Annotated in this window: 50 protein-coding genes and 1 pseudogene (1 of these 51 only partly in view); 22 read left to right on the top strand and 29 right to left on the bottom strand. The window is 73.3% G+C overall.

Translation table 11 applies throughout. The features are described from left to right. Positions 1-46: 46 nt before the first annotated feature. A complete protein-coding gene (locus ACIGAN_RS02085) occupies positions 47-601 on the top strand; it encodes a DUF1697 domain-containing protein (RefSeq protein WP_399854471.1) in 555 nt (184 codons plus the stop codon). 142 nt (positions 602-743) lie between these two features. Continuing rightward, positions 744-1,553, top strand: coding sequence for a GvpL/GvpF family gas vesicle protein (locus tag ACIGAN_RS02080; RefSeq protein WP_399854470.1), 810 nt, complete (start codon positions 744-746; stop codon positions 1,551-1,553). Positions 1,554-1,577: 24 nt separating this feature from the next. Here the strand turns inward: ACIGAN_RS02080 and ACIGAN_RS02075 are convergent, their stop codons facing one another. The 15 genes from ACIGAN_RS02075 to ACIGAN_RS02005 form a co-directional block, all read right to left on the bottom strand. Further along, the gene (locus ACIGAN_RS02075; RefSeq protein WP_399854469.1) at positions 1,578-2,318 is read right to left on the bottom strand and encodes a sirohydrochlorin chelatase; all 741 of its coding nucleotides are present in this window, start codon (positions 2,316-2,318) and stop codon (positions 1,578-1,580) included. A gap of 5 nt (positions 2,319-2,323) precedes the next feature. Beyond that, positions 2,324-3,223, bottom strand: a complete 900-nt coding sequence (locus tag ACIGAN_RS02070; RefSeq protein ID WP_365738433.1) for an ABC transporter permease — start codon at positions 3,221-3,223, stop codon at positions 2,324-2,326. Next, complete coding sequence (locus tag ACIGAN_RS02065) at positions 3,210-3,998, bottom strand: ABC transporter ATP-binding protein (protein WP_399854468.1); 789 nt, start codon at positions 3,996-3,998, stop codon at positions 3,210-3,212. Before ACIGAN_RS02065 ends, ACIGAN_RS02070 begins: the two co-directional genes overlap by 14 nt. Before the next feature lie 36 nt (positions 3,999-4,034). Then, complete coding sequence (locus tag ACIGAN_RS02060; RefSeq protein ID WP_365088142.1) at positions 4,035-5,138, bottom strand: aliphatic sulfonate ABC transporter substrate-binding protein; 1,104 nt, start codon at positions 5,136-5,138, stop codon at positions 4,035-4,037. Positions 5,139-5,360: 222 nt separating this feature from the next. Beyond that, the gene (locus tag ACIGAN_RS02055) at positions 5,361-6,695 is read right to left on the bottom strand and encodes a sulfate adenylyltransferase subunit 1 (RefSeq protein ID WP_399854467.1); all 1,335 of its coding nucleotides are present in this window, start codon (positions 6,693-6,695) and stop codon (positions 5,361-5,363) included. A 2-nt stretch (positions 6,696-6,697) separates the two neighbouring features. Next, positions 6,698-7,636 carry a sulfate adenylyltransferase subunit CysD gene (cysD, locus tag ACIGAN_RS02050; RefSeq protein ID WP_365088140.1) on the bottom strand — a complete coding sequence of 313 codons (939 nt, stop codon included), beginning with the start codon at positions 7,634-7,636 and terminating at the stop codon, positions 6,698-6,700. After that, complete coding sequence (gene cysC / locus ACIGAN_RS02045) at positions 7,633-8,229, bottom strand: adenylyl-sulfate kinase (RefSeq protein ID WP_365088139.1); 597 nt, start codon at positions 8,227-8,229, stop codon at positions 7,633-7,635. Before cysC ends, cysD begins: the two co-directional genes overlap by 4 nt. Further along, on the bottom strand, positions 8,226-8,936 hold the full coding sequence (locus tag ACIGAN_RS02040) for a phosphoadenylyl-sulfate reductase (RefSeq protein ID WP_365738428.1): 711 nt from the start codon (positions 8,934-8,936) through the stop codon (positions 8,226-8,228). The genes cysC and ACIGAN_RS02040 overlap by 4 nt, the downstream gene beginning before the upstream one ends. Continuing rightward, positions 8,933-9,112: a hypothetical protein gene (locus ACIGAN_RS02035; protein ID WP_365088137.1), complete on the bottom strand. Its 180-nt coding sequence runs from the start codon at positions 9,110-9,112 to the stop codon at positions 8,933-8,935. The genes ACIGAN_RS02040 and ACIGAN_RS02035 overlap by 4 nt, the downstream gene beginning before the upstream one ends. Next, complete coding sequence (locus tag ACIGAN_RS02030; RefSeq protein WP_365088136.1) at positions 9,109-10,806, bottom strand: nitrite/sulfite reductase; 1,698 nt, start codon at positions 10,804-10,806, stop codon at positions 9,109-9,111. Before ACIGAN_RS02030 ends, ACIGAN_RS02035 begins: the two co-directional genes overlap by 4 nt. Positions 10,807-10,936: 130 nt before the next feature. Continuing rightward, complete coding sequence (locus ACIGAN_RS02025) at positions 10,937-11,020, bottom strand: putative leader peptide (RefSeq protein ID WP_311241247.1); 84 nt, start codon at positions 11,018-11,020, stop codon at positions 10,937-10,939. 126 nt (positions 11,021-11,146) lie between these two features. Continuing rightward, on the bottom strand, positions 11,147-11,719 hold the full coding sequence (locus ACIGAN_RS02020; RefSeq protein WP_365088135.1) for a GNAT family N-acetyltransferase: 573 nt from the start codon (positions 11,717-11,719) through the stop codon (positions 11,147-11,149). 22 nt (positions 11,720-11,741) lie between these two features. Next, on the bottom strand, positions 11,742-13,061 hold the full coding sequence (locus ACIGAN_RS02015; protein ID WP_399854466.1) for a hypothetical protein: 1,320 nt from the start codon (positions 13,059-13,061) through the stop codon (positions 11,742-11,744). Positions 13,062-13,236: 175 nt separating this feature from the next. After that, the gene (locus ACIGAN_RS02010; RefSeq protein ID WP_365738423.1) at positions 13,237-14,514 is read right to left on the bottom strand and encodes a GAF domain-containing protein; all 1,278 of its coding nucleotides are present in this window, start codon (positions 14,512-14,514) and stop codon (positions 13,237-13,239) included. Positions 14,515-14,779: 265 nt separating this feature from the next. After that, positions 14,780-16,426: an acyl-CoA dehydrogenase family protein gene (locus tag ACIGAN_RS02005; RefSeq protein WP_365088132.1), complete on the bottom strand. Its 1,647-nt coding sequence runs from the start codon at positions 16,424-16,426 to the stop codon at positions 14,780-14,782. A 110-nt stretch (positions 16,427-16,536) separates the two neighbouring features. On the opposite strand from ACIGAN_RS02005, the gene ACIGAN_RS02000 reads away from it, so the two are divergent. Then, positions 16,537-17,688, top strand: coding sequence for a YihY/virulence factor BrkB family protein (locus ACIGAN_RS02000; protein WP_365088131.1), 1,152 nt, complete (start codon positions 16,537-16,539; stop codon positions 17,686-17,688). A gap of 14 nt (positions 17,689-17,702) precedes the next feature. Here ACIGAN_RS02000 and ACIGAN_RS01995 read toward each other — a convergent pair whose 3' ends face one another. Then, a complete protein-coding gene (locus tag ACIGAN_RS01995) occupies positions 17,703-18,656 on the bottom strand; it encodes an NmrA family NAD(P)-binding protein (protein ID WP_399854465.1) in 954 nt (317 codons plus the stop codon). 81 nt (positions 18,657-18,737) lie between these two features. Here ACIGAN_RS01995 and ACIGAN_RS01990 point away from each other — a divergent pair, with 81 nt between their 5' ends. Both ACIGAN_RS01990 and ACIGAN_RS01985 read left to right on the top strand, forming a co-directional pair. Further along, on the top strand, positions 18,738-19,673 hold the full coding sequence (locus tag ACIGAN_RS01990; RefSeq protein ID WP_399854464.1) for an AraC family transcriptional regulator: 936 nt from the start codon (positions 18,738-18,740) through the stop codon (positions 19,671-19,673). Between the two features lie 157 nt (positions 19,674-19,830). Further along, positions 19,831-20,508: pseudogene (locus tag ACIGAN_RS01985) on the top strand (helix-turn-helix domain-containing protein); the annotation flags it as partial. On the opposite strand, the gene ACIGAN_RS01980 reads toward ACIGAN_RS01985, so the two are convergent. Further along, positions 20,500-20,904: a VOC family protein gene (locus ACIGAN_RS01980; protein WP_399854463.1), complete on the bottom strand. Its 405-nt coding sequence runs from the start codon at positions 20,902-20,904 to the stop codon at positions 20,500-20,502. The pseudogene ACIGAN_RS01985 and the gene ACIGAN_RS01980 sit on opposite strands and share 9 nt — an antisense overlap. Before the next feature lie 113 nt (positions 20,905-21,017). Between ACIGAN_RS01980 and ACIGAN_RS01975 the strand changes: the two genes are divergently transcribed. Together ACIGAN_RS01975 and ACIGAN_RS01970 are read left to right on the top strand one after the other, a co-directional pair. Then, on the top strand, positions 21,018-21,425 hold the full coding sequence (locus tag ACIGAN_RS01975) for an SRPBCC family protein (RefSeq protein WP_399854462.1): 408 nt from the start codon (positions 21,018-21,020) through the stop codon (positions 21,423-21,425). Positions 21,426-21,497: 72 nt separating this feature from the next. Continuing rightward, positions 21,498-22,151: a ThuA domain-containing protein gene (locus ACIGAN_RS01970; protein ID WP_399854461.1), complete on the top strand. Its 654-nt coding sequence runs from the start codon at positions 21,498-21,500 to the stop codon at positions 22,149-22,151. Positions 22,152-22,265: 114 nt separating this feature from the next. Here ACIGAN_RS01970 and ACIGAN_RS01965 read toward each other — a convergent pair whose 3' ends face one another. Next, complete coding sequence (locus ACIGAN_RS01965; protein WP_365088125.1) at positions 22,266-22,694, bottom strand: RidA family protein; 429 nt, start codon at positions 22,692-22,694, stop codon at positions 22,266-22,268. Positions 22,695-22,855: 161 nt separating this feature from the next. Further along, the gene (locus tag ACIGAN_RS01960) at positions 22,856-23,902 is read right to left on the bottom strand and encodes a LacI family DNA-binding transcriptional regulator (RefSeq protein ID WP_399854460.1); all 1,047 of its coding nucleotides are present in this window, start codon (positions 23,900-23,902) and stop codon (positions 22,856-22,858) included. 402 nt (positions 23,903-24,304) lie between these two features. On the opposite strand from ACIGAN_RS01960, the gene ACIGAN_RS01955 reads away from it, so the two are divergent. Further along, a complete protein-coding gene (locus ACIGAN_RS01955) occupies positions 24,305-25,882 on the top strand; it encodes a carboxylesterase/lipase family protein (RefSeq protein WP_399854459.1) in 1,578 nt (525 codons plus the stop codon). Positions 25,883-25,895: 13 nt separating this feature from the next. Here ACIGAN_RS01955 and mmuM read toward each other — a convergent pair whose 3' ends face one another. Next, positions 25,896-26,822, bottom strand: coding sequence for a homocysteine S-methyltransferase (mmuM, locus tag ACIGAN_RS01950; RefSeq protein WP_399854458.1), 927 nt, complete (start codon positions 26,820-26,822; stop codon positions 25,896-25,898). A 249-nt stretch (positions 26,823-27,071) separates the two neighbouring features. On the opposite strand from mmuM, the gene ACIGAN_RS01945 reads away from it, so the two are divergent. From ACIGAN_RS01945 to ACIGAN_RS01925, 5 genes are all read left to right on the top strand, one after another. Further along, the gene (locus ACIGAN_RS01945; protein WP_399854457.1) at positions 27,072-28,163 is read left to right on the top strand and encodes a glycoside hydrolase family 43 protein; all 1,092 of its coding nucleotides are present in this window, start codon (positions 27,072-27,074) and stop codon (positions 28,161-28,163) included. Position 28,164: 1 nt separating this feature from the next. Continuing rightward, positions 28,165-29,577 (top strand): family 43 glycosylhydrolase, encoded by a 1,413-nt coding sequence (locus ACIGAN_RS01940; RefSeq protein WP_399854456.1) that lies wholly within the window; start codon positions 28,165-28,167, stop codon positions 29,575-29,577. A 117-nt stretch (positions 29,578-29,694) separates the two neighbouring features. Further along, positions 29,695-30,732, top strand: a complete 1,038-nt coding sequence (locus tag ACIGAN_RS01935; protein WP_399854455.1) for a rhamnogalacturonan acetylesterase — start codon at positions 29,695-29,697, stop codon at positions 30,730-30,732. A 79-nt stretch (positions 30,733-30,811) separates the two neighbouring features. After that, entirely contained in the window at positions 30,812-32,518 is a 1,707-nt protein-coding gene (locus ACIGAN_RS01930) for a DUF2264 domain-containing protein (RefSeq protein ID WP_399854454.1), read from the top strand. Between the two features lie 59 nt (positions 32,519-32,577). Next, positions 32,578-33,369: an isocitrate lyase/phosphoenolpyruvate mutase family protein gene (locus tag ACIGAN_RS01925; RefSeq protein ID WP_399854453.1), complete on the top strand. Its 792-nt coding sequence runs from the start codon at positions 32,578-32,580 to the stop codon at positions 33,367-33,369. A gap of 43 nt (positions 33,370-33,412) precedes the next feature. Here ACIGAN_RS01925 and ACIGAN_RS01920 read toward each other — a convergent pair whose 3' ends face one another. Further along, the gene (locus tag ACIGAN_RS01920; RefSeq protein WP_399854452.1) at positions 33,413-34,000 is read right to left on the bottom strand and encodes a TetR/AcrR family transcriptional regulator; all 588 of its coding nucleotides are present in this window, start codon (positions 33,998-34,000) and stop codon (positions 33,413-33,415) included. A gap of 174 nt (positions 34,001-34,174) precedes the next feature. Continuing rightward, positions 34,175-35,512: a jacalin-like lectin gene (locus ACIGAN_RS01915; protein ID WP_399854451.1), complete on the bottom strand. Its 1,338-nt coding sequence runs from the start codon at positions 35,510-35,512 to the stop codon at positions 34,175-34,177. 249 nt (positions 35,513-35,761) lie between these two features. Between ACIGAN_RS01915 and ACIGAN_RS01910 the strand changes: the two genes are divergently transcribed. From ACIGAN_RS01910 to ACIGAN_RS01900, 3 genes are all read left to right on the top strand, one after another. Beyond that, complete coding sequence (locus tag ACIGAN_RS01910; protein WP_399854450.1) at positions 35,762-37,453, top strand: PHP domain-containing protein; 1,692 nt, start codon at positions 35,762-35,764, stop codon at positions 37,451-37,453. Then, on the top strand, positions 37,435-37,962 hold the full coding sequence (locus ACIGAN_RS01905) for a hypothetical protein (RefSeq protein ID WP_399854449.1): 528 nt from the start codon (positions 37,435-37,437) through the stop codon (positions 37,960-37,962). Before ACIGAN_RS01910 ends, ACIGAN_RS01905 begins: the two co-directional genes overlap by 19 nt. Positions 37,963-38,106: 144 nt before the next feature. Further along, positions 38,107-39,405: an MFS transporter gene (locus tag ACIGAN_RS01900; RefSeq protein WP_399854448.1), complete on the top strand. Its 1,299-nt coding sequence runs from the start codon at positions 38,107-38,109 to the stop codon at positions 39,403-39,405. Positions 39,406-39,440: 35 nt separating this feature from the next. On the opposite strand, the gene ACIGAN_RS01895 is transcribed toward ACIGAN_RS01900, so the two are convergent. The 6 genes from ACIGAN_RS01895 to ACIGAN_RS01870 all read right to left on the bottom strand — a co-directional run bounded on the left by ACIGAN_RS01895 (position 39,441) and on the right by ACIGAN_RS01870 (position 47,649). Beyond that, complete coding sequence (locus tag ACIGAN_RS01895; RefSeq protein ID WP_399854447.1) at positions 39,441-42,314, bottom strand: glycoside hydrolase family 2 TIM barrel-domain containing protein; 2,874 nt, start codon at positions 42,312-42,314, stop codon at positions 39,441-39,443. A gap of 12 nt (positions 42,315-42,326) precedes the next feature. Continuing rightward, positions 42,327-43,208, bottom strand: a complete 882-nt coding sequence (locus tag ACIGAN_RS01890; RefSeq protein ID WP_399854446.1) for a carbohydrate ABC transporter permease — start codon at positions 43,206-43,208, stop codon at positions 42,327-42,329. Then, positions 43,205-44,173: a carbohydrate ABC transporter permease gene (locus ACIGAN_RS01885; protein ID WP_365088110.1), complete on the bottom strand. Its 969-nt coding sequence runs from the start codon at positions 44,171-44,173 to the stop codon at positions 43,205-43,207. Before ACIGAN_RS01885 ends, ACIGAN_RS01890 begins: the two co-directional genes overlap by 4 nt. 20 nt (positions 44,174-44,193) lie before the next feature. Then, positions 44,194-45,459: an ABC transporter substrate-binding protein gene (locus ACIGAN_RS01880; protein ID WP_399854445.1), complete on the bottom strand. Its 1,266-nt coding sequence runs from the start codon at positions 45,457-45,459 to the stop codon at positions 44,194-44,196. Positions 45,460-45,698: 239 nt separating this feature from the next. After that, on the bottom strand, positions 45,699-46,943 hold the full coding sequence (locus tag ACIGAN_RS01875) for an ROK family transcriptional regulator (RefSeq protein WP_365738379.1): 1,245 nt from the start codon (positions 46,941-46,943) through the stop codon (positions 45,699-45,701). A 271-nt stretch (positions 46,944-47,214) separates the two neighbouring features. Further along, positions 47,215-47,649 (bottom strand): STAS domain-containing protein, encoded by a 435-nt coding sequence (locus tag ACIGAN_RS01870; RefSeq protein WP_399854444.1) that lies wholly within the window; start codon positions 47,647-47,649, stop codon positions 47,215-47,217. A 134-nt stretch (positions 47,650-47,783) separates the two neighbouring features. On the opposite strand from ACIGAN_RS01870, the gene ACIGAN_RS01865 reads away from it, so the two are divergent. Continuing rightward, positions 47,784-48,134, top strand: coding sequence for a helix-turn-helix transcriptional regulator (locus ACIGAN_RS01865; protein WP_365088106.1), 351 nt, complete (start codon positions 47,784-47,786; stop codon positions 48,132-48,134). An 88-nt stretch (positions 48,135-48,222) separates the two neighbouring features. Here ACIGAN_RS01865 and ACIGAN_RS01860 read toward each other — a convergent pair whose 3' ends face one another. Next, complete coding sequence (locus tag ACIGAN_RS01860; RefSeq protein ID WP_399854443.1) at positions 48,223-49,479, bottom strand: D-arabinono-1,4-lactone oxidase; 1,257 nt, start codon at positions 49,477-49,479, stop codon at positions 48,223-48,225. A 222-nt stretch (positions 49,480-49,701) separates the two neighbouring features. On the opposite strand from ACIGAN_RS01860, the gene ACIGAN_RS01855 reads away from it, so the two are divergent. From ACIGAN_RS01855 to ACIGAN_RS01835, 5 genes are all read left to right on the top strand, one after another. After that, positions 49,702-50,709 (top strand): hydroxyacid dehydrogenase, encoded by a 1,008-nt coding sequence (locus ACIGAN_RS01855; protein WP_399854442.1) that lies wholly within the window; start codon positions 49,702-49,704, stop codon positions 50,707-50,709. A 132-nt stretch (positions 50,710-50,841) separates the two neighbouring features. Next, positions 50,842-52,167, top strand: a complete 1,326-nt coding sequence (locus ACIGAN_RS01850; protein WP_399854441.1) for a radical SAM protein — start codon at positions 50,842-50,844, stop codon at positions 52,165-52,167. A 184-nt stretch (positions 52,168-52,351) separates the two neighbouring features. Further along, positions 52,352-53,839, top strand: coding sequence for a cellulose binding domain-containing protein (locus tag ACIGAN_RS01845; RefSeq protein WP_399854440.1), 1,488 nt, complete (start codon positions 52,352-52,354; stop codon positions 53,837-53,839). Positions 53,840-54,037: 198 nt separating this feature from the next. Beyond that, positions 54,038-55,144, top strand: a complete 1,107-nt coding sequence (gene rsgA / locus ACIGAN_RS01840) for a ribosome small subunit-dependent GTPase A (RefSeq protein WP_399854439.1) — start codon at positions 54,038-54,040, stop codon at positions 55,142-55,144. Positions 55,145-55,243: 99 nt separating this feature from the next. Then, positions 55,244-55,841 carry the beginning of a DNA-3-methyladenine glycosylase 2 family protein gene (locus ACIGAN_RS01835; protein WP_399854438.1) on the top strand. The gene runs 812 nt beyond the window's last position, so the window shows 598 of its 1,410 coding nt (coding positions 1-598); the start codon lies at positions 55,244-55,246; its stop codon lies off the right edge, out of view.

Raw genomic sequence — 55,841 nt, 5'->3', positions numbered from 1 at the left:
TCGTGCCCACCCCCACGGGGCACGACGGCCGCTCTAAGGTGAGCGGATGACGACCAGATACGCGGCCCTGCTGCGCGGGATCAACGTGGGCGGCGCCAGGAAGGTCCCCATGGCCGACCTGCGCGCGCTCATCGAGAACCTCGGCCACGACGACGTCCGCACCCATCTGCAGAGCGGCCAGGCCGTGTTCTCCAGCGGGCACGGCGACGAGGAGTCGCTGGCCGCCGAGCTCGCCCGCGGGATCGAACGGCACTTCGGGTTCGGCGTCGAGGTGATCGTGCGCGACCACGCCTATCTGCGGGCGGTCGCCGACGCCTGCCCGTTCCCCGCCGCCGACCTGGAGCCCGGACAGCTCCACGTCACCTACTTCTCCGCGCCCGTCACCCCCGACCGCTTCGCGGAGATCGACCCGGCCGCCTTCCTCCCCGAGGAGTTCCGCCTCGGCGACCGCGCCCTGTACCTGTACGCGCCGAACGGCCTGGGCCGCTCCAAGCTGGCCGAGCGGCTGGCGAAGCCGCGCGTCACCCGGGGCGTGGTCGCCACGACCCGCAACTGGAACACCGTGCTCAAGCTGGTGGAGCTGACGGCCCCCGCGGCGTGACCTTCCGGTGAACGCCCGCCGGGCCGGGACGCCGTCCGCGTGAACACCTCGGCCGCCACCGCCGTACCTACGGCCGGACGGACGGTACGAGAACGGAGTCTCGCGAGAGGACGCGCACGGCCAGCGACAGGAGCCCGGATCCATGACCGACACCACCCTCGTCTACGCCTACGCGGTCCTGCGCCGCACCCCCGAGGCCGCCGCGGCGGCCGCACAGCTGCGCGGCGTCGCCGGAGAACCGGTCCACCTGGTCGAACCCGCCACCGGGCCGCTGGCCTTCGCCGTCGGCCACGTCCCGCCCGCCGACTACGACGACGCGCCGCTGCGGGCCCACCTCGACGACCTGGACTGGATGGAGTCCACCGTCCGCTCCCACCACGCGGTGGTGGCCGCCCTGGTCCACTCCGGCGCCGCCGCCCTCCCGCTGCGGCTGGCCACCGTCTACCGCGACGAGGACACCGCCCGGCAGGCCCTCGACACCCGCCGCGGCTACTTCCTGTCCCTGCTGGACCGCCTCACCGGCCACGTCGAACTCGGCGTCAAGATCTACGCCACCGCGGACATCACCCCACCCGAAGCCGCCCCGGACCCGGACCGGGACCCGGCCCCTGGCCTCGGGGTCGGACGCGCCTACCTGGCGATCCGCCGCCGCAGACACCGCAGGAACGAGGAGGCCTGGCGCACGGTCGCCCGAGCGGCCGCCCGCCTCACCGAGACCGCCGGCGCCCTCGCGGTCGACCGCGTCGCCCACACCCCCGAACGCGGCAGCCTGGCCGGCTCCGCCCCCGGCACCAACATGGGCAACGACGCCTACCTCGTCCGCCGGGACCGCGTCGACGCCTTCCGCACGGGCGTCCTGGCGGCCGCACGCGCCACCCCCGGCCTCCGGGTGGAGGTCAGCGGCCCCTGGGCCCCCTACTCCTTCGCCCTGCAACCGGAACCGGCGCCGTAGCCCTGCCCGGCACCGGCCGGGGTGTCAGGCGCTCACGGCCGTCAACGCGGGCATCCGCGCCGCCTCGTACCGCTCCAGCACCACCCGCGCCACCTCCGGGGCCGGGCCCAGCACGTCCGCCAGGACGTCCGCCTCCGCAGCGCCCCGGGCGATGCGGTCGGGCAGGAAGCCGGGGGCCAGGACGTAGGGGGCGACGGCGACGCGGGCGCAGCCGAGGGCGCGCAGCGCGCGGACGGCGTCCTCCGTGCGCGGCAGGGGTGCGGAGGCGAACGCAGGCCGCACGGCGCACCAGCCGGTGTGCCGCCACTCCCGCGCGATGTCTGCGATCACTGCGATCGCCTCCGGGTCGGTGGACCCCGCCGAGGCCAGCACGACCCCGGTCGAGGACTTGTCGGCGGGCGTCAGCCCCGCCTCGTACAGGCGCCGCTCCAGGGCCGCCAGCAGCAGCGGCGAGGGGCCCAGCACCTCCGCCTGGCGGATGCGCAGCTGCGCGGGCGCGTCCGCCAGGACCGCGGGGATGTCGGCCTTGGCGTGGAAGGCGCGGGTGAGCAGGAGCGGCAGGGCGACCACCTCGCGCACGCCCTGCACCGCCAGGGACTCCAGCACGCCCCGCACGGACGGCACGTTGAAGTCCAGGAACCCGGTCTCCACCCGGACGTCGGGGCGCAGCGAGCGCACCCGGCGCACCAGGGCGTGCACCGTCGCGGCGTGCCGCGGGTCGCGGCTGCCGTGGGCGATGACGAGGAGAACGGGCCGGTTCGTCATGTCACTCAGCTCTTCACCAGCAGGCCGCGGCTGCGCAGCACCCACCGCTCCAGCGGGCTGAAGATCAGCAGGTCGATCGCGATGCCGACGATCAGGATGAGCAGGATCGCCTCGAAGACCATCGCCATGTCGCTGGCGTTGCGCCCGTTCTCCAGCAACTGGCCGAGGCCGACGCCGAGGTCGGGGAAGGACGCGATGATCTCGGCGGCCATCAGGGAACGCCAGGAGAAGGCCCAGCCCTGCTTCAGGCCGGCCACGTAGCCGGGCAGAGCGGCCGGCAGGACGATGTGCCAGGTGCCCTTCAGTCCCGTCGCGCCGAGCGTGCGGCCCGCGCGCAGGAACAGCGGGGGCACCTGGTCGACGCCCGACACCAGGCCGTTGGCGATCGACGGGACCGCGCCGAGCAGGATCACCGCGTACATCATCGAGTTGTTCAGGCCCAGCCAGATCACCGCCGGCGGCACCCAGGCGACCGACGGCAGGGACTGCAGACCCGACAGGATCGGGCCGATCGCCGCGCGGACGAACTTCACCCGGGCCACGAGCAGGCCCAGCGGCGTGCCGATCGCCAGCGCGAAGCAGAAGCCGAGCAGGCCGCGCGAGACGCTGGTCCAGATGTAGCCGAGCAGCTCGCCCTCGAGCCACGCTGTTCGGACCACGTCCCAGACGGCCGACGGCGAGGGCAGTTTCGTCGGATCGTCGACGATCTTGAACGAGACGAGGGCCTGCCAGACCGCCAGCACCAGCGCGACGGCGAGGACGGGCGGCAGGATCTTCTCGGTGAAGGTCTGCCGGAACGGCTTGCGGCTGGTCTGCCGCGTCTCCAGCGCGTCGAGGCCCGCCTCGAGACCGGCGAGATCGGTGCCGTCCTTGTCGGCGGTCGTCGTCGAGTCAGTGCTGGCCATGACGGCGGATCTCCCCACGCAGTTCTTCGGTGATCTCGACGGACAGCTCCGCGACGGCGGTGTCCTCGATGCGACGCGGATGCGGGATGCCCACCGTCCACTCGCGGGCGATGCGCCCCGGACGGGAGGACAGCAGCACCACGCGCTGCGCCAGCCGGACCGCCTCGCGCACGTTGTGCGTGACGAACAGGACGGAGACCCGCGTCTCGCGCCAGATGCGGGTCAGTTCGTCGTGCAGCACGTCCCGCGTGATGGCGTCCAGCGCCGCGAACGGCTCGTCCATCAGCAGCAGCTGGCTCTCCTGGGCGAGCGCCCGGGCCAGCGCGACCCGCTGGCGCATCCCGCCCGACAGCTCGTGCACCCGCTTGCCGTAGGCGCCCTTGAGCCGGACCAGTTCGAGCAGTTCCTCCGCCCGGTCACGGCGCTCGGCCTTGTGCACGCCCCGCAGCTTCAGGGCGAGTTCGATGTTCTTGCCCGCGGTCAGCCACGGGAACAGCGCGTGCTCCTGGAACATCAGCGCCGGGCGGCCGTCCGTGGTGATCTCGCCGGCGCTGGGCCGGTCCAGGCCCGCCACCAGGTTGAGCAGGGTGGACTTGCCGCACCCGGAGGCCCCCAGGAGGGTGACGAACTCGCCCGGCGCGACATCCAGGGTGATGTCGTCGAGGACGAGCTGCTGCCCGGCGGGGCCCGCGAACGACTTCGAGACATGCTCGATCCGGGCGGCGTGCGTGGCCGCCTCGGTGCCGTCGGCGGCCTTGGCGAGGGTCGTGGCCATGGTCGTCACCTCCTGGGAACTCTTCGGGATCCGGGCTTACTTGACGCCGAGACCGGCGTCGTCGACCGTGGGCCGGCCCTCGGCCTTCAGGACCTCGTTCAGCGGCGCGAGGTCGTAGATGCCCTGCAGGTTCGGCTTCTCCAGCAGCCCCGCCTTCACGGCGTGCTCGGCCTCGGTGCTGAGCGTGGAGGCCAGCGGGTCGTCGGTGAACCGGATCGACTTCCACGCCGGGTCCAGCACCTCGGCGGGCAGCGCCTTGCCGGTCTCCTTCTCCAGGAGCTTGTTCGCCGCCTCCTTGGCCGCGTCCGGGTTGGCGTTGATCCACTTGTTCGTCTTGACCGACGCCCTGAGCACGGCCTCGACGACCTTCGGGTGCTCCTTCAGGAACTCCTGCCGCACGATGATGTTCGTGATCACGAACTTCTTGTCCGGCCACAGCGTCGCCTCGTCGAGCAGCTCCTTGCCGCCCTCGGCGACCAGCTTCGACGCCGTCGGCTCCGGTACCCAGGCGCCGTCGATCGACCCGGCCTTGAAGGCGTCCGGGGTGACCTTGTTGTCGCTGCGGACGACCGTGACGTCACCCTTGCCGCTCTGCGGGTCGACCTTCCAGCCCTGCTCGGCGGCCCAGTTGAGGAACGCCACGTCCTGCGTGTTGCCCAGCTGCGGGGTGGCGATCCGCTTGCCCTTGACGTCCTTCAAAGACTTGATCTTGTCCGGGTTCACCACGAGCTTCACCCCGCCGGACGCCGAACCGCCGATGATGCGCAGGTTCTTGCCGGCGGACTTGGTGTAGCCGTTGATGGCGGGGGAGGGGCCGATCCAGCCGATGTCGATGGAACCGGAGTTGAGCGCCTCGATCTCCGAGGGACCGGCGTTGAAGACGGCCGGCTCGACCTTGGTGGCGCCGAGCTCCTTCTGGAAGAAGCCCTTCTCCATGCCCACCAGCGCGGTGCCGTGGGTCAGGTTGCCGAAGTAACCGATCTTGACGGTGTCGAGACCGTCGATCTTCTTCGCCCCGGCGGCGACCTTGGCCGCACCGTCGTCCTCGGCCTCGGAGCCGTAGCCGCAGGCGGCCAGGGTGAGCAGGGGAAGTGCGGCGGCGACCGCGAGGCTGCGGCGCAGAACGGATGTAGCAGGCACGGGAGGTGTTCCTCTCGTTGGCCCGGCGGTCACGGTCTTTCAGGTCGTGGCCGGGAGATCGGCAGGTGTGCGTCTACGGCGGTGGGGGGTGCGGGCGCGCAAGCGGTGCGCGTACGTCAGCGCACACATCGCGCGACTCCGCCCTGCCCGCTGCCGAGCGCACCGCTGCCGACGCGGCCGCCCTCCTTGGCGAACGTGGAGTAGAAGTCGGGGGAGTTCATGTCAGAAGTCCCACCCGTCGTCCCCGGACTCGTCCTTGACCGGCTCGGGGGCGGCGAAGGACTCGCCGACCATGCCCGCGGTCAGGGTCGTGCCGTCGTTCGGGTCGATCAGGATGAAGGAGCCGGTGCGCCGCGAGTCGGCGTAGGAGTCGACCGGCAGCGGCTCGGCGGTGCGGATCTTGACCCGGCCGATGTCGTTGGCGACGAGCTGCCCCGGGTGCGGGTGCAGGGACAGGTCGTCGAGCGTGAGCCGGGACGGGATGTCCTTGACGATCGCCTTGACCGTGCGCGTGCCGTGCTTGAGCAGCACCCGGTGCCCGACGGTCAGCGGGGCGTCCGCGACGTGGCAGACGGTCGCCTCGATGTCCTGGGTGGTGGGCGGCGCGTCCTTGCTGGGCACGATCAGGTCGCCGCGCGAGATGTCGATGTCGTCCTCGAGCAGGAGGGTCACCGACTGCGTCGTCCAGGCGACGTCGACCGGCTCGCCGAGCAGGTCGATGCCGGAGATCTTCGTGGAGCGGCCCGAGGGCAGCACGGTGACCTGCTCGCCCACGCGGAACGACCCGGCCGCGATCTGACCGGCGTACCCCCGGTAGTCGGGGTGGTCCGCGCTCTGCGGCCGGATCACGTACTGCACGGGCAGCCGGGCGTGGCAGTGGCTCAGGTCGTGGCTGACCGGCACCGTCTCCAGGTGCTCCAGCACGGTCGGGCCGCCGTACCAGTCCATGTGCGAGGACGGCTCCACCACGTTGTCACCGACCAGCGCCGAGATCGGGATCGCGGTGACCTCGGGGACGCCCAGCTCGGTCGCGTACGCCGTGAACTCCTCGGCTATCGCCGCGAACACCTTCTCCGCGTAGCCGACGAGGTCCATCTTGTTGACCGCGAGGACCACGTGCGGCACGCGCAGCAGGGCGGCGATGGCGGCGTGCCGGCGGGTCTGCTCCACGACGCCGTTGCGGGCGTCCACCAGGATCACCGTCAGCTCGGCCGTGGAGGCGCCGGTGACCATGTTCCGCGTGTACTGCACGTGCCCGGGGGTGTCGGCGAGGATGAACCGCCGCCGGGGCGTGGCGAAGTAGCGGTAGGCCACGTCGATGGTGATGCCCTGCTCCCGCTCGGCCCGCAGGCCGTCCGTCAGCAGCGCCAGGTCCGGCACGTCCTGGCCGCGGCTCGCGGAGGCGCGCTCCACGGCCTCCAGCTGGTCGGTGAGGACCGACTTGGAGTCGTGCAGCAGCCGGCCCACCAGGGTGGACTTGCCGTCGTCGACGGAACCGGCGGTGGCGAACCGCAGCAGGGTGGTGGCCGAGAGCTCCTCGGTCGTGATCGTGCTCATCTCTAGAAGTACCCCTCGCGCTTGCGGTCTTCCATCGCGGCCTCGGACATCTTGTCGTCGGCGCGCGTGGCACCGCGCTCGGTCAGCCGGGAGGCGGCGATCTCCACGATCACCTTCTCGATCGTGTCGGCGTCGGAGTCCACCGCGCCGGTGCAGGACATGTCACCGACGGTCCGGTAGCGCACGAGCCGCTTCTCGACGGTCTCGCCCTCCTTCGGCCCGCCCCACTCGCCGGCCGTCAGCCACATGCCGCCGCGCCGGAACACCTCGCGCTCGTGCGCGTAGTAGATCTCCGGCAGCTCGATGCCCTCGCGGGCGATGTACTGCCACACGTCCAGCTCGGTCCAGTTGGACAGCGGGAAGACGCGCACGTGCTCGCCGGGCGCGTGGCGGCCGTTGTACAGGTTCCACAGCTCGGGGCGCTGGCGGCGCGGGTCCCACTGGGAGAACTCGTCACGCAGCGAGAACACCCGCTCCTTGGCCCGCGCCTTCTCCTCGTCGCGGCGCCCGCCGCCGAAGACGGCGTCGAACCGCTCCGCCTGGATCTTCTCGGTCAGCGGCAGCGTCTGCAGCGGGTTGCGGGTGCCGTCCGGGCGCTCCTTGAGCACACCGCGGTCGATGTAGTCCTGCACGGAGGCCACGTGCAGCCGCAGCCCGTGCCGGGCGACCGTGCGGTCGCGGTAGTCGAGGACCTCGGGGAAGTTGTGCCCGGTGTCCACGTGCAGCAGCGAGAACGGCACCGCCGCCGGGCGGAACGCCTTCAGCGCCAGGTGCAGCATGACGATGGAGTCCTTGCCGCCGGAGAACAGGATCACCGGCCGCTCGAACTCGCCCGCCACCTCGCGGAAGATGTGCACCGCCTCGGACTCGAGGGCGTCGAGGTGCGACAGCGCGTACGGGCTGCCGGTCTCCTCGGACACGGTGGCGACGGTGGTCGTCATGCCAGTCCCCTTTCGGTCAGCAGGGCGTACACCGACGCCGCGGACTCCTGCACGGTCTGGTGCTGCGACTCGATCCGCAGATCGGGCGAGGCGGGCTCCTCGTACGGGTCGTCGACCCCGGTGAGACCGGTCAGCTCGCCCGCGGCCTGCTTGGCGTACAGGCCCTTCACGTCCCGCTCGCTGCACACCTCGACCGGGGTCGCCACGTGCACCTCCACGTACGCCGTGCCGTTCGCCTGGTGGCGCTTGCGGACCGCCTCGCGGCTGTCCTGGTAGGGCGCGATCACCGGGACGAGCGCCAGCACGCCGTTGCGGGCGAGCAGTTCGGCGACGAAGCCGATGCGCTGCACGTTGGTGTGCCGGTCCTCGCGGCTGAAGCCGAGGCCCGCGGAGAGGAACTCGCGGATCTCGTCGCCGTCGAGGACCTCGACCCGGTGGCCCCGCTCGCGCAGCCGGCCGGCCAGTTCGTGGGCGATGGTGGTCTTGCCCGCACTCGGCAGACCCGTGAGCCAGACGGTGGCTCCGGTCGTCACGTGAGTCTCCTGAATCGTCCTGGTCGTCTGTGCCGTGTGTGTCGTCCGGGGCGCCGTCATCCGTGCAGCCCGCACTCGGTCTTGGCCCGGCCCGCCCAGCGGCCGGCCCGGGCGTCCTCGCCCTGAAGGACCCGTCGAGTGCAGGGGGCGCAGCCGACGGACGCGTAGCCGTCCATCAGCAGCGGGTTGGTCAGCACGCCGTGTTCGGTGACGTAGGCGTCCACGTCGTCCTGGGTCCAGCGGGCGATCGGGGAGATCTTGACCTTCCGCCGCTTCTCGTCCCAGCCGACCACCGGGGTGTTCGCCCGGGTCGGGGACTCGTCGCGGCGCAGGCCGGTCGCCCAGGCCTGGTAGTCCTTCAGGCCCTCCTCCAGCGGCCGGACCTTGCGCAGCTTGCAGCACAGGTCGGGGTCGCGGTCGTGCAGCTTCGGGCCGTACTCGGCGTCCTGCTCGGCGACCGTCTGGCGCGGGGTGAGCGTGATGACGTTGACGTCCATCACGGCGTCGACCGCGTCGCGGGTGCCGATGGTCTCCTCGAAGTGGTAGCCGGTGTCGAGGAAGACGACGTCGACGCCGGGCATGGCGCGGGAGGCGAGGTGGGCGACCACCGCGTCCTCCATGGACGAGGTCACGCAGAAGCGCTTGCCGAACGTCTCGGCCGCCCACTGGAGGATCTCCAGCGCGGAGGCGTCCTCCAGGTCGCGGCCCGCCTGCTCGGCGAGCGCCTTCAGCTCCTCGGCGGTGCGCTCTTCCTGAGCGGTCGTCATATGCGTTCCCCTCCGGAGTCGGATCGCTTCAGCCCCTGGGACAGCAGCCCCAGGAACTTCAGCCGAAAGGCCCGGCTGCACGCCGCGCATTCCCACGCGCCGTGCCCCTCCTCGCTCGGCCGCAGGTCCTCGTCCCCGCAGTACGGGCAGTAGAACGGGGCCATCCGCTCGCTCACGACAGGGCCTCCTCGCCGGCCCGGGCCGCCCAGGCGGCGAACCGCTCGCCGTCCTCGCGTTCGGCCTGGAACCGCTTCAGGACGCGCTCGATGTAGTCGGGCAGCTCGTCGGAGGTGACCTTCAGGCCGCGCACCTTGCGGCCGAACCCGGCCTCCAGGCCGAGCGCGCCGCCCAGGTGCACCTGGTAGCCCTCGACCTGCTCGCCCCGGTCGTTCAGGACCAGCTGGCCCTTGAGACCGATGTCCGCGACCTGGATCCGGGCGCAGGCGTTCGGGCAGCCGTTGAGGTTGATGGTGAGCGGCTCGTCGAACTCCGGCAGGCGGCGCTCCAGTTCGTCGATGAGCTGCGCGCCGCGCTGCTTGGTCTCGACGATGGCCAGCTTGCAGAACTCGATGCCGGTGCAGGCCATGGTGCCGCGCCGGAAGGTGGACGGCCGGGCGGTCAGGTCGAGCGCCTCCAGGCCCTCCACGAGCGAGTCGACCCGGTCCTGCTCGACATCGAGGACGATCATCTTCTGCTCGACGGTGGTGCGCACCCGGCCCGAGCCGTGGGCCTCGGCGAGGTCGGCGATCTTCGTGAGCGTCGCGCCGTCGACGCGTCCCACGCGCGGGGCGAAGCCGACGTAGAAGCGGCCGTCCTTCTGCCGGTGCACCCCGATGTGGTCGCGCCACTGGCTGGACGGCTGCTCCGGGGCGGGCCCGTCGGTCAGCCTGCGCCCCAGGTACTCGTCCTCCAGCACCTGACGGAACTTCTCCGCGCCCCAGTCGGCGACGAGGAACTTCAGCCGGGCGCGGTTGCGCAGCCGGCGGTAGCCGTAGTCGCGGAAGATCGAGATGACGCCCTCGTAGACGTCCGGCACGTCGTCGATCGACACCCACGCGCCGAGCCGCACGCCCAGCTTGGGGTTGGTGGACAGGCCGCCGCCGACCCACACGTCGAAGCCGGGTCCGTGTTCGGGGTGGGTCACGCCGACGAACGCGACGTCGTTGATCTCGTGCACCACGTCCAGCAGCGGCGAGCCCGAGATGGCCGTCTTGAACTTGCGGGGGAGGTTGGAGTACGCCGGGTTGTTCAGCACCCGGCGCTTCATCTCCTCCAGGGCCGGGGTCGCGTCGATGATCTCGTCCTCGGCGATGCCGGCCACCGGGGAGCCGATCATCACGCGGGGGGTGTCGCCGCAGGCCGTGACGGTGGACAGGCCCACGCCCTCCAGCCGGTTCCAGATCTCGGGCACGTCCTCGATCCGGATCCAGTGGTACTGGACGTTCTGCCGGTCGGTGATGTCGGCCGTCCCGCGGGCGAACTCCTGCGAGACCTCGCCGATGACCCGCAGCTGCCGCGTCGTCAGGGCCCCGCCGTCGATGCGCACCCGCAGCATGAAGTACTCGTCGTCCAGCTCCTCCGGCTCCAGGACGGCCGTCTTGCCGCCGTCGATCCCGGGCTTGCGCTGGGTGTACAGACCCCACCAGCGCATCCGCCCGCGCAGGTCGTTCGGGTCGATCGAGTCGAAGCCGCGCTTGGAGTAGATCGTCTCAATGCGTGTCCGCACATTGAGACCGTCGTCGTCCTTCTTGAACTGCTCGTTGCCGTTCAGCGGGGTGAAGTGCCCCGCGGCCCACTGACCCTCACCGCGGTGACGGCTCACCTTGCGGCGGGGAGTCGCGGCGGCAGGCTTCTGCGGGGTGGCGGCCATGGTGGATACGTCCTTCGGGACAGGCGGGAAAGCGGCTCTGACCTGCGCGTGCGGGCGCATGGGGAGATGTGCGCGTCATTGCGCGGGAACGAGACGAGAAGAGGGGATGCCGGGCGCGTGCTGAGTGCTCTCAGTGCGCCGGACAGATGGCGCTGGACATGCGGCCGAGGTCGACGTGCCGTCGACTCACCAAGGCGATTCCAGTTCCAGACATGGCGGAAGCGTGTCACGGCGATCTGGACACAGTCCAGCTTTGTCCGAGATGCGGACACCCTTGTCTCGAAGTGCGAGACAAGGGTGTTGTCGGTCACATCGCGGGACGCCGTGCCGTCCGTCCAGGTCAGGCGGGGAAGGCTCCAGGCCACGGTCCCGGAGCGCTGACCTCCGGTTCCTCCTCGACCTTGGTGTCGAACAGCTTGAAGCCGCGCCGCTGGTAGTTGTCCATCGCGTGCTCCCCGTCCTTGCTGCAGGTGTGCAGCCAGACCCGCTTCGTCGGGGCCAGTCCCGCCCAGCGGTCGGCGAGGTCCCAGGCCCGGGCGGTGCCGTAGGACAGCAGGTGGCCGCCGATGCGCCGGCCGCGGAAGGCCGGCAGCAGCCCGAAGTAGACGATCTCCACGACCGCGTCCTCCTGCGCCTCCAGTTCCACGTACCCGGCGGGCGTGCCCCGGTCGTACGCCACCCACGTCTCCACGCCCGGCCGCTCCAGCTGCTCGCGCCAGCGGGCGTACGACCAGCTCAGCCGGTCCGTCCAGCGGATGTCGCCGCCCACCGAGGCGTACAGGAAACGGCTGAACTCGGGGGAGGGCACCTCGGAGCGGACGATCCGCACGTCCCCCTCCGGCGCGGCGGCCGGCAGCAGATCGGTCGGCGCGGTCTGCTCCAGGGACCAGGTGGTCACGGCGATGGTGGTCATGCGGGCCAGAAAACCATCCGGCCTACCGGTCTGTCGATCGGCCCAGTGCCCGCTCGACCGAGGTCAGCGGCAGCGCGAACAGCATCCGTCCGGACTGCGACCACACCTCGCCGCTCTCCTCCCAGTACGACAGCGAACCCGACCGGCCGCTCCAGCAGTGCCGGGTCCCGTCGCTCCCGCACTCCGTCGCCCGGGCCCCGTCCGCGTCCTGGCGCCACAGCGTCCCGTGCCCGCCCGGCGAGCCCGCCGCCCGGTCCAGGTACCAGGCCGAGCGGTACGCCAGCACCCCCCGCACATCGGCCGTCCTCGTCTCGTACGCCTCGACCGGCCGGGCGCGCCCCGCCGAGTCGGTGCTGAGCAGGCCGGAGCGGGCCGGTTCGCGGCTGAGCGCGTAGCGCCACAGCCGGGTCGGGCGGTCGCCGTCCGCCGGCACCCACTCGCTCGCCACCAGGCTGTCCGGAGCCGTGCTGCGGTCCAGGGACACGGCGGCCGGACGCGGCGCCTCGCCGCCGGGCAGGGTGTAGGAGCCCACCGCGGGCAGCACGAACCGGGAGCCGTGCGCCGCCCAGCCGCCCCGCACCCGGCCCACCGCCTCGGCGTCGACGGTGGCGCGCTGGATGCGGTCCAGGTCGTACACGTACAGCGCGTCCCGGTCGCCCTCGCGGGTCGTCACCAGCAGCTTGTCCTGGTACCAGACCATGCCGGACAGCGGGGAGACCAGGCCCCGGTAGTCCCGCCCGCCGTCCACCGGGACGGCCAGCAGGGCCCAGGTGTAGCGCAGCCGGGCGGGGTCGTTCGCGTCGACGAAGGCGACCTTGGCGAGGCCCTGCTCCGGGGCCGGGCCGTCGAGGGAGCCGCCCTCGGCGCCGCCGCGGCTCCAGCCGGACAGCACCACCCGGTTCCCGGCCCAGTGGCCGTCGTCGTCCGCGTCGCCCGAGGTGGTGACCGCGCCGGGCCGCCAGCCCCGGGTGTCGGCGGCGCCGAAGCAGTAGGCGCGCGTGGCCGCCGGCTCGACCGGCAGGCTGTGCTTGTCGGGGCCCGCGCAGTCCGCCGCGTTGCGCAGCGGCAGGTCGGCGTCCTCCAGCACCGCGCCGACACCGACCGGCCGGCCCATCCGCGACGCGAGCCGGTCCAGCCACGGCCCGGGCACCCGCTGCTCGGCCAGCGGCAGCCGCCCGGTCGCGGCCCCGACCGGGCGCAGGGCCCCGGGGTCGTCGGCGACGGTGGCCTGCGAGGCGCTGATCACGGTGGCCGCCGCGGTGAGCGCGAGGGCCGTCCCGGCCAGGGTCGCGCGCAGCGCCCTTCCCCGCCTGCGCCGCCGGTGTCTGCCACGATGCTTCATGTCGTCCTCCCGAGGCGGACCAACTGCGCCTTGTGATCCGTACGTTGACGGAGGAGCAGGTGGGGTGGCCCGTACCGCGATGCTACGGCAGGGGGAGGGGGTGGCGGACGAAGACCCCGCAAATATGCGAAAGACGCACCCGTCGGGGCGGCCCGGACGCCACGGCGCGTGAACCTCAGGGCGCCACCGCGGAGGGACGCAGCCGCGCCACCGCCGGTGCGGTCGAGTGCGGCAGGAGATCACCCGGGTCGTCCGGCAGCAGCACCTCGACCTCCGCGTCCTCGGCGAACCGGTACGGCCGGTGCTCCAGGAACGTCCCCAGATACCGCCGCACCCGCGACATCTCGGCCCGCACCGTCACCGTGCGCTCCGGGTCGCCGAACACGTCGGCGGCCAGGCCCGAGGCGCTGCGCCCGGAGCGGTGCACGGCGAGCAGGTACAGCAACTCGGCGTGCCGCGGGCTCAGTTCCCGCGTCCAGGTGCCCGCACCGCCGGACACCTGCACCGACCAGCGGCGGGAGTGCCTGAGGTCCAGCACGATCCGCGTCCCGCCGCGCGGCACCGGCTCCTCGGCCGCCGGCCGCAGCAGCCACCCCCCGGCCAGCGGCTCCACCGCGCACAGCCCCAGCGCCGGCAGCCATCGCGGGCCCGCCGACAGCGACTTCGGCAGGGCCACGCGCCGCGTGTACGGCATCCCGCTCACCGCCGCCGTCCAGCCGTGCGGGTCGACGACCAGGGCCCGCCCGCCGAGCCGGGCCAGCACCGGCGCCGCCACCGCGCGCAGCCGCTCCAGCGAGTCCAGGTGCATCTCCCGCAGCCGGGCCTCGGCGAGCTTGGCCACCGAGTCGACCCAGGAGAGCGTGGCCGGATGCATCGTCTCCAGCGGCCCGCTGACGTCCACCACCCCCAGCAGCCGGCCGTCCCGCGGATCCGTCAGCGGAGCCCCGGCGCAGGTCCAGCCGGCCTGGGAGCGCACGAAGTGCTCGGAGGCGAAGACCTGGACCGGCCGGCGCACCACCGCCGGAGTGCCCACACCGTTGGTTCCGACGACGCTTTCCCGCCAGTCCGCGCCCAGTTCGAAGCCGAGCCCGTCCGCCCGGCGCAGCACCGGCGCGCTGCCCTCCCGCCACAGCACCCGGCCGTCCTCGTCGGCCACGACCATGATGTGGTGGGCGACGTCGGCCGCGGCCAGCAGGCCCTCCCGCAGCACCGGCAGCACATGCCGCAGCGCCGACGTCTCGCGCCGCCGCTGCACCTCCTCGCGGGACAGCGGGTCCGCCCGTACGTCACGCTCCGGATCGACCCCGCTGCGCAGCATCCGCTCCCAGGACTGCTCGATCACGGGACGCGGCGGCACCGGCACCCGCCGCCCGGACAGCCGGGCGGAGCGGACCTCGCTGAGGACCCGGGCCGCGCGCGTGGTGTCCACAGCGGCCAGGTGCGTGACGTCCATACGCGTGCGCCCCCCTAAGTCGAGTTGGTGACCGTGGTTGAGTTTTTGACCGTCTGTCTCATAGTGCCGCCTGTCCCAGCGGCGCGCGCACCGTCCGCACACAGTCACCAGCAAGTTGCAACCCCCTGCAACCCTGGTGGACGGCCCGGCCCTGACCGAGACTTGAGCCGCGCCGTCCCGAGCGGCGTTCAGTGGCTCGAACGGGCCAGTGCGGCGGGGGTGGTGCCGTGTCGGCGCAGCACCACCCCCGCTTCCCGTACGCGGGTCAGGAGACCGGATCGTGCTCCGGCCGGGCCCGCCGCACCACCGCCGCCAGGTCCAGCGTGTGCGGCAGCGTCCCGAAGGCCGCGCCCCCGTCACCGCCCAGCCGGGCCGCGCAGAACGCGTCGGCGACCTGCGGCGGCGCGAACCGGACCAGCAGCGACCCCTGGAGCACCAGCGCGAGCCGCTCCGCCAGGCGCCGCGCCCGGCCCTCCACGCCCTCCAGGTCGGCCAGTTCGGTCAGCAGGTTCTTGATGGCCCCGTCCAGCCGGTGATCGGCGCCGCGCGCCTGCCCGACCTCGCGCAGATAGGCGTCGAGCGCCCCCGGCTCCCGCCGCAGCGCCCGCAGCACGTCGAGCGCCTGCACGTTGCCCGCGCCCTCCCAGACCGAGTTCAGCGGCGACTCGCGCACCAGCCGGGGCATCCCCGACTCCTCGACGTAGCCGTTGCCGCCCAGGCACTCCGCCGCCTCCACGGCGACCGCCGGGCAGCGCTTGGTCACCCAGTACTTGGCGGCCGGCACCGCGATCCGCAGCAGGGCACGCTCCTGCTCGCCGCCGTCGTCGCAGGCCGCCGCCAGCCGCAGCGCCAGCGTCGTCGCCGCCTCCGACTCGATCGCCAGATCGGCGAGGACGTTGCGCATCAGCGGCTTGTCGACGAGCTTCCCGCCGAACGCCTCCCGGTGGGCGCAGTGGTGCACCGCCTGCGCGACGGCCTGCCGCATCAGCCCGGCCGAGCCGAGCACGCAGTCGAGCCGGGTCGCCGCCACCATCTCGATGATGGTGCGCACCCCGCGCCCCTCCTCGCCGACCCGGCGCGCCCAGGTCCCGTCGAACTCGACCTCCGCCGAGGCGTTCGACCGGTTGCCGAGCTTGTCCTTGAGCCGCTGCAGGCGGAACACGTTGCGCGTGCCGTCCTCCAGCACCCGCGGCACCAGGAAACAGGTCAGCCCCTCCGGGGCCTGCGCCAGCACCAGGAAACCGTCCGACATCGGCGCCGAGCAGAACCACTTGTGCCCGGTCAGCTCGTACGTCCCGGCCTCGGCGAGCGGCCGCGCGGCCGTGGTGTTCGCCCGGACGTCGCTGCCGCCCTGCTTCTCCGTCATGGCCATCCCGAACAGGGCCCCGGCCTTGAGGTGCGCGGGCCGCAGCTCCCGGTCGTAGATCATCGACGTCAGCCGCGGCTCCCACTCGGCGGCCAGGTCCGGGTCCGCGCGCAGGGCGGGCACGGCCGCGTGCGTCATCGACAGCGGGCAGCCGTTGCCGGCCTCGACCTGCGTCCACACCACGAAGGCGGCGGCCCGGCGCAGATGCCCCGCGGGCCGGTTCCAGGCCGCGGTCAGACCGGCCGAGACGCCCTTGCCGAGCAGCCGGTGCCAGGCCGGGTGGAACTCCACCTCGTCGATCCGGTGGCCGTACCGGTCGTGCGTGCGCAGCCGCGGCGGGTTCTCGTTCGCCTGCGCGCCCCACTCCTGCACCTGGGCCGAGCCGGAGCTGCGCCCGAGCGCCGACAGCTCCCCGAGCACCTCCTCGCGCAGTTCCGGCTCCAGATGCCGTTCGACCGCGGCGGTCAGGGCCCGGTCCGCGGAGAAGACGTCGTACCCGACCAGCGGCGGGACCTGGTTCGTCACGAGGTGCGTGCTGCCTGCCATGGAGCGAACGTACCCCGCGGTAGCAGCTCGGGCACCAGCGGACCCGGCCCGGTGCGCGAAGAGGCGGCCTGTGGGTGAGTGGGGCCGGGCACGACGGATACCGTTAGGGGGTGCAGCCAGCAAGTGAAACCCCCGACACGCCCTCCGGGCGCCTCCACCGGGCGCGGGCCCTCTACCGGAACGTCTCCAAGCGCAGGACCGCCTGGCTGTTGCTCAAGGACACCGTCAACTCCTGCATCGAGTACCGCATCCTGGGGCTCGCGGCCGAGGCCGCCTTCTTCACGCTGCTGTCGGTGCCGCCGCTGCTGCTGAGCATGATCGGGCTGCTCGGCTACGTCGACGCCTGGACCGGCGCCGACACCATCCAGAGCCTGCGCACCAACCTCCTGGAGGCCTCGCGCACGGTGCTGTCCGACCGCGGGGTGCGCGAGATCGCCGAGCCGATCCTGCACGACGTGATGAAGGGCGGCCGGGTCGACGTCATCTCCCTCGGCTTCCTGATCGCGCTGTGGTCGGGCTCCCGCGCGGTGAACGTCTTCATCGACACCATCACCGTGATGTACGGCCTCGACGGGGTCCGGGGCATCGTCAAGACCCGGCTGCTGGCCTTCCTGCTGTTCATCGTCGCCCTGCTGATCGGCTCGGTCGCGCTGCCGCTGATGGTGGCGGGGCCGGACGCGATGGTGGACATCCTGCCCTGGTCGACCACGGTGGTGCAGGTCCTGTACTGGCCGGTGGTGATACTGCTGTCGATCGCGTTCCTCACCACGCTGTACCACGTCTCCGTGCCGGTGCGCTCCCCGTGGATCGAGGACGTGCCCGGCGCGCTCGTCGCCCTCGGCATGTGGGTGCTGGGCAGCTTCCTGCTGCGCATCTACCTCCAGAACACCGTCGAGGGCGCCACCATCTACGGTTCGCTCGCCGCCGCCGTCGCCGTGCTGCTGTGGATCGGCGTGTCCGCGTTCGCCGTGCTCGTCGGGGCCGCGGTGAACGCCGCCATCGACCGGGTCTGGCCGGCCGCCGCGACGGCCGCGGCCCGCGAGGCCAACGAGCGGATGCGCCAGGCCCAGGTCGCCGAGTACGTGGCGCGCGCCGCCGCCCGCGGCGAGTCCGACCCGGACATGCCGTCCGAGTTCCCCGAGCGCTGGTCCCGCTTCCTGCCCCCGGAGGACGTCACGGCCCGGCTGCGCACGCAGGTGAAGTCCACCCACGGCAAGAACGGCCAGGGCACCGGGGAGGGGCAGCCGCCCGCCGGGACGTGACGGGCCGGCCGGCCTCACGCCTTCCAGGTGCCGGCCGCCGCCTCCTCCCGCACGAAGTCCGAGAAGTCCCGGGGCGCCCGGCCCAGGACCTCCTCCACCCCGCCGGAGAGATGCGCGTTGCGGCCGTCCAGGAGGGTGTCGAAGATCGCGGCCAGGGCTTCGGCCTCCCGCGGCGGCACCCCGAAGCCGGCCAGGGCCTCCCCGTAGTCCCGCGTCGAGACCGCCCGGTACGCCAGCGGCCGCCCGGTCGCCGCGGCGATCTCCGCGACCGCCTCGCCGAAGGAGAGCAGCCGCCCGCCGGACAGGGCCAGGGTGCGCCCCACGTACCGGTCCCCGGCCGTCAGCGCGGTCACCACCACGTCCGCGATGTCCCGGACGTCGAGGAACGGCTCGCGCACCTCGCCGGCCGGGAACACCAGCTCACCGCGCTCCCGCAGCTCCGCCACCAGCGGGCCCTCGCTGAAGTTCTGCGCGAACCACGCGGCCCGCACCACCGTCCAGTCCGCGCCCGAGGCGCGCAGCGCCTCCTCGGTGGGCAGGGCCTGGTCCTCGCCCCGCGCCGACAGCAGCACCAGCCGCCGCACCCCGAGCCCGACCGCCTCCCGCGCGAGCGCCCCGACCGCCTCCGCCGCGCCCGGCGCCCCGACGTCGGAGGGCAGGGCGAGGTAGGCCGCGTCGGCGCCGCGCAGGGCGTGCGCCCAGGTCGAGGCGTCCCACCAGTCGAACCCCGTCGCCCGTGACGCCGCCCGCACGGTCAGTCCGGCGGCCTCGGCGGCCCGCGCCACCCGGCTGCCCGTACGGCCCGAGGCGCCCGTCACCACCAGCGTCGTCCCCCGCCTGCCCCCTGCCGTGTCCCGTGCCGTGTCCTGCCCTGCGTTCGGCGCCGTGTCCTGCCCTGCGTTCGGCGCCGTTCCCTGCGCTGTGTCGCGTGCCGTGCCCTGCGCTGTGTCGCGTGCCGTGTTCGTCATGACGTCGAGTCAACTGCCGTGCGGCGGACGGAACCATCGCTGAACGGCTCATTCCCATGCGGCCGCGTCTACGCTGGCCCCATGGACGCTCTCGCCGGCCTGCTCGAAGGCCCCCGGGCACGGGGCGCGTTCATGATCAGGGCGTGCTTCGACCCGCCCTGGGCGGTACGGGTGGAGGACCGGGCGCCGCTCACCGTGATGCTCGTCGTGCGCGGCGAGGCGTGGGTCCTGCCCGACCGGGGAGCCCGCACGCGGCTGCGCGCCGGGGACCTCGCCATCGCCCGCGGCCCCGACCCGTACACCTGCGCCGACGCCCCCGACACGGCACCGCAGGCGCTGATCCTGCCCGGCCAGGAGTGCCGCCACCCCGACGGACGGCCCCTTCAGGGCTCCATGGACCTCGGCGTGCGCACCTGGGGCGACCGGCTCGACGGCGGGACCGTCCTGCTGATCGGCACGTACCCCGTGCGGGGCGAGATCGGCGGGCGGCTGCTGGACGCCCTGCCGCCGCTGCTCACGCTGACGCCCGAGGTGTGGGACTGTCCGCTCACGCCGTACCTGTGCCAGGAGATCGTGCGGAACGGGCCGGGGCAGGAGGTCGTCCTGGACCGGCTGCTGGACCTGCTGGTCATCACCGCGCTGCGGGCCTGGTTCGCCCGCCCGGAGGCGGCGGCACCGGCCTGGTACCGGGCGCTGGCCGACCCGGTCGTCGGCGGGGTGCTGCGCCTGCTCCAGGACGATCCCGCCCACCCGTGGACGGTCGCCGGGCTCGCCGCGAAGGCGGGGGTGTCCCGGGCCGCGCTGGCCCGCCGCTTCACAACCCTGGTCGGCGAACCGCCGATGACGTACCTCACCGGCTGGCGCCTCGCCCTCGCCGCCGACCGGCTGCGCGAGAGCGACGACACGCTCGACGCGGTGGCCCGCCGGGTGGGGTACGGCAGCGCGTTCGCCCTGTCCACGGCGTTCAAACGGGTCTACGGGGTGAGCCCTGCGGAATACCGGGGGCGGGTGGGGTAGGGCGTGCGCGCGGTTCCCCGCAGCCCTGGGGCGGGGAGCGGTGGTCTGCGTGCGGGTGCCCCGGTGCGCGGGTGGGCTGGGGTTGTCCGATCAGGTTCCCCGGGCCCCTGGGGGCGGGGAGCGGTGGTCCGCGGGGCGGCGGCGTAGCCTGGCTTCCGTGTATGCGGAGCGTGCGGCGCGGCTCACCGGGGCGGTCCTGTGGACCAACACCCCCGAGCGGTCCGGGCCGGGTCGGGTGCTGCCGGACGGGTGCATGGACCTGCTGTGGCACGACGGGCGGCTGCTGGTCGCCGGACCGGACACCCGGGCGTACCTCACGGACGGCGAGGACGGCCCCTGGTCGGGCATCCGCTTCCCGCCCGGCACGGCCCCGGCGCTGCTCGGCGTCCCCGCCCACGAACTGCGCGACCGCCGGGTCGAACTCACGGACCTGTGGCCGGCCTCCGAGGTGCGGCGGCTGACCGCCCGCGTGCGGGCGGCCCCCGACCCGGTGCAGGGCCTGGAGGAGCTGGCGCTGCGGCGGGCCGCCGACACCGAGCCCACGGACCCGCTGCTGCGGCGGGTCGTCGCCGCTCTCGACGCGGGCCGCCCGGTCGCCGCCACCGCCGACGAACTCGGCGTCGGGGCACGCCTGCTGCACCGCCGCTCCCTGGCCGCCTTCGGCTACGGGCCCAAGACGCTGGCCCGCATCCTGCGGCTGCGCCGCGCCCTCGCGCTGGCCCGGGCCGGTACGCCGTTGGCGGAGACGGCCGCCCGGGCCGGCTACGCCGACCAGGCCCATCTGTCGCGCGAAGTACGGGCCCTGGCGGGTGTGCCGCTGAGCGACCTACTCGGCCGCGCCGGCCAGCGGGGCGAACAGGTCCACCCCGTTGCCGTCCGGGTCGAGCACCACGGCGTAGCGCTGCCCCCAGAAGGCGTCCCAGGGCTTGAGTTCGCCGCGGTACCCGGCGTTCGTCAGCTCCGCGTACAGCGCGTCCACCTCCTGCGGCCCGTCGCACCGCAGGGCCAGCGAGGTGCGGCCCCCGCCCGTCGGCGGCCGCCAGCCGGGCAGGAAGGAGAGGACCGTCTCCTCGGTGTCGAGCATCAGCCGCAGCCCGCCGGGCAGATCGGCCTCGGTGTGCGGTTGCCGCCCGGCGTCCTCCGGGAAGACGAACCCGAGCCGGCGGTAGAAGGCGACGGAGGCGGCCATGTCGGAGACGACCAGGCCGATGGCATCGAATCGTGCGGTCATGGGCCCACCGTAGGCGGGACCGCGACGGCCGGTCTTGAAGGAAACGGACACCGGCCCGCGCCTGTCCGATCCGTTCAAGACCGCCGCCCCGGCGGCGCCGTAGCGTCACCGCCATGACGACCACGACACGGACATCGAGGCATCTGAGCGTCTTCATCGACCGCCCGCAGCGGGAGGTCTACGACTACGTCGGCGACCCCGCCCACGTCCCCGACTGGGCCCCCGGGCTGGCGAGCTCCCTGCACCCGGTGGACGGCCGGTGGGTGGGGGAGTCGCCCATGGGGCGGATCGTGGTGGACTTCACGCCCCGGAACGACTTCGGCGTGCTGGACCACGACGTGACGCTGCCCTCGGGGCACACCGTGCACAACCCGATGCGGGTGATCGCCGACGGGTCCGGCTGCGAGGTGGTGTTCACGCTGCGCCGGCAGCCGTGGATGAGCGACGAGGAGTTCCGCCGCGACGCGGAGGCGGTGTCCGCCGACCTCGCCAGGCTCAAGCGGCTGATGGAAGCGGGGTGAGGGCCGGGGCGGCAGAATTCATGGTGCCGAGAACCCTCCGGGCCGTGCCCGGATCTCCTAGGTTCGGATCCCATGGCACCACGACTGCTCGTCCACACCCGCACCACCGGATACCGGCACGACTCCATCCCGGCCGGTGTCGCCGCCCTGCGCGCCCTCGGCGCCTTCGACGTCCACGCCACCGAGGACCCGGCGGACCTGGAACGGCCCCTGGACGGCTACGCGGCCGTCGTCTTCCTCTCCACCAGCGGCGACATCCTCACCCCGGCCGGACGGGAGCGGCTCGCCGCCTACGTGGAGTCGGGCGGCGGCTTCGTCGGCGTGCACGCGGCGGCCTGCACGGAGTACGGCTGGCCCTACTACGGCGAGCTGCTGGGCACCTGGTTCGACCGGCACCCGCACCACCAGCCGGGCCGGGCCGTCGTCGAGGACCACGACCACCCGGCGACCCGGCACCTGCCCGCCGTCTGGGACTTCACCGACGAGTGGTACGACTTCCGCACCAACCCGCGCGGCACGGTCCGTGTCCTCGTCACCGCCGACGAGTCCTCCTACGAGGGCGGCGGCATGGGCGAGGACCACCCCCTGGTCTGGTGCCGTGACCACGGCCGCGGCCGGGTCTTCTACACGGCCCTCGGGCACGCCCCGGAGGCCTACGAGGACCCCCTCTTCCGGGCGCACCTGCTGGGCGGCATCCGCTGGGCGGCCGCACTGCCCCTGCCCTGAGGGGCAGGCCCGCCCCGCCTGGATTCCGTCCCGTTCCCCTCACGGGGGCGCCTGGCCGGTGCCGGGTGCTCCCGGCCGGGCCGGAGCCGGTCCGGCCCGGGTCCGGGGCGACGCTCAGCCGGCGTCCGGCGTCGGTGCCGTGGGGCGGACCGCCACCGCGTCGACCTCGAACAGCATCCCCGGCAGGGCGAGCGAGGCGACCCCGCTCAGCGTCTGCGCCGGAAGCCGGTCACCGAAGCGGGCGTGCAGGGCCTTGCCCAGCACCTCCAGCTTCCCGGGGTCGTGGTCCACGACGAACGTGCCGAGCCGGACGACGTGTTCGTAGCCCAGCCCCACCCCCTCCAGCGCCGACCGCAACCGGTCGAAGGCCAGTTCCACCTGTGCGGCGAAGTCCCCCGGCACGGGCGCACCGGTGGCGTCCGAGGCGTACTGGCCGGCGATGAAGACGAGGTCGCCGGGGGCCGAGACGGCGTGGCTGTAGCCGAACGGGGTGGGGTCGTGGAGCGTGGCCGGGTTGGTGATCGTGCGCGAGTCGCGCGTCATGACCGGGCAGTTCCTTTCCGCCGAGCGCGGCCACCGCGTCGGCGGCGGCCCTGTCTCTCCTGCCAACTCCCTTGAGCCGCAGACGCATTCCGCGCCCGGGGGACTGTCACCACGTCCCCGGGGGGAGGAGGGTCTGTCACCGTGTCCTGGGGCGGGGTCCGTCACCGCGTCCCGGGCGCCGCCGTGCTCGCGCGGTGCACCAGGCGGGTGGACAACTCCGTGCGGGTGCTCTCCGGGTGGTGCCCGTCCATCAGGCGCAGCAGCGACCGCAGGGCCGTCGCGGCCATCTCGGACAGCGGCTGGCGGACCGTGGTCAGCGCCGGGGAGGCCCAGCGCGCCTCGGGCAGGTCGTCGAAGCCGACCACGCTCACGTCGTCCGGGATCCGCAACGCCCGTTCGGCCAGGGCCTCGTAGACCCCCAGGGCCATCCGGTCCGAGCACACGAACACGGCCGTCGGCGGCTCGGGCAGGTCGAGCAGTTCCCGCATGCGGCGCCTGGCCTGGCCCTCGTCGAAGCCGGCGTGCCGGACGTACTCGGAGCGCTGCCGGACCCCGGCCGACGCGAGCGCCGAGCGGTAGCCGGCGACCCGGGCGCTGCTGCACAGGGTGCGTCGGGACCCCGCGATCACGGCGATCCGCTCGTGCCCCAGCGCGAGCAGGTGCTCGGTCGCCGTCAGACCGCCCTGCCAGTTCGCCGCCCCCACCGACACCACGCCCTCCGGCGGCTCCTGCACCGGGTCGATCATCACGAACGGGATGCGGTGCTGCTCCAGCCAGGCGTACTGCGAGGCGCTCAGCTCGGCCAGGTTGAACAGCACCCCGGAGGATCCGCGCGCGACCAGCTTGTCCAGCCAGCCCCGCTCGGGGCGCCCGGCCCGGGAGCGGGTCAGCGCCGCCGAGACCACGACCTCCAGACCCGCGTCGTGCGCCGCCTCCTCCGCCCCGTGCAGCACGGCACCCGACCAGGAGCTCTCCAGCGAGTGCACGACCAGGTCGACGAGCCGGGGCGCCTTGGCCGCGTCGAAGCGGGGCCGGCGCACGTAACCGAGCCGGTCGAGCGCCTCGGTGACACGGCGGCGGGTCTCGGGCGCGACGTCCTCCCGGCCGTTGACCACCTTCGAGGCGGTCGGCACCGAGACCCCCGCCTCGCGGGCCACGACCGCCAGCGTCGGACCGGCCGCCGCGCCCGCACTCGCCGTACGCACCATCGGGAACCCGCCTCTCCGGCCCGCCCGAGGGCCGTGGAAAGTTTCGACCAGCGCTGCCCGCCACGGTCCGGCTCCGACCCGGCAGAAAGCGCTTCCTACTGTAGGTGCGGCGCAGGGCGGCGGGAAGACGGACGCGGTCACGCGCTCGCCCCGGGCGCAACTCTCGAAACCTCGAACAACTGCCCCGTCGGGGCGTACAAGCCGGCCGGAACCCGGCGAAGCCCGCCGCGAGCGCCGCGTCGACGGGGCCGCACTCCGCCCCGGACGGACCAGCGCTGCCGCACGCGAAGCGGCCGTTGCGCCGAACGGCCCCCTGACCCGTCCGTGCACCGGAATACCGGGCCACCATGAGGTGCTCTGATCCTCACGGTGCACGAGCGCGGTGAGGAGGCCGGTGGACGTATGACGGCGGACCAGGCGGACCCCGTGGTGAGCACGCCCCACGGTGCCCTGCGGGGCAGGTACGAGCGCGGCGTCGCGGTCTTCCGCGGCATCCCCTACGCGCAACCCCCCTTCGGGCCGCGCCGTTTCCGCCCGCCCGAGCCCCTGCCGCCCTGGGACGGCGTCCGCGACGCCGGCGCCTTCGGCCCCACCCCGCCCAAACCCCCCTACTCCGAGGCCTTCGCCCCCTACCTGTCCGACCCGGTGATCCCCGGCGACGACATCCTCAACCTCAACGTCTGGACCCCGGCCCCGGATCCCGCGGCCCGCCTCCCCGTCCTGGTCTGGCTGCACGGCGGCGCCCTGACCCGGGGCTCCTCCGCGGTACCCGTCTACGACGGACACGCCTTCGCCCGGGACGGCGTCGTCTGCGTCTCGCTCAACTACCGGCTCGGCGTGGAGGGTTACGGCCTGTTCCCGGACGCGCCCGCCAACCCGGGCCTGCGCGACCAGATCGCCGCCCTGGCCTGGGTCCACGAGACCATCGAGGCGTTCGGCGGCGACCCGGGCCGCATCACCCTCTTCGGCCAGTCCGCCGGGGCCATCAGCATCGGCGCCCTCCTCGCCGCCCCGCAGACCCGGGGCATGGTCCGCCGGGCCGTGCTGCAGAGCGGTCCGCCCGAGGCGGCCGAACGGACCAGGGTCCGCCGGATGGTGCGCCGGATGGCGTCCCGGCTGAGGATCCCCGCCACCGCCGAGGCCTTCGCCACCGTCGACCGCGACCTGCTGCTGCGCACCCAGGCCGAGGTGGGCCGGCTCAGCAGCCCCGTCATCGGCGGCCCCGCCTTCGGCATCGTCGTCGACGGGGACGTCGTCCCGCGCGACCCGCTGGAGGCCCTCCTCGACGGCGCCGCCCCCGGCGTGGACCTGATGATGGGCTGGACCCGCGACGAGCACCGGCTCTGGCTGGTCCCCGGCGGCCTCATGGAGCGACTCGACCGCCTCGGGGCCGTCGCCCTGGCCGGGGCCATGGCCCGCTGCCGCTGCGGCGGCGAGGTTCCGCGCGGCTACCGCGCCCTGCGCCCCGAGGCCGGCACGGCCGACCTCGTCGGCGACCTCGTCACCGACCACCTCCTGCGCATCCCCCTGCACCGACTCGCCGACGCCCGTACGGAACCCTCGTACGTCTACGAGTTCGCCTGGCCCTCCCGCCTCCCCGGCCTCGGCGCCTGCCACGCGCTGGAGCTCGGCTTCGTCTTCGACACCGGCGAGGTGCCCGAGTCCCGCCGACTCGCCGGTGAGGGCGCGCCCCAGGACCTCGCCGACGCCCTCCACTCGGCGTGGGTGCGCTTCGCCGCGGACGGCGACCCGGGCTGGGAACGCTGGGACGCCACGCACCCGGTACGGGTGTTCGGCGACCCCGCCCCGGACGCACCGGACCCCCTGGCCCACACCGCACCCGGCCCCCGCGACCGCGAACTCGCCCTCTGGACCCGCGACGCCCTCACCCCGTCCCCCGTCGGCACCCCACCACGCGGCACGGAACTCCGCACGGCGGTACGGCGTTTCCGGCGCGCCGGGGGGTTGCGGCGGCGCTGACGACCGGCGGACCTCAGCGGGAACGCGGTCGGCCCGTCGTCAGGGCCCTCGCGATGCCCGTGATCGCCTCCGGCCCCACCCGGCAGCATCCGCCGATCAGTCGGGCGCCCGCGGCCTGCCAGGTCTCCACCTGGGCGGCGGTGAACGTGGCGCGGCCGGACCAGGCCCGGGCCGCGGCGTCCCAGGTCTCGCCGCTGTTGGGGTAGACGACGACCGGCTTGCCGGTCACCCGCGCCGCCGTCGCCGCCGCGTGCTCGACGTCCTCGGGCGCGCAGCAGTTCACCCCGACCGCGATCACCTCGTCCGCGTCGGCGGCCAGGGCGAAGGCCTCCTGGAGCGGCTGTCCGGCCCGGGTGCGGTCGCCGGCGACCGAGTACGTCAGCCAGGCCGGCGCCCCGAGCCCGCGCACCGCCCGCAGCAGTGCGGCCGCCTCGTCCGCGTCCGGGACGGTCTCCAGCGCGAGGACGTCGGGGCCGGCCGCGGCCAGTACCTCCAGGCGCGGGCGGTGGAAGCGTTCCAGCTCGTCCACCGTCAGCCCGTACCGCCCCCGGTACTCCGAGCCGTCCGCGAGCATCGCTCCGTACGGGCCCGCCGAGGCCGCCACCCACAGGGGGCGCGCAACCCCGGCCCGCCGCGCCGCCTCCCGCGCCGCCTCCACGCTCAGCGCCATGAGCCGGGCCGCCCGGTCGCGGCCGATCCCGCGCTTCGCGAAACCCTCGAACGTGGCCTGGTAGCTGGCCGTGATCGCCACGTCCGCGCCCGCCCGGAAGTAGGCCAGGTGGGCCTCGGTGACCGCCTCCGGCCGTTCGGCGAGCAGGCGCGCGGACCACAGCTCGTCACTCAGGTCGTGCCCGGCCGATTCGAGCTGGTTGGACATGCCGCCGTCCAGGACGACCGTCCCGGCGGCGAGGGCTTCGGCGAGGGTGGGGCTGCTGGTCATGCCACCGACGGTAGTCGACGCCCCGCGCCGGACCCCGTTCCGCTGTGTCCCGCACAGGGACAGGCCGGCCGGCAGCCGGCTTCGAGGGGTGACGCGCGCGGTGCGGGCCGCGTCCCGGCCGCCTTGGTCCCGTCGGACCCGTTGACCTGCACGTGACACACCCTTACCTTTTCGGCGTTCGTAATGACAGATGACGTTCGACATGTCAAACAACGCCGGGTGTTCTTCCCCCCACGAGAGGCAGGCCGCATGAGCCGCGACCCCGCTCTGCCCGAACCCCCCACCCGTAGGCTGCTGTTGAAGGGTGCCGCAGCCGCCGGCGCCCTGGCCGCCGTCCCCGCCGCCCCCGCGGTCGCCCGGGCGGCCGAGCCCGCCCGGCCTCCCCGGCCGGCCCCGTTCGTCAACCCGCTCGTCCGCAACCGCGCCGACCCGCACATCCACCGGCACAAGGACGGCTGCTACTACTTCACCGCCACCGCCCCCGAGTACGACCGCATCGTCCTGCGCCGCTCCCGCACCCTGAACGGCCTGGGCACGGCGGCCGAGTCCGTCGTCTGGCGGGCCCATCCGACGGGCCCGATGGGGGCCCACATCTGGGCGCCCGAACTGCACCGCATCGGCGGCAGGTGGTACCTCTACTTCGCCTCCGCGCCCGCCGAGGACGTCTGGGCGATCCGCATCTGGGTGCTGGAGAACGCCCACACCGACCCCTTCAAGGGCACCTGGGTGGAGAGAGGCCAGGTCAGGACGGCCTGGGAAACCTGCTCCCTGGACGCCACCACGTTCACCCACCGCGGCACCCGCTACCTCGCCTGGGCGCAGCACGAGCCCGGCACGGACAACAACACCGGCATCTTCCTGTCGGAGATGGCGAACCCGTGGACCCTGAAGGGCCCGCAGGTACGGCTGTCCACCCCGGAGTACGACTGGGAGTGCGTCGGGTTCAAGGTCAACGAGGGCCCGTACGTCCTCAAGCGCAACGGCCGCCTGTTCATGACGTACTCGGCCAGCGCCACCGACTCCCACTACTGCGTGGGCCTGCTGACCGCCGACGCCGACAGCCACCTCCTGGACCCGCTGAGCTGGACCAAGTCGCCGACCCCGGTCTTCACCAGCAACGACACCACCCAGCAGTACGGCCCCGGCCACAACTGCTTCACGGTCGCCGAGGACGGCCGCACCGACGTCCTCGTCTACCACGCCCGCCCGTACAAGGAGATCGACGGCGACCCGCTGGACGACCCCAACCGGCACACCCGGGTCCAGACGCTCGGCTGGAAGCCGGACGGCACACCCGACTTCGGCATACCGGTCGCCGACACGGCCGGGGCGGGGGAGTGACATGAGACGCGTCCACGCCGCCCTTCTCGCCCTGTGCCTGGGCCTGTTCGGTGCCCTCGCCACCGCCGGACCCGCGCAGGCCGCTCCGCAGACGATCACCAACGGGACTCGGTTCACGGACACGTCGGGCAATCCCGTGCACGCGCACGGGGGCGGCGTCCTCAAGGTCGGGTCCTACTACTACTGGTTCGGCGAGCACCGCAACGCCGACAACACCTTCCGCTCTGTCGACGCCTACCGCTCGACCGACCTGAAGAACTGGGAGTTCCGCAACCGCGTCCTGACCGAGGCGAGCGATCCGGAGCTGGCGACCGCCAACATCGAGCGGCCGAAGGTCGTGTATAACGCCTCCACCGGCAGGTTCGTCATGTGGATGCACAAGGAGAACGGCACCGACTACAGCGAGGCCCGCGCCGCGGTCGCCGTCTCCGACACCGTCGACGGGAACTACACCTGGAAGGGCAGCTTCCGGCCGCTCGGACAGCACATGTCCCGTGACATCACGGTCTTCACCGACACCGACGGCACCGGGTACATGGTCTCGGCCGCGCGCGAGAATTACGACCTGCAGATCTACCGCCTCACCGCCGACTACACCGGCATCGCGAGCCTGGTCGCCAACCCCTGGCCCGGCGGCCACCGCGAGGCCCCCGCCCTGTTCAAGCGGAACGGCGTGTACTTCATGCTGACCTCCGGCGCGACGGGCTGGAACCCCAACCAGCAGCAGTACGCCACCGCCACGAACATCGCCGGCCCCTGGTCGGCCATGAAGAACATCGGGGACGCGACGACGTACGGCTCGCAGACCGCGTTCGTCCTGCCCGTGCAGGGCACCTCGGGCACCTCGTACCTGTACCTGGGCGACCGCTGGGGCAACTCCTTCGGCGGCACCGTCAACGACTCCCGGTACGTGTGGCTGCCGCTGAGCTTCGCCGACTCGACCACCATGGCGATGTCCTGGTCACCGGAGATCACCGTCGACACGGCCACCGGAACCGTCGCCGGCACCAGTGCCACGTACCACACGCTGATCGCCCGCCACTCCTCCCGCTGCGCGGACGTCACCAGCCAGTCGCTCTGGGCGGGCACCCAGATCAAGCAGTACGACTGCAACGGCGGCGCCAACCAGAGGTACTGGTCCAAGCCCGTCGGGGGCGGCTACCACCAGCTTATGGTCAGGAACAGCTCGCTGTGCGTGCAGGAGAACGCGAACACGGTCACGCAGGAGGACTGCGACGCCTCCGCCGCCGGCCAGCAGTGGTCGCTGACCACCACCGGCTCGTACGTGAACGTGAAGTCGCGGGCGAGCGGCGAGTGCCTGGACGTGAACGGCGCCTCCACCGCCAACGGCGCGGCGGTCATCACCTACGCGTGCAACGGCGGGACCAACCAGCAGTGGACACGCGGCACCTGACCGCCTTCCGGGACAGCGAGCCGGCTGCGCCGGGAGTACCGCCCGCACTCTAGAAAGCGCTTGCCGCGGGCGGTACGGTCCCCTCTCAGGTCCTGTCGTCCGCCGGAGGAGCCGAGAGTGAGACGTTTCAGCATCGCCGTCGTGGCGGCGGTGGTCCTGGGGACCGCCCTGCCGGCCGCCCCGGCGGGCGCCGCCGAGGTCCCCGCGGACTTCCCCCGGTGCACCGCCGGTGTCTGCCACTTCGACGTGCCGCCCGGCACCTACGACGTGCGGGTCAGGCTCGGCGGACCGGACGCGTCCCGTACGAGCGTCAGCGGCGAGACGCGGCGTTCCCTGCTGCCCGAGACGGCCGTCCCGGCCGGCAAGCACGTCACCCGCGGCTTCACCGTGCACGTCCGCACCCCCGAGGGCGAGCCCACCGGCCCGGACGGAAGCTCCGGCCTCGACCTGCGGATCGGCGGCTCCGCGCCCGCGCCGGCCGACATCCGGGTCACCCCGGCCCGGCGCACCCGCCAGATCTTCCTCGTCGGCGACTCCACCGTCTGCGACCAGCCCGGCGACCCGTACTCCGGCTGGGGCCAGCAACTGCCCCAGTTCCTCCGCACGGGCCTGTCCGTCGCCAACTACGCCGATTCCGGGGAGAGTACGGTGTCGTATCTGGGGAACCCGAGGCTGTGGGCCACCGTGCGGCCCCTGATCCGTCCCGGTGATCCGGTACTCGTCCAGCTCGCCCACAACGACAAGACCACGGACGAGGCCACCTACCGGGCCAACCTGGAGACCCTGGTGGCGGGCGTCCGGGAACGGGGCGGACAGCCGGTCCTTGTCACGCCGATCGTGCGCCGCTGGTTCAACACCGACGGCACGCTGAACAACGGAACCGCCCTCCTGGTCAACGGCCTCGGCGTCGACCATCCGGCGGTCGTCCGCTCCGTGGCCGCCGAGGAGGACGTGCCCCTGATCGACCTCACGGCGAAGACCAAGGAACTCGTGGAGGCGCTGGGCGTGGAAGCGTCCAAGGCGCTCTACCTCACCGCCGAGGCGCGGGACAACACCCACACCTCCGTGCGCGGGGCGACCGCCTACGCGCGCCTGGTCCGCGACGCACTCGTCACCCTGCAACTGGTGCCGCCGGGCACGGTGCGGGTGGGATGAACCCCTGGGGCGCCCCGACCGGAACCGGGGCGCCCCAGGCCCGAGCCGTCCCGACCGGTCCGAGCACGGAAGAGAACCGATGCAGCTGCCCCCCGCCGACCGCACGGCGTCCCCGTTCACCGGCTACACCCGCGCCCACTGGGAAGCGGCCGCCGACGCCCTGCTCGCCGCCGTCGAACCGTACGCGTCCGAGGACCGCGCGCTGTACCACCTGCCCGGCGACCGCTCCAGCTGGTCCGGCCGCCTCTCCGACGGCCTGGAAGGCTACGCCCGCACCCTGCTGCTGGCCGCCTTCCGCCGCGACGAGAAGGCCCTGGAGCGCTATGCGCAGGGCCTCGCCGCCGGGGTCTCGGGCGTCTGGCCGCGCATCGAGGACCGCGGCCAGCCCCTGGTGGAGGCCGCGTCCATCGCCCTGGCCCTGCGCCTGACCCGGAACCTTCTCTGGGACCGCCTGGACGACGGCGTCCGGCAGCGGGCCGCTCGCTGGCTGGCCGACGCGCTCACGGCCGAACCCTGGCCCTGCAACTGGGAGTTGTTCCCCGTCACGGTCGGCGGTTTCCTCGCGGAGACCGGCCACGAGCCGGAGGCGTCCCGCGCGGCGGTCGACCGCGGCCTGGAGCGCATCGAGCAGTGGTACCGGGGCGACGGCTGGTACACCGACGGCGACGGCCGCAAGTACGACTACTACAACGGCTGGGCGATGCACCTCTACCCGGTGCTGCACGCCTGGCTGGAGCGCGACGCGGGCCTGCTGGAGCTGTACGGGGGCCGTCTGGAGCGGCATCTCGCGGACTACGCCCGCCTGTTCGGGGGCGACGGCGCCCCGGTGCACCAGGGGCGTTCCCTGACGTACCGCTTCGCGACGGCCGCTCCGCTGTGGCTGGGCGCGCTGACCGGCCGTACCCCGCTGGAGCCGGGCGAGACCCGGCGGCTGGCGTCCGGCGCCCTGCGGTACTTCCTCGACCGGGGCGCGGTCGACGACCGGGGCCTGCTCACCCTCGGCTGGCACGGGCCGGACGCGTCCGTGCTGCAGGGCTACTCGGGCCCCGCCTCCCCGTACTGGGCGAGCAAGGGCTTCCTCGGTCTGCTCCTGCCACCGGAGCACGAGGTGTGGACGGCGCCGGAACGCCCCGGGCCGGCCGAGCGCGAGGACGCCGTCACGCCCGTCGGACCGCCCAACTGGCTGCTCCAGTCGACCCGTCGCGACGGCCTGGTCCGCCTGCACAACCACGGCAGCGAGGACGTCCGCTACGACCCGTACTACACGCGTCTCGCCTACTCGACCGTGACCGCGCCCGCCGCGTCGTACGACAACAGCGTGATCGTCGACGGCGACCCGAGCCGCACCGGGATCGAGCCGCTGGGGGCCGGGGCGGGCTGGGCGGCCTCACGGCACACGGCGGGCGGGGGAGCGCGGGTGACGAGCGCGGTGCTGGCGCACGGGGCGGTGGAGGTGCGCGTCCACCGGGTCGCGGGGGCCCGGCCCGGGACGGCGGTGCGCGTGACCGGCTGGAGCGCCCCGGAGGGCGTCCGCGCCGAACTCCTGCCCGCCGTCGGCCTCGAAGCCGGACCCGGCGACGGACCCGGCGACGGGCTCACCGGCGTCACCACCGGGGACGCCACCCTCTTCGTCGCGCTGGCCCGGCTCACCGCCGAGCCGGATCCGGTGCCGCTGACCGAGACGGTACGCGTCGACACGGACGGGTCCGGCGCGCTCACGGTCCGCTGGAGCGGAGGACCCGAGGTGCGGGTCCGGCTGGACGAGGCCGGGGCGCACATCGGCTGACCTGCCCGGACGGCCGTGGTTCGGCGCGGGCCGAAACGATCCGGGCCTAGCGTGACGGCATGACCCGAAGCCCCCGGCCGACCGCGCCCGTCACCGCCTTCGCCGCGCTCCACCACGCCGACGAGCCGCTGCTGCTGCCCAACGCGTGGGACTACGCCTCCGCGCGGGCCCTCGCCGCGCAGGGCTTCCCGGCGGTGGCGACGACGAGCCTCGGCGTCGCCGCCGTCGCCGGTCTGCCCGACGCGGTGGCCGCGACCCGCGAGGAGACGCTCCGGCTGGCCCTCTCCCTCGGCTCGCGGCCGCTGCTGCTGTCCGTCGACGCCGAGGGCGGCTTCAGCGACGACCCGGACGAGGTCGCCAGGTTCGCGCGCGAGCTGTACGCCGTCGGCGTCGCCGGCCTCAACCTGGAGGACGGCCTGGCACCCGCCGGACGGCTGGCCGCGAAGATCGCGGCGGTGAAGAAGGCCGTCCCCGCCCTGTTCGTCAACGCCCGCACCGACACCCACTGGCTGGGTGACGGCGACACCGCCGACACGCTCTCCCGGCTGGACGCCTACCAGGCGGCCGGCGCGGACGGCGTGTTCGTCCCCGGCCTCACCGACCCACGTCAGATCGCCGCCCTGGTGCGTCACCTGGACGCACCGCTCAACGTCCTCTACTCACCCACCGGCCCGCCCGTCAGCGCGCTCGCCGACGCCGGTGCCCGCCGCATCAGCCTCGGCTCGCTGCTGTACCGCACGGCACTGGGCGCGGCCCTGCGCGCGGCGGCCGGCATCCGGGCCGGCCGGACCCCGGACGGCCCGTCCCCCTCGTACGACGAGGTGACGGCCCTGCTCCCGCCTCCCCGCTGAGGGCCACCCGCCCGGACTCCGCCCGGTCGCCGCCGCTGCGGGTTCAGGTACCGGGGGGTCGCTGCTCGCGGGGCCAGTTGAGCAGCAGGACGTGCAGGGCGTCGATGGCCTTGTCCCAGGAGGCCTGCACGTCGCGGGGCGCGCCGAAGGCGCCGGTGGACTCCAGGGCGCAGTAGCCGTGGAACGCGCTGCGCAGCAGGCGCACCGCGTCGGTGAGGTCGGGTTCCTCCAGGCCGTAGGCGCGGAGCATGCCGTAGGTGACCTCGGCGGTGCGGCGCAGGGCGGGGGAGTCGGGGACCAGGGCCTGGTCCAGGGGCAGCTGCGTCGCCGCGTACCGGCCGGGGTGCTCCAGGGCGTAGGCCCGGTAGGCGCCGGCGAAGGCGGCGAGCGCGTCCCGGCCGGTGCGTCCGGCGACCGCCGCCGCGATCCGGTCGATCATCTCGCCGCCGGCGAGGAGGGCCATCCGCGTGCGCAGGTCCCGCAGACTCCTGACGTGCGAGTACAGACTCGCGTCCTTCACCCCGAAGCGGCGTGCCAGCGCGGACAGGGTGACCTGCTCCAACCCGGCCTCGTCGGCGAGGTCGGCCGCCGCCGCGACGAGGCGGTCCGGGGTGAGGCCGGCTCTGGGCATGCGGTGCGGGCCTCCCTCTCGGACGGTGCCGTGTCGGCTGGGGCGCTGTGATCGTAGCGGGCGCCGCGCCGCGCACAGGGCGGCCGAGCGGACGTGACCCGGTGCGGGAGCAGTTCTCTCTCCCTCCCGGGCCCCGCGACCGGGCCCGCGGCTCCCCGGTGTCCGTCCGGCCGTTCAGCGCACGGGCGCGTGGATCACTCCCAGTTTGTCGATCCCGGCGCCCGCGCGGCCGGTGAAGCCCACGATCTGCCGGCCGGCCGGGACGGTGAAGGTCCGCGCGTCGGACGTGGCGGTGCCGGCGGACAGCGTGCGGCCCCGGTCGGTGGTGAAGGACGCCGAGAAGATCCTGGTCCGGCCGTCCTTCCGGCCCTGGGTCAGCCGCACCGACACCAGGTGCTCGCCCTCGGTCAGGGTCAGGGACCTGGCCGCGCCGCCCGTGCCGCCGTGGGCGAGGATTGTGCCGCCGTCGAGGGTGAGGGACAGCGCGTCCAGACGGGCGTCGCCGCGCAGCGTGAGGGTGCGGGGCGCGGGCGTCGCGGGCAGGTCGTCCGCGTCGTTGAACGCCGTGCCGTGCGGGCCGCCGAAGAAGTCGCTCGCGCGCAGCGCGGGGTCCAGGGTGTAGGAGAAGCCGACGGTGTGCGGGAAGTGGTCGGAGAGGTGCTTGCCGTCCGAACGCAGGAAGGAGCGCCAGTCGTTGGCGTACCCGGTGGCGGTGAGGTCAACCAGCGCGCTGCCCCGGTAGAGCACCTTGTCGACGACCTCGCAGTCGTCCGTCGGCGCCGCCGCGTCGCACACCAGCGCGTCGCCGCCCTGCGCCGGCGGGGTGCCGCCCCGCACCCGCTCCACCCACGCGTCCGTCAGGCCGTTCTCCGTCAGCAGGGTGCGGATGTTGTCGCCGGCCCGGGTGTAGCGGGTGTTGGTGTCGCCCATGACGATCACCGCGTTGCCCGCGGAGTTCTCCCGGACGAAGGCGGAGAGCTGCTCGATGTTGGCCCGGCGCGCGGCCAGCGCGTCGTCCGTGGAGTCGGCGTTGGTGTGGACGTTGTACAGGTCGACGTAGGCGCCCTCGGCCAGGCGGACCCGCGCCAGCGTGAAGCCCTTCGGGGTCAGGCAGTTGGTGCCGGTGCAGTGGTTCCACCTCACCCGCTGGAAGTCCTCGAAGGGGAAGTCCGACAGGGTGTTGAGGCCGTCGCCGAAGGCCGCGCCGCCGCTGGTGGCCGTGCGGTACGGGTGCCGGTCGTGGGCGTACAGCGACGCGTGGTAGTTGAAGTCCTCCTGCACGTTCACGATGTCGTACGCCCCGAGCCGCTGCCCGATCAGCGGGGTGTTGGTCTCGGGGTCGCTGTCGCCGAGGCCGAGGGGCAGGCCGGCGATGTTGTAGGTCAGGACGTCGAAGGACCCGGTGGGCGCGGCCGCGGTGGCGGGCGTCGCGGTCGCGGGCGCCGCCGTGGCCGCGGTGAGTCCGGCGAGGGCCAGGGCGGCGGCGGTGAGGGTGCCGAGGAGTCGTCTCATGGTGGGGGTGTCTCCGGTCGGGGAGGCGCGACGGAACCTGAACGATGCTCAGGTTGAGCGCCAACCAGTGTGGCCAACAAGGTGAGTTGAGGAAACAGTGCGAGACGGGGAGATCCGCCGCCCCGGGGCCGCCCGCCGCTCGCCCCCTGGTCGTTCAACGTTCATGTTTCGCCTCGATCCTCCACACGCGGCGTGGTCACACGCCGCGGAAGGCAGCCGCCGCACCGGCGGCACACAGGAGGCGCTTCAATGGGACACGGGCACGCACACGGCCATCACCACCACGGGCACGACCACGAGCACGAGGCCGCACCGGCCCTGCCCGCCGCCTTCGACACCTCCGTCCCCGACGAGGCCCTCACCCCCGAACAGGCCTCGCGCCGCTCGCTGCTGCGCCGCGCCGGCCTGCTCGGCGCCGGTCTCGCGGCCGGCAGCGTCCTGGCCCAGGCGGCACCCGCCGCCGCGTCCGGCGGCCGCCGCCGCGACGGCTTCCTGTGGCTCGCCGGCGACCACCACATCCACACCCAGTACAGCAGCGACGGCAAGTACCGCGTCGTCGACCAGGTCCGCCAGGGCGCCCGGCACGGCATGGACTGGCTCGTCATCACCGACCACGGCAGCGCCACCCACGCCAGGATCGGCGTGGAGAAGGTCAACCCGGACATCAAGGCCGCCCGCGCCGCCCACCGGGACACCCTCGTCTTCCAGGGCCTGGAGTGGAACATCCCGGCCGCCGAGCACGGCACCGTCTTCGTGCACCCCGGCAAGAACGAGGTCGCCGTCCTCAAGCAGTTCGAGACCGACTACGACGGCAGCGTCAAGAACGCCTCCGACTCCACGCCCGCCAACGAGGCGCTCGCCGTCGCGGGTCTGAGCTTCCTCGCCGACCAGGTCAGGCGCCGCAAGGTCAAGGACGCCCTGATGCTCGCCAACCACCCGGCCCGGCGCGGCGTCGACTCCCCGCACGAGATCCGCGCCTGGCGCGACGCCGGCGGTCCCGGCCGGCAGATCGCCGTCGGCTTCGAGGGCGCCCCCGGCCACCAGGCCGCCGGTCTGCCCGCGCCGCTCGGCATGGGCCGCGCCCGCGGCATCTACGACAACAGCCCCGGTGCCAACTCCTTCCCCGGCTACCCGCCGGAGAGCTACCGCACCTGGGGCGGCTTCGACTGGATGACCGCCACCGTCGGCGGCCTCTGGGACAGCCTCCTCGCCGAGGGCAAGCCCTGGTGGATCACCGCCAACTCCGACTCCCACCAGGTCTACGCCGACACCGCGGTGCGCGGCCCCGGCGGCGACTTCAACGCCAACGGCCGCTACGAGGACCCCGTCTACGGCGGGAAGATCGACGTCACCCAGGGCGACTACTGGCCCGGCCAGTACAGCCGCACCCACGTCGGCGCCGACGGCTTCTCCTACGCCGCCGTGATGGACGGCATCCGCGCCGGCCGCGTCTGGGTCGACCACGGGCAGCTCGTCGACGCCGTGGACGTGCGGGTGAGCGGCGGCGGCCGCTGGGCCACGCTCGGCGGCGCCCTGCACGTGAGGAAGGGCACCAAGGTCACGCTGACGATCGACGTCACCCCGGCCGGCGGCCCCAACTGGGCCGGGTTCCGCCCCGAACTGGCCCGCGTCGACGTCATCCAGGGCGACGTGACGGGCCCGGTCGCCGACCGGGACACCTTCACCGCCCCGACCGCGAAGGTCGTCAAGGCGTACGACGTCAGCAAGGCCACCGCTCCCGTCCGCCTCACCTTCGACCTCGGCCGCGTGGACAAGCCCGTGTACCTCCGGCTGCGCGGCACCGACGGCAACCGGTCCGCCGTCGGCGCCCTCGGCGCGGCCGTCGACCCGGCGGGCCCCGCGCTCGACGTCGTCGGCGACGCCGACCCCTGGCGCGACCTGTGGTTCTACACCAACCCGGTGTGGGTCCTGCCCTCGTGACGCCGTACACCCTCACCATCGACCCGGGGCTGCGGGACCTGCGCGCGGCCGACCACCTGCTGCGCACCCTGGCGGCCGAACTCGCCCTCCCCGAGGACGCGTTCGGCTGCACCCACCTGGTGCGGGACGGCCGCCCCCGGGTCGTGCTGTCCCTCGCCCTGCCCTCCGAGCCGCTCCACCGCACCGCCGCGGAGCGGCTCGCGGGCCTCGGGCACGCGGTGTCACCCGGCGTCCCGGACCGGGTGGGGCGCGCGGTGCTCTACCCGGGCGCCGCGTCGCTCACCGGCACGCTGACCGTCGCGGACCTGCTGTCCAGGTCCGCGATCGGCCGCGTGGCCGTCCTCGGCACCCCGGAGCCGCCCGGGCCCGCCACACCCCTGGCGACCCGGGACCACGTGCGCCCGCAGTGGCAGGACGGCACGCTCGTGCTGACGGCCATGCCCGCGGCGGGCGGCACCCTCGTCCCCTTCGAGGTGCCGGACCCCACCCCGTGCTGCGCGGACCACTGACGCGGCTCACGGCACGGGTCCGACCGGCGGGGCGGTTCCTCACCGCCCGGAGATCACTCACGGCCCCGAAAACCACCGTCCTTCACCTGGTGGAAGCAGGCACTATCGAGGAGTTCGGCGAACACCGCACACGGGGGAGACGGCATGGCGCACGAGGCGGACCGGCGCGAGGACGAGCCGGGAGGTGCCCCGGCCGATGCCGACAGCGAGGTCCTGCCCGCTGCCCGTCCGCTGTGGCGGCAGCGGGACTTCGGGATGTTCTGGACCGCCCAGACCCTCTCGATGCTCGGTGACTCCTTCGCGCTGATCGCGCTGCCGCTGCTGGTCCTGGAGGCCACCGGGTCGGTCGCCCGGATGGGACTGCTCACGGCGGTGGGCGGGGCCGCGTCGGTCGTGGCGGCCGTGTTCGCCGGGGCGGTGGTGGACCGGGTGGACCGGCGCCGGCTGCTCATCACCTGCGACCTGGTCCGCATGGGCCTGTACGGCGTGATCCCGCTGGTGTGGCTGTTCGGCCCGCAGATCTGGCTGCTGTACGCCGTGCTGCCGCTGTGCGAGGCCGTCGGCATGCTGTTCGCGGTCGGCTACGTCACGGTCGTGCGCGGCCTGGTCGGCACCGGCCGGCTGACGGAGGCCAACGGGCGGCTGAACGCGACGGCCGCCGCGTCGGGCGTCCTCGGGCCGCTGTGCGCCGGGCTGGTGGCCGCCTGGTCGGGCCCGGCCGCGGCCGTGGGCGTGGACGCGGCCAGCTTCGGGGTGTCGGCGGTGTGCCTGTGCTTCGTGCGGCTGCGGCCCCGCGCGGCGGACGACGAGCGGGCCGGTGCACGCACCGGCCTGTGGCGGGACCTGCGCGTCGGCGTCGCCTTCCTCCGCGGCCACCCGGTCCTGCGCTCCCTGACCGCCCTCCTGTTCGTCTTCAGCTTTCTCACCCTGGGCCTGAACGACCTGGTCATCTACCACCTCAAGCACGACCTCGGCCACGACGACGGCACCGTCGGCACGGTCATGGCGGCCGGCGCGCTCGGCACCGTCACCGGTGCCCTGCTGGTCGCCCGGGTCCGCCGCCGCCTCGGCTTCGGCGCGACCTGGACCGGCTCGGTCGCGGTGTGCGGCCTCGCCTTCGCCGGTCTCGGCTGGGCCCGTGACGTGCCGGTGGTGGCCGCCCTGAGCGCCGCCTTCCTGGCCTGCGCCGGGATGGCGGGCACCTGCTCGATGTCGCTGCGCCAGGAGGTCACCCCCGAGCACCTCCTGGGCCGCGTCACCTCCGCCTTCTGGACCCTCCAGTACGCGGCGGCGCCCCTCGGGGCGGCCGTGCTGACCTGGGCGGCCGAGGAACGGGGCACGACCCCGGTCGCCCTGGCCGCCGGGGCGACCTGCGTGCTGCTCGCCGGGGCCGCGCTGTTCACCCCGATCCGCAGGTCGGGCCGGCCGGCCGGGCCCGGGTGACGCCACCGCGGGCCGGCCGGCCGCCGTGGACCTTCCTACGGGGTGGTCGAGAACACGAACGAGAACTCGGCCGGTTCCGCCTCCAGGTGGTACTGCGGCAGCGGGCCCGGGCCGCAGGACTGCGAGCCGATGCCGTGCTGCCCGTGGTCGAGGTTGACCCACACCGTGTCGCCGGGCACCAGGTCGGTGCGGTGCCGGGCCGCGTCCAGCTGCTCGCTCGTCCAGCGCCGCGCGGTGAACCAGAACTCCGGGTCGCCCTCGATCCGCAGCCCGCCCAGCTCCACCCAGCGCACGTCGGCACGGGCGCCGTTCTCCTGAGGGCGGACGTACGGCGTCTGCAGTCCGTCCACCGTCGAACGCCAGCGGCCCACCAGGGACGCCGCCCGGGTGTCCGGGTACGCCTCGCCGGGACCGCCGCCGAACCACTCCACGGTGTCGGCCTCCGGCAGCCCGAACCGCACCCCGAGCCGGGGCAGCGGCACCGTCCAGTCGCCCTCGGGCGTCACGGACACCGACAGCCGCAGCCGCTCACCGTCGGACGTCCACCGGTACACCGTCGCCAGACCCACCTCGCGGGCGGCGGGGGCCACCCGGGTGCGCACCGTCAGCGCGTCGTCGCCCGCCTCGACCGACACCAGCCGGTGCCGCATCCGGTGCAGGCCGAGTTCGCGCCACAGCAGCCCGTAGCGGGTGTCCGACTGCCATGCGGCGCCGTCGTCGTTGTCGGTCGTCGCCCGCCACACGTCCAGGCGCGGCGTCGCCCCGACGGTCACCGCGCCGATCGAGAGCAGCGCCCCGGTACGGGCGTCGAACGCGGCCGGGCCGAGGGTGATCCGGTCCCCGTCCGGCACGGGCTTGTCCGTCGCGGGCACGCTCGGCAGCGGCCGCGCCCCGACGGCGAACTGCCCCCAGGCCACGACGTGGTCCTTCGCGGCCCAGGAGGTGTCCTCGGCGAGGAGGGCCCGCACGGTCCACCGGCGTTCGCCGCCCCGGCCGTCCGCGGGCGGCTCGGGCAGCTTGACCTCGGCGCTCTCGCCCGGCGCGAGCGCCGGCACCCCGAGGGAGCCCGACTCGACCGTTTCGCCGTCCACCTGGCAGGACCACTCGAAGGCCAGCGCGGACAGGTCGGCGAAGTCGTGCTTGTTGGTGATCCGCACGGTGCCGTCGGCCCCGTCACCCTCGATGCGGACGGGCTCGATCACCTTCTTGTACTCGATCAGGCCCGGCGACGGCGTCCGGTCGGGGAAGACCAGCCCGTCGCAGACGAAGTTGCCGTCGTGCAGCTCCTCGCCGAAGTCGCCGCCGTAGGCGTAGCCCAGCGTTGGGTGCTCGACGCCGTGGTCGATCCACTCCCAGACGAACCCGCCCTGGAGCCGCCCGTGCCGCTCGAACAGCTCCTGGTAGTCGGCGAGTCCGCCGGGGCCGTTGCCCATGGCGTGCCCGTACTCGCACTGGATGAACGGCAGTTCACGGCGCCTGCGCGTGCCGCCGTCCAGCCGCCGGCCGATCCGGTCGACCTCGTCGTGGAAGGCGTACATCCGCGAGTAGACGTCCGTGTCGCGGCAGTCCCGGTCGCCCTCGTAGTGCACCAGCCGCTCGGGGTCGCGCGCGCGGATCCACTCGGCCATGGCGGTCAGCCCCCGGCCGGTGCCGGCCTCGTTGCCCAGCGACCAGAACACCACCGACGGGTGGTTCTTGTCCCGTTCGACCATCCGCGCGGCCCGGTCCAGCAGGGCCGGGGTCCAGCGGTCGTCGTCGACCGGGTTGTCCCGCCAGTCCTGCTCGGTGAAGCCGTGGGTCTCCAGGTCGCACTCGTCGACGACCCACAGCCCGTACTCGTCGCACAGGTCCAGGAAGGCCGGGTGCGGCGGGTAGTGCGAGGTGCGCACGGCGTTGAGGTTGTGCCGCTTCATCAGCAGCACGTCCTCGCGCATGGTCTCCAGGTCGAGCGCGCGGCCCGTACGCGGGTGCCATTCGTGCCGGTTGACGCCCTTGAAGAGGACCGCCCGGCCGTTGACCTTGATCAGCCCGTCCTCCAGGGCGACCGTGCGGAAGCCGACGCGCAGCGGCACCCGCTCGCCCCCGGTGGCCAGCACACCGTCGTAGAGCCTCGGCGTCTCGGCGGTCCACGGCTCGACCGGGACGGTCACCGCCTCGCCGGTCACGACATCGATGTCCAGGGCCGGGACGGTCACCCGCCCCTCGACGTCGGAGTCGACCCGCAGGGTGCCCTCGCCGGTGGTGTGGTCGTAGGAGGCGTGCACGAAGAAGTCGCCCGCACCGCCCGCCGGGCGGTGCAGCAGTGTCACGTCCCGGAAGATGCCCGGCAGCCACCACTGGTCCTGGTCCTCCAGGTACGACCCGGCCGACCATTGGTGGACGCGGACCGCGAGCACGTTGCGCCCGGGCTTCAGCAGGTGGCCGACCGCGAACTCGTGCGGCAGCCGGGAGCCCTTGAACTCGCCGAGCTCGGTGCCGTTCAGCCAGACGCGGGCGCAGGACTCGACGCCGTCGAAGCGCACCACCGCCCCGCCGTCCGAGGGCCAGTCGGACGGCAGGTCGAAGACGCGCAGGTGGTCCCCGGTCGGGTTCTCCGTCGGCACGTGCGGCGGGTCCACCGGGAACGGGTAGAGGTGGTTGGTGTAGATCGGGGACCCGAACGCCCCGTCGCCCTGGAGGACCCAGTGCCCGGGGACCGTGACCTCGGCCCAGTCCCCGGCGTCGAAGCCCTCCTCGGCGAACGAGTCGTTCTCGGCATCGGCGGTGGCCGACAGCCGGAAGCGCCAGCTGCCGTTCAGCGACAGCGACCGCGCGTCGGAGGAGGCGTACCAGGCACGGGGCGGCAGGGTCCCGCGGCCCGGGGAGACGTCCTCGACGTAGTCAGCGGAGGGGGTCGTGCGGAAAGACATCGGTCTCCTAGCTCAGCCCTTGATGCCGGTCTGCGCGATCCCCTGCACCAGCCAGCGCTGGAGGAAGAGGAAGACGAAGACCAGGGGCAGGATCGAGATGGCCGTGGCCATGAAGATCAGGTGGTAGTTGACGGTCTGGTTCGTCATGTACGACGACAGCGCCACCTGGACGGTCCAGGCACTCGGGTCCTGGCCGATGACCAGGGGCCACAGGAAGGCGTTCCAGCCGTTGATGAAGGTGATCGTGGCGATGGCCGCGAAGAAGTTCAGCGAGTTCGGCACGACGACACGCCAATAGGCGCCCCAGTAGCCGAGCCCGTCCACGCGCGCCGCCTCCTCCAGCTCCTTGGGGAACCCCAGGAAGTACTGCCGGAACAGGAAGCACGTGAAACCACTGAACAGGCCCGGGACGATGAGACCCCGGTAGCTGTCGACCCAGCCGAGCGACGACACCAGGACGAAGCTCGGCACGAACGTGACCGCCGTGGGAACCATCAGGGTGGCCAGGACGGCGTAGAACACCTTGTTCGCGTGCCGGTACGGGATGCGGGCCAGGCCGTACCCGGCGAGCGAGCAGATCAGCAGGATGCCGGCCGTGTGCAGGACGGCGACGACCACGGAGTTCCACAGGGAGCGGGCGAAGTCGACGGTGACGTCGTCGAACGGTTCGGTGATGTTGCCCCACTGGACGGTGGTGGGGAACCACTTCCACTCCTCGCCCGTGATCTCCGGGTCCGTCATGAAGGCGTTGCGGACGATCAGGTAGAAGGGGATCAGGAACAGGACGGCGGCGACGCCGGTCGCGAGGTACAGGCCGGTGTTGCCGATGACCCCGCCGCGCCGGACCCTGCCCGGCTTCGCGGACTTTCCCACCTCGGGTGCTGTGGTGGTCACTTGGACTCCTCACCCCTTCCGAAGCCCATGATCCTGCCCTGGAGCAGGGTGACGACGCAGATGAGCAGGGTCAGGACGACCGCGCCCGCGCTGCCCGCGCCGTAGTTCTGGTTCTCACCGAGGGCCATCTTGTACAGCTCGACCAGCGGGGGCTGGCCCCAGGTGGCCTTGGAGAGCAGGTTGAAGAACTCGTCGAAGGCCTGGTAGGCGGCGATCAGCAGGAGCAGGATCACCGCGGTGGACGTGGCCCGCAGCTGGGGCAGCGTGATGTGCCGGAAGGTCTGCCAGCCGGGCCTGGCGCCGTCGATGGCGGCGGCCTCGTACAGCTCCCGCGGGATGTTCTGCAGCGCCGCGAGGAACAGGATCATGAAGAAGCCCGACTGGAGCCACAGCCGGACGGTCACGATGACCAGCCAGTACCAGGGCGGGTCGGGGCTCGCCAGCCAGGCGATGCCGTCCGCGCCGAACCAGCCGAGGACGGTGTTGGCGAGACCGAAACGGACGCCGTTGAACAGGGACATCTTCCAGATCAGCGAGGCGGCGACATAGCTGACCGCGGTCGGCAGGAAGAACACCGAGCGGAAGAACGCCCGCATGAACCGCAGCCGGTTCACCAGCAGCGCCAGGCCCAGCGAGAGCGCCCAGGTGGCGGGCACGATGAACGCGGCGAACACGGTGAACGTGACGAGCGAGTTGCGGAAGTCCGTGTCGGTGAGGACCTCCTTGTAGTTGGCGAAGCCGACGAACTCGCTCGGTGTGACGGTGAAGCGCGCCTCGAAGAAGCTGAGCCAGACGCTCCAGCCGATCGGCACGAAGACGAAGATCACCAGACCGATCAGGAACGGCCCGGTGAAGAGCCAGAAGTTGAAGGTGCTGCTCGCCCTGAGGCCCCGCCGCGGCCGGCCCGGGGAGACCTTGGCCGGGGCGGGGCGTTCGGCGACCCCGGACGTGGTGGTGGTCGACATGTCGAGATCCGTCCGGCGGCCTAACCGAACAGCTTCTTGAGCTCGGCGCCGACCTTCTTCTCGCACGCGGCGAGCTGGGCCTTCGGATCGCCGTTCCTGCGCACGGAGTTCGCCATGACGTCGTTGAACGCCGCGATCATGGCCTGCGTCCAGCCGATGTTGTCGAAGTGCCCGAACTCGTTGAACAGCTTCACGCCTTCGGCCGGCAGGCCCGACTTCAGCTTGTCGGCGGACCGGGCGAGGGAGGTGCGCGGCGGGATGTGGAAGCCGTAGGAGGTGGCGAAGTCCTCCTGGTACTGCTTCTGGTCGATCCACAGCCACTTGACGTATTCCTTGGCCGCCTCGACGTTCTTGCCCTTGGCGTTGACGAACATCGACCAGCCGCCGTTGTAGACGGACGCCTTGCCGGCCGAACCGACCTTCGGGAAGGGGAAGATGCCGATGTCGTCGCCGAGCGCCTTCTGCATGACCGGCATGGCCCACATGCCGCACCACTGGATCGCCGTCAGGCCTTGGGTGAAGGCCGACGGGTCCCACCAGTCGGCGGGGGCGCCGAGGAGCAGGTCGCCGCTGGTGAACAGGCCCCGCAGCTGCTTGAGGCCTTCGGCGACGGCGTCGGTGTTGAAGGCGGGCTCGTTGCCGGCGGTGAGGGTGTCGGCACCGGCCGACCAGATCAGGTTGTGCTGGACCGGGGTGAGGTCGTTGCCGAGGTAGGCGCCCTTGACCTTGCTCGTCCGGAGCCTGGCGGCTGCCTCGATCAGCTCCTCCAGCGTCGCCGGCACCTCGACGCCGGCCTTCTCGAACATCGACGGGCGGTAGAAGAAGAACTGCGGGTCGTCGATCATCCGGACGCCGTATGTCTTCCCGTCGACCGTGTGGGACCTGATGTCGGCCTGGTTGAAGTCGTCCTTGACCGGCTCGATGATGTCCGTCAGGTCGGCCACCTGACCGCTTCTGACGAGCTGGATCTGCGGGTGGAACTCGAAGACGTCGGGCGCGTTGTCGGTGAGCAGCGCGGCGAACAGCTTCTGCTCGAAGTTGTTGCCCGTGATCCACCGCGTGGTGACGTCGGCCTCCTCGTAGGCCTTGGCGTAGCGCTTGACGGCCTGCTCGACGCCGGCTTCGCCGTACGCGTGGAAGTACTGGACCAGGTTCTTGCCCGAACCCGACCCGCCGCCCCGGCCGGTGTTGCTTCCGCAGGCGGCCAGTCCGCCGGCGGCGGCCAGGCCCATCGCGGCCCGCAGTACGGTTCGGCGGTCCCAGTTGCTGCTGCTCGATGCCGACATGCTGACGTCCTTGTCTCGAGTACGGCTGCGGCTCTTCGGCTCACGGCCCTGATGGCGCGGGCCCGGTGAATCACGCCGGGCCCGGTGGCTCACGCCGGACGGCTCGAAGAGGGGTGCGGTGCGGGACGCTAGAGCTTCGGCTAAGGCTTCGGCAAGGGGTTGGACGAAGTCGGTGCGAAGCGTTGTCCCCGGTTCGCGATTTCGAACGCCCGGAGCGCGCGGAGGGGATGCCTCCGCCGTTACGAGGGCGGGGCGGCGGCGCGGCTGCGCACGGCGGCGCGCGTGCCGTTCTTCTGCCCGACCGTCTGCAGCGCGCCCTCCAGGGCGAAGGTCGCCGCACCCAGGCACACCGAGTCGGTGTCGATGGGCGACAGCACGATCTCGGTGGCGGCCAGCGGCCGGGGCAGCGCGTGCCGGGTCACGGCCTCGCGCACCTCACGCAGCAGCGGCTCGCCCAGGGTGCGGGCGACCCAGCTGCTCAGCACGACGATCTCGGGGTTGAACAGGTTGACCAGGTCGGCGACGCCGGCGCCCAGATAGCGGGCGGTCTCATGCACGGCCCGGCGCGCCACCGGGTCGCCCGCGACCACGCCGCGGGCGAGCGCGTCGATCGTCGCGGTCTGGTCGTCGGGGTGCAGCAGCGCGCTGTCGGGGCCGATCTCGCGCAGGTTCAGCATGATGCCGCGCGCGCCGACATAGGCCTCCACGCAACCGTGGTTGCCGCACCGGCACAGCCGTCCGTCCAGCACCATCGTGGTGTGGCCCCACTCGCCGGCGCTGTTGCTCACGCCGCGGTGCAGCCCGCCGCCCAGGACGAGTCCGGCGCCCACGCCCGTGCCCAGGTTGACCACCACGGCGGTGCCGCGCCCGCGCGCGGCACCGAACCACAGCTCGGCCACCGCGCTGGCGCGCAGCGGGTTGTCCAGGTACAGCGGGTAGGCGATGTGCTCCGTGAGCAGGTCGAGCAGCGGCACGTCGTGCCAGTCCCAGTTGGGCGCGTACTCCGCGATGCCGGTGGCCCGGTCCACCTGCCCCGGCACGCTGACCCCGACCCCGAGCACCCGGGCGCCCTCGATGCCCGCCTGGGCGACCACCGAGCCGACGGCGGTCGCCACGTGGCCGACCACCTGCTCGGGCAGGCTCTCGCCGGGCCGGACGTCCTCCTCGGCCCGGGCCAGGACGTTCAGCCCGAGGTCGAACAGCTCGACGTGGACGTACGTCTCGGCGATGTCCACGCCGATCAGCGCGCCGCCCGAGGAGTTGACCGCGACCAGGCCCCGGGGGCGGCCGCCGGCCGAGTCCTCGAAGCCGACCTCGGTGATCATGCGCAGGTCGAGCAGCTCGCCGACGAGGGTGGCGACGGTCGCCAGACTGAGGCCGGTGGCCGCCGCGAGCTCCTGCCGGGAGGTGGGGGACGCCGCGATGATCTGGCGCAGCACCTCGTAGCGGTTCGCGGTGCGGATGTCGCGTGATGTGCGCTTCACCGGGTGCCCATCCCTTCCCAGACCGGCTCGGGCCGGGTCGACGTCGGCACCGGCGCGGCGCAAGGCTATGGTCTGCCGCCACCTTTCGACAAGGGGTTTGGAAAGGGGCTTTATAAAGTGCGCCGCGGTGGCCAACGGCCGCAGGTCGGGACGTGGCTCGCCCATGATGCCTCAGTGCGAGGGCGGTGCGCCGCCGGGGGCCCCGGGGGTGAGGGGCGGGGTGTTCCGGGCGGGCCGGGACCGGTCCTGACGTGAGGGGGGCGGAGATCCGTCAGGATGCCGCGGGCCAGCTCGATCGTGCGGCGGCGGTCGAGGTCAGGGACGCCGCAGCTCCCGGCAGCGGGTCCGCCGGCCGGCCGGGTCGGTGCAGCGTGTCCTCGAACAGCTTTCTCGTGTCCGTCAGGTCGAGCAGGCGTCCCACTGCCGCCCCGCAGGAGCGGACGGTGACCGTCCTGCCCTGGTCCAGGGCGCGCGTCCGCAGGTCGAGCAGCACGCCGAGCCCCGAGCAGTCGCAGAAGCCGACCGCGTCCAGGCGCAGATCGACGCCGCTGCCCGACAGAGCGAGGGCGTCGTGGAGTTCGGGCAGGAGTCGCCGGCTGCCCAGATCCAGCTCGCCCCGCACGGTCACGTTCATCCGGTCACCGGCCGGCGTGACGTCCAGGGTCGCCCTGCACGGCGGCAGCGCCGTGGACGCAGGCTCCGGCATGGCTGTCGCTCCCTCTTCCGTTCGCCCTGCCTTCGTTTCCAGCCTTGCCCCACTACCCCAGACACGTCAAGGGATACATGAAATGCAGTACGTGTTTTTGGGTGCGCGAATGTTCGGTCAGTAAAGTGGGGGCCATGGATGGAGTGCCCGAGCCACACACCGGATGGACGTTCCTCACGAACCACGCCCGGGTGCTGGCGGCGATCGCCGACAACCACAGCGCCCGCATCAGGGACATCGCGGCCCACTGCCGGCTCACCGAACGCGCTGTCCAGAAGATCATCTCCGACCTGGAGCAGGACGGATACCTCTCCCACACCCGGGAGGGCCGGACGAACACGTACCGGATCGACCCGGGCAAGGTGCTGAGGCACCCCGCCGAGGCCGGCCTGACCGTCGCCTCCCTGCTCTCGCTGCTGCTCCGGGACGAGGCGGACCGCGTCGTGCCCCCGGGCGCGCCCAGCCGGCCGCACGCCACGGCCTGACCACGGGCGCGGCGGGCCGGGCGGCCCGCCGTACGGGGCCGGCCCGCCGGCACGTGTCCCTTCGGCATGCCCTGGACCCGGGCGTGCCCTACGCCCCCGCCAGCACGTCCCGCACGAAGGGGTTGGCGAACGTGCCCCGCGGGTCCAGCTCCCGGGCCAGGGAGCGGAAGTCGGCCAGCCTCGGGTACAGCCCGGACAGCTCCGCCGCGGGCAGCGTGAACACCTTGCCCCAGTGCGGCCGCGCGCCGAACGGGGCCAGCGCCTCCTCCACCCGCCGCACCACCGGCAGCACCGCCCGGGTGTCCGCCACCCACGTGAAGTGCGCCGCCACGGTGTCCCGCCCGTAGGACGGACTCAGCCACTGGTCGTCCCCGGCGACGGTGCGCACCTCGCAGGTCTGCAGGACGGGGGCGACGGTCGCCCGGATCGCGTCCAGCGCGTGCAGCATCTCCACGGCGTGCCCGCGCGGCATTAGGTACTCCGACTGCAACTCCTCCCCGCTGCTCGGCACGAACTCCGCCCGGAAGTGCGGCAGCCGCTCGTGCCACGGCCCCGGCACGCCGAACTGCTCGGTGCAGTTGACCGCCGGCATGCCCGGCACCGGGTGCAGCTTCTCGGTGGCCGGGGCGGCCCACGGGAACGCGGGCAGCGGCTGGTCGGTGCGCCGCTTGAGCCACACCTGCCGGAAGCCCGGCGCCCGCCAGTCGGTGAACAGGCTGACGCTGTACGCCGCCGCCATGACCGTCTCGAACACCCCGGAGTCGAGCCCCTCCAGCGGCAGTTCGGTGAACAGGTGCTGCTCCACCTCGTAGGCCGGCTCCAGGTCGAGGGTGAGCGCGGTGACCACGCCCAGCGCGCCCAGCGAGGTCACGGCCCCGCCGAAGCGCTCCTCGTCCCGGCCGACGCGCACCGTCGAACCGTCCGCCGTGACCAGCTCCACCTCGCGGACGGGCGCCGAGAGCGGGCCGTTGAGCACCCCGGAGCCGTGGGTGCCGGTCGCGACCGACCCGGCCACCGAGATGTGCGGCAGGGACGCCATGTTGGGCAGTGCGAGCCCGTGCGCGTGCACCCGCCGGGCCAGTTCCGCGTAGCGCACGCCGCCGCCGACCCGGACCGTGCGGGCCGCGGTGTCGACCTCCACCTGCGGGGGCAGGTCCGCCAGCGACAGCAGGACGCCCTCGGGGCCCGGCTCGGCTATCGCGTTGAACGAGTGCCCGCTGCCCAGCACCCGCACCCGGTCACCGCCCGCGACGAGCGCCCGCAGGGCGTCGAGCGAGGCCGGCCGGTGCAGTTCCTTCGCCGCGTAGGTGATGTTGCCGGCCCAGTTGGTCACGGTCCCGTTCATCGCGTCGTCCTTCCCCGAGGCAGCCGGGGGCCGGGAAAGCCCCTTCCGGAACCTACATCGGCCGCTGTCCATTGCCGTCGCCGCCCGGGACGGCCTACCGTGAAGGCTCCGTAGAGAGCGATTTCTGCCGCGGTGCCGGAGCCGTACCGGACCGTGCCGGAGCCGTACCGGACCCGTGCGGAGCCGCTGCTCCGCCGGCCGACGCGTGGGAAGGTCACCTCCTTGAGCCAGCGCCCCCAGGCCCTGTTCGCCATGGCCGCCGAGCACGTGCCGCAGGTCTTCCCGCCCGAGGTGCTGGCCCGGCTGCGGACGTCGGTGGACCTCGACGCCGGTCTCGTGGCGGAGGACTTCGGCGACCCGGCCGTCCTCGACGCCCTCGCCCGGACCGAGATCCTGGTGACCGGCTGGGGCTGCCCCCGGCTGGACGAGGCGGTCCTGGACGCCGCTCCCCGGCTGCGCGCGGTACTGCACTCGGCCGGATCGGTGAAGCCGTTCGTCACGCCCGCGGTCTGGCGGCGCGGCATCGCCGTCTCCTCGGCGGCCGCCGCCAACGCGCTGCCGGTCGCCGAGTACACCCTCGCCATGATCCTGCTCGCCGGGAAGGGCGTCCTCGCCGCCCGCGAGCGGCTGCGCGCCACCCGGGTCTCCGCCGGCTGGGGCGTCGCCCCCGGCATCGGCAACCACGGCCGCCGCGTCGGGGTGATCGGCGCCTCCCGCATCGGCCGCCGGGTCCTCGAACTGCTCCGCCCCTTCGACCTGCGCCCGGTCCTCACCGACCCCTACGTCGACGAGCAGGGCGCCGCCGCCCTCGGCGTCCCCCTGCTGCCGCTCGACGAGCTCCTGCGCACCTGCGGCATCGTCACCGTCCACGCCCCCGAGACGCCCGAGACCCGCCACCTGATCGGCCGCCGCGAACTGGCCCTCATGCCCGACGGGGCCACGCTCATCAACACCGCCCGGGGCTCGCTGGTCGACCACGACGCCCTGGTGGCGCAGGTGCGCACCGGACGCCTGACGGCCGTCCTCGACGTCACCGACCCCGAACCGCTCCCGCCCGACTCGCCCCTGTACGACCTGCCCGGGGCGTTCGTCACCCCGCACCTCGCGGGTTCCCAGGGCAACGAGCTGGCCCGGCTGGGCCTGGCCGTGGCCGAGGAGGCCGAACGGCTGCGGGCGGGGAAGGACCTGGCCCACGCCGTCGATCCCGCGGCCCTGGACCGCGTGGCCTGACGGCGGCCGCCACGGGCTCCGAAAAGCGGCAAGAACCTCATAGGTGCTCACCGAGGGGGACCCGGTACCGCGCACCCGCACCCATGGGCATACCGTGAGGAGTCGTACGTCCGAGCCGGGAGGAGACACGGAATGGGCAGCGGCAGCCGTACCGCACTGGTCGAGGATCTGATGGAGCGGTTCCCGCACGTCCCGCGGGAAGCCGTCTTCAAGGAGGACCTGCTCCGGGGCGGTGTGGCCTTCGACCCGTCGGCGCTCAGTGACAACGAGGGCGGCGAGGTCAAGCCGAAGTCGTACTTCATCTTCTCCTTCGACCACGGCACCCTGCCCGAGCTGGGCGAGGCCGCGCTGCGCCGCCCGCCCGAGGAGATCATCCTCACCGGCGGCCCCTACGACCTGCGCCGCACGGTCGTCTCGGTCCGGGTGAATCCCGCCTCGCCCTACCGCGTCGCCGCGAACGAGGACGGCGTGCTCGGCCTCTACCTCGACGGCCGGCGGATCTCCGACGTCGGCGTGCCGCCGATGCCCGAGTACTACCGGCACACCCTGTCCAACGGGAAGTCGGTCATGGAGGTCGCCCCGACCATCCAGTGGGGCTACCTGATCTACCTGACCGTCTTCCGGGTCTGCCAGTACTTCGGCGCCAAGGAGGAGTGCCAGTACTGCGACATCAACCACAACTGGCGCCAGCACAAGGCCGCGGGCCGCCCCTACACGGGCGTGAAGGACGTCGAGGAGGTCCTCGAGGCCCTGGAGATCATCGACCGCTACGACACGGCGAAGACCTCCACCGCCTACACCCTCACCGGCGGCGCCATCACCAAGACGGTCTCCGGCCGCGACGAGGCCGACTTCTACGGCCACTACGCCAAGTCCATCGAGGAGCGCTTCCCCGGCCGCTGGATCGGCAAGGTGGTCGCCCAGGCCCTGCCGCGCGACGACGTCCAGCGGTTCAAGGACTACGGCGTGCAGATCTACCACCCCAACTACGAGGTGTGGGACGAGTACCTGTTCAAGATGTACTGCCCCGGCAAGGAGCGGTACGTCGGCCGCGACGAGTGGCACAAGCGCATCCTGGACTCGGCGGAGGTCTTCGGCGCGCGCAACGTCATCCCCAACTTCGTCGCCGGCGTGGAGATGGCCGAGCCCTTCGGCTTCAAGACGGTCGACGAGGCCATCGCCTCCACCACCGAGGGCCTGCGTTTCTTCATGTCCCACGGCATCACGCCCCGCTTCACCACCTGGTGCCCGGAGCCCACCACCCCGCTCGGCAAGGCCAACCCGCAGGGCGCGCCCCTGGAGTACCACATCCGCCTGCTCCAGGCGTACCGGCAGACCATGGAGGACTTCGGCCTCTCGTCGCCCCCCGGCTACGGCCCGCCCGGCGCCGGCAACGCGGTCTTCTCGGTCAGCTCCTTCATGGACAGCCTGCCCGCGGACGAACCCGTCGAGGTCTGACACCCCGCCGTTCGAGACGGAACGGCGTGCCGTACGTACCAGGTCCCGGAGCGCCGCTCCGGGATCTGAAGACGCGGCTTGTCAGTTGTGTCGGAAGCGTGAAAAACTCCTCCCCGCCCCGAGGTTCCCCCCAACTCCGATGCCGACATGGTGAGTTGACCTCGCTTGCGGATGCAGGAGACTCATGCCCGACCTGCCGACCCCTCAGGACGCCTCCGAGGCCGCGCTGTTCTCCGAGTGCTGGGACGCGGTGCTCGCCTACGCCGACCTGTGCACGTCCGGTTCCACGGCCGCGGCGCAGCTCGGCCGCGAGGCGTTCGCGCACGGCATACGCGAGGCCCGCGCGGCCGAGGCCGGCCCGGTCCGCGGCACCGGCCGCCGCCCCGCCCGGCTGCCCCGCATACCCCTGCTGCTGACCTCCGTACGCACCACGGCGGCGGCCTGGGAGGAGGACGGGCAGGGCCACAAGCTCGACCCCGATCTGCGGCTGTGGCTCAACTCCGACAAGGCCGCCCGCTACACCGGGCCGCCCCTGCGCCGCCCGCTCGCGCTGCGCGGCCTGCGCGACCTGCAGCACGCGGACGCCGAACTGCTGTGGCTGGCCGAGGTGGAGGCGCTGCCGCTGTCCGTCGTCGCCCGGCGCCTGGGCCTCGACCCGGCCACCGCCGCCGAGGAACTCCAGCAGGTGCGCACCCTGTTCCGGGACCGCTGCCACCGCAACCACCTCGACACCCCGATGGACGCCGGGTGCCGCAGTTACGCCCGGCTGCTGGACGCCGTCACCCGCTCCCCGGCCGCCGACACCCCCGGCGACCTGTCCCGGCACCTGGCCACCTGCGTGGAGTGCGCCGAGGCCGCCGCCTGCCTGCGCCTGCACGGCGGAGGACTGCCGGGGGCGCTGGCCGGCGGGGTGATCGGCTGGGGCGGGCTCGCCTATCTGGAGCGCCGCCGCCGCGCCGCCGAGGTGCGGCTCGGCCCCGGCCGCACCGGCCCGGCGGACCGGACGGCCGAGGAGGACGGCACACCGAAGGCGCGCGTCGCACGCAACGGCCTCCTCGTCGCCGCCGTCCTCGTCTCCGCCCTGGCGCTCGGCGTCTCCCTGATGCCCTTCGGCGGCTCCGGCGACGACCTCGGGGCGCGCGACGACGCGGGCCGCCAGCCCGTGGCCGACCCCGGCCCGTCCCTGCCCTCCGCCCCCGCACTGCCGCCCGCCACTTCGAAACCGGCCGGCCGCGCCGGCGCGGACACCGACGAGCCGGGCCGGCCCCGCTCGTCGGAGAGCGGCGACCGCCACACCGAACCGCAGGGCACCGCCTCGCCCACCGAGCGGACCGCACCCGCCGAGCGCGACAAGCCCACCTGCCGGGTCGAGTACGACCTGGTCAACCAGTGGCCCGACGGCTTCCAGGCCACCGTCAGCGTCACCAGCACCGCCGCCCTCGACTCCTGGCGCGTGTCCTGGTCCTTCCGCGACGGCCAGCAGGTCGGCCAGATGTGGGACGCCTCCGTCTCCCAGGACGGCTCCCGCGTCACCGCCACCGCCGCCGACTACAACAAGTCCGTGCCCGCGGGCGGCGACCTGGCCTTCGGCTTCCTCGCCTCCTGGCGCGGCAAGAACTCCCCGCCGTACGACTTCACGCTGAACGGCCGGGCCTGCGCGAAAAGCGGTTGACGCGCCCGGGCCGAGACGGGATACGGTGACGCCGGTCGCTGCCACAGGAGCACGACCGGTCGAGGAACGAGGAGGTGTTGACCGATGGCTGTCCCTGCGACGAGCGCTGCCCGCATCCAGTTCATCACGTCCACCTCCCTGGCCACCGGCTGAACCGACCCACCGTCGAGCCGGGGCCGACCTTGGAAAGGGTCACCCTTGACTTCCAGCTCCGCCTCTTCCGTCTCCACCGCGCTCGCTCCCTACGGCTGGGACGACGCCTGGGCGGACGAGTTCGCCCCCTACGCCGCCGAAGGGCTGCTGCCCGGACGCGTCATCCGCGTCGACCGCGGGCAGTGCGACGTCGTCACCGCCGACGGAGTGCTGCGCGCCGACACCGCGTTCGTCACCCCGCACGACCCGCTGCGGGTCGTCTGCACCGGTGACTGGGTCGCCGTCGAACCCGGCGGCAACCCGCGCTACGTCCGCACGTACCTGCCCCGCCGCACCGCGTTCGTCCGCTCCACCTCCTCCAAGCGGTCCGAGGGACAGATCCTCGCGGCCAACGTCGACCACGCCGTCGTCGCCGTGTCCCTCGCCGTCGAGCTCGACCTCGGCCGCATCGAGCGGTTCCTTGCCCTGGCCTGGGAGTCCGGGGCCCAGCCCGTCGTCGTGCTCACCAAGGCCGACCTCGTGCCCGACGCCGTCACCCGCTCCCACCTCGTCCAGGACGTGGAGACCAGCGCGCCCGGCGTGCCGGTGGTGCCCGTCAGCGCACGGGACGGGGACGGACTCGACGTCGTCGCGGCCCTCGTCTGCGGCGGTACGTCCGTCCTGCTGGGCCAGTCCGGCGCGGGCAAGTCCACCCTCGCCAACGCCCTCCTCGGCGAGGACGTCATGGACGTCCAGGCCACCCGGGACGTCGACGGCAAGGGCCGCCACACCACCACCACCCGCAACCTGCTCGCCCTGCCCGGCGGGGGCGTCCTCATCGACACGCCCGGACTGCGGGGCGTGGGCCTGTGGGACGCCGGGACCGGCGTCGGGCAGGTGTTCTCCGAGATCGAGGACCTGGCCGAGCGCTGCCGCTTCCACGACTGCGCCCACGAGGCCGAGCCCGGGTGCGCCGTGCTGGCCGCCGTGGACTCCGGTGACCTGCCGGAGCGGCGGCTGCACAGCTACCGCAAGCTGCTGCGCGAGAACCAGCGCATCGTCGCCAAGACGGACGCCCGCCTGCGGGCGGAGATCCGCAAGGACTGGAAGCGGAAGGGGGCGATCGGCAAGGCGGCGATGGAGGCCAAGCGGGGACCGCAGCGGCGTTCCTGACCGCGCGGACGGCGTACCGCCCCGAACCGGGGCGGGCGTCCGACCGCGGTGTCCGATTTCCGCCAGCGGCACCCCCGGCCGACGGCGCAGACTGGACCCGTGAACGACCAGTGGACGGACGAGGACACCAGGTACGAGGCCGTACGCAGCCGCGACGCCCGTTTCGACGGCGTGTTCTTCTTCGCCGTCGAGACGACCGGCATCTACTGCCGTCCCAGCTGCCCCGCGGTCACCCCGAAGCGGGCCAACGTACGGTTCTTCCCCACCGCCGCCGCCGCGCAGGGCTCGGGATTCCGGGCCTGCCGGCGGTGCCGCCCGGACGCGGTGCCCGGCTCCGCGGAGTGGAACGTCCGCGCGGACGTGGTGGGCCGGGCCGTGCGGCTGATCGCCGACGGCGTCGTGGACCGGGAGGGCGTCGCCGGGCTCGCGGCACGGCTCGGCTACAGCGCACGGCAGGTGCAGCGGCAGCTCACCGCCGAGCTGGGCGCCGGGCCGGTCGCCCTGGCCCGGGCCCAGCGGGCCCACACCGCGCGCCTGCTGGTGCAGACCACCGACCTGCCGATCACCGAGATCGCGTTCGCCTCCGGCTTCGCCAGCGTGCGGCAGTTCAACGACACGATGCGCGCGATCTACGCGTCCACCCCGAGCCGGTTGCGCGCCGCCGCACCGCGAGGCGGCCGTACCCGCCGCACCGCCA

It is taken from the genome of Streptomyces sp. NPDC085931, from assembly GCF_044540565.1.
Taxonomy (GTDB): Bacteria; Actinomycetota; Actinomycetes; order Streptomycetales; family Streptomycetaceae; genus Streptomyces.
The sequence above is the reverse complement of the archived record's forward strand: the minus strand, read 5'-3'. Positions and strand labels throughout refer to the sequence as shown.

What these genes read in the sequence shown, in the direction of transcription:
- ACIGAN_RS02085 (WP_399854471.1), top strand. Translation starts at nt 47, where the DNA reads ATGACGACCAGATACGCGGCCCTGCTGCGCGGGATCAACGTGGGCGGC.
- ACIGAN_RS02080 (WP_399854470.1), top strand. Translation starts at nt 744, where the DNA reads ATGACCGACACCACCCTCGTCTACGCCTACGCGGTCCTGCGCCGCACC.
- ACIGAN_RS02075 (WP_399854469.1), bottom strand. Translation starts at nt 2,318, where the DNA reads ATGACGAACCGGCCCGTTCTCCTCGTCATCGCCCACGGCAGCCGCGAC.
- ACIGAN_RS02070 (WP_365738433.1), bottom strand. Translation starts at nt 3,223, where the DNA reads ATGGCCAGCACTGACTCGACGACGACCGCCGACAAGGACGGCACCGAT.
- ACIGAN_RS02065 (WP_399854468.1), bottom strand. Translation starts at nt 3,998, where the DNA reads ATGGCCACGACCCTCGCCAAGGCCGCCGACGGCACCGAGGCGGCCACG.
- ACIGAN_RS02055 (WP_399854467.1), bottom strand. Translation starts at nt 6,695, where the DNA reads ATGAGCACGATCACGACCGAGGAGCTCTCGGCCACCACCCTGCTGCGG.
- cysD (WP_365088140.1), bottom strand. Translation starts at nt 7,636, where the DNA reads ATGACGACCACCGTCGCCACCGTGTCCGAGGAGACCGGCAGCCCGTAC.
- cysC (WP_365088139.1), bottom strand. Translation starts at nt 8,229, where the DNA reads ATGACGGCGCCCCGGACGACACACACGGCACAGACGACCAGGACGATT.
- ACIGAN_RS02040 (WP_365738428.1), bottom strand. Translation starts at nt 8,936, where the DNA reads ATGACGACCGCTCAGGAAGAGCGCACCGCCGAGGAGCTGAAGGCGCTC.
- ACIGAN_RS02030 (WP_365088136.1), bottom strand. Translation starts at nt 10,806, where the DNA reads ATGGCCGCCACCCCGCAGAAGCCTGCCGCCGCGACTCCCCGCCGCAAG.
- ACIGAN_RS02025 (WP_311241247.1), bottom strand. Translation starts at nt 11,020, where the DNA reads ATGTCTGGAACTGGAATCGCCTTGGTGAGTCGACGGCACGTCGACCTC.
- ACIGAN_RS02020 (WP_365088135.1), bottom strand. Translation starts at nt 11,719, where the DNA reads ATGACCACCATCGCCGTGACCACCTGGTCCCTGGAGCAGACCGCGCCG.
- ACIGAN_RS02015 (WP_399854466.1), bottom strand. Translation starts at nt 13,061, where the DNA reads ATGAAGCATCGTGGCAGACACCGGCGGCGCAGGCGGGGAAGGGCGCTG.
- ACIGAN_RS02010 (WP_365738423.1), bottom strand. Translation starts at nt 14,514, where the DNA reads ATGGACGTCACGCACCTGGCCGCTGTGGACACCACGCGCGCGGCCCGG.
- ACIGAN_RS02005 (WP_365088132.1), bottom strand. Translation starts at nt 16,426, where the DNA reads ATGGCAGGCAGCACGCACCTCGTGACGAACCAGGTCCCGCCGCTGGTC.
- ACIGAN_RS01995 (WP_399854465.1), bottom strand. Translation starts at nt 18,656, where the DNA reads ATGACGAACACGGCACGCGACACAGCGCAGGGCACGGCACGCGACACA.
- ACIGAN_RS01990 (WP_399854464.1), top strand. Translation starts at nt 18,738, where the DNA reads ATGGACGCTCTCGCCGGCCTGCTCGAAGGCCCCCGGGCACGGGGCGCG.
- ACIGAN_RS01980 (WP_399854463.1), bottom strand. Translation starts at nt 20,904, where the DNA reads ATGACCGCACGATTCGATGCCATCGGCCTGGTCGTCTCCGACATGGCC.
- ACIGAN_RS01975 (WP_399854462.1), top strand. Translation starts at nt 21,018, where the DNA reads ATGACGACCACGACACGGACATCGAGGCATCTGAGCGTCTTCATCGAC.
- ACIGAN_RS01970 (WP_399854461.1), top strand. Translation starts at nt 21,498, where the DNA reads ATGGCACCACGACTGCTCGTCCACACCCGCACCACCGGATACCGGCAC.
- ACIGAN_RS01965 (WP_365088125.1), bottom strand. Translation starts at nt 22,694, where the DNA reads ATGACGCGCGACTCGCGCACGATCACCAACCCGGCCACGCTCCACGAC.
- ACIGAN_RS01960 (WP_399854460.1), bottom strand. Translation starts at nt 23,902, where the DNA reads ATGGTGCGTACGGCGAGTGCGGGCGCGGCGGCCGGTCCGACGCTGGCG.
- ACIGAN_RS01955 (WP_399854459.1), top strand. Translation starts at nt 24,305, where the DNA reads ATGACGGCGGACCAGGCGGACCCCGTGGTGAGCACGCCCCACGGTGCC.
- mmuM (WP_399854458.1), bottom strand. Translation starts at nt 26,822, where the DNA reads ATGACCAGCAGCCCCACCCTCGCCGAAGCCCTCGCCGCCGGGACGGTC.
- ACIGAN_RS01945 (WP_399854457.1), top strand. Translation starts at nt 27,072, where the DNA reads ATGAGCCGCGACCCCGCTCTGCCCGAACCCCCCACCCGTAGGCTGCTG.
- ACIGAN_RS01940 (WP_399854456.1), top strand. Translation starts at nt 28,165, where the DNA reads ATGAGACGCGTCCACGCCGCCCTTCTCGCCCTGTGCCTGGGCCTGTTC.
- ACIGAN_RS01930 (WP_399854454.1), top strand. Translation starts at nt 30,812, where the DNA reads ATGCAGCTGCCCCCCGCCGACCGCACGGCGTCCCCGTTCACCGGCTAC.
- ACIGAN_RS01925 (WP_399854453.1), top strand. Translation starts at nt 32,578, where the DNA reads ATGACCCGAAGCCCCCGGCCGACCGCGCCCGTCACCGCCTTCGCCGCG.
- ACIGAN_RS01920 (WP_399854452.1), bottom strand. Translation starts at nt 34,000, where the DNA reads ATGCCCAGAGCCGGCCTCACCCCGGACCGCCTCGTCGCGGCGGCGGCC.
- ACIGAN_RS01915 (WP_399854451.1), bottom strand. Translation starts at nt 35,512, where the DNA reads ATGAGACGACTCCTCGGCACCCTCACCGCCGCCGCCCTGGCCCTCGCC.
- ACIGAN_RS01910 (WP_399854450.1), top strand. Translation starts at nt 35,762, where the DNA reads ATGGGACACGGGCACGCACACGGCCATCACCACCACGGGCACGACCAC.
- ACIGAN_RS01900 (WP_399854448.1), top strand. Translation starts at nt 38,107, where the DNA reads ATGGCGCACGAGGCGGACCGGCGCGAGGACGAGCCGGGAGGTGCCCCG.
- ACIGAN_RS01895 (WP_399854447.1), bottom strand. Translation starts at nt 42,314, where the DNA reads ATGTCTTTCCGCACGACCCCCTCCGCTGACTACGTCGAGGACGTCTCC.
- ACIGAN_RS01885 (WP_365088110.1), bottom strand. Translation starts at nt 44,173, where the DNA reads ATGTCGACCACCACCACGTCCGGGGTCGCCGAACGCCCCGCCCCGGCC.
- ACIGAN_RS01880 (WP_399854445.1), bottom strand. Translation starts at nt 45,459, where the DNA reads ATGTCGGCATCGAGCAGCAGCAACTGGGACCGCCGAACCGTACTGCGG.
- ACIGAN_RS01870 (WP_399854444.1), bottom strand. Translation starts at nt 47,649, where the DNA reads ATGCCGGAGCCTGCGTCCACGGCGCTGCCGCCGTGCAGGGCGACCCTG.
- ACIGAN_RS01865 (WP_365088106.1), top strand. Translation starts at nt 47,784, where the DNA reads ATGGATGGAGTGCCCGAGCCACACACCGGATGGACGTTCCTCACGAAC.
- ACIGAN_RS01860 (WP_399854443.1), bottom strand. Translation starts at nt 49,479, where the DNA reads ATGAACGGGACCGTGACCAACTGGGCCGGCAACATCACCTACGCGGCG.
- ACIGAN_RS01850 (WP_399854441.1), top strand. Translation starts at nt 50,842, where the DNA reads ATGGGCAGCGGCAGCCGTACCGCACTGGTCGAGGATCTGATGGAGCGG.
- ACIGAN_RS01845 (WP_399854440.1), top strand. Translation starts at nt 52,352, where the DNA reads ATGCCCGACCTGCCGACCCCTCAGGACGCCTCCGAGGCCGCGCTGTTC.